The organism is Rothia nasimurium, from assembly GCF_928391935.1.
Classification (GTDB): domain Bacteria; phylum Actinomycetota; class Actinomycetes; order Actinomycetales; family Micrococcaceae; genus Rothia; species Rothia nasimurium_D.
The window spans coordinates 1-57671 of record NZ_CAKMTD010000005.1; the positions used below are offsets into that span (position 1 = coordinate 1).

Below are 57671 nucleotides of genomic sequence, written 5' to 3' on the forward strand. Positions count from 1 at the left end.
ATGAGCGAGAACCCCACCACCCCACCCCCGGCAGCTGCCGCCCCCCGTCCGCCCAAGAAAAAGAAGATGAGCACCCTCACCAAGGTCCTCATCGGGCTTGCAGTCGGCGTCATCGCCCTCATCGCCGTGGGCGTCCTCGTCCTCAACTCCATCTTCAGCGGGGGCAACAACACCAACTCCATCGCAGCCACCGACTATCTCATCCTCAGCGACGAAGGCGTCAGCAACAAGGTGCGGGTAGACGGCACCATCGCCCCCGGCGAAATCCATAACGTCACCACCCACCTGCCAGCCCCCATTAACAGCATCAACGTAGAAGTCGGTGACCGCGTCGAACTTGGCCAAACCCTCGCCACCATCGACACCTCAACCCTCAGCACAGACCTAGAATCACAGCGCACCCAGCTAGACAGCGCCGTCACCAGCGCCCAAGGTGTACTCTCTGCCGCCCAAACCGCCCGCGACCAATACGCAGCCGGCATCAACGACGGCACCAACCCCGAAATCCTTGCCGCCCTCGCTGCCCAGAGGGCAGCCGACGAACAAGTCAACCTAGCTACCACCGACCTCAACACCAAAATCAACCTCCGCAACACAGCCGCAGAAGCCGGCGAAGACGTCACCACCCTCGACGCCGACATCGCCGCCGCAGAATCAGCCCTACGCCTAGCCACCGGCGCCAAATCAGACGCCGACATCGGCGTCACCGCCGCCAGGACCGCCGCTACCACCCAGCTAGCCACCCTCGACACCGAGCTCAACAACGCCCGAACCGGCCTCACCGCTGCTGAAACAACCCGCAACCAGACCCTCGGTGCCCTACAAGGTGACCTAGACTCAGCAACCATCACCGCCCCCGTCAGCGGCGTCGTCATGAGCGTCGCCAAACCCGGCGCCCCCGCAGCAGGTCCCGTCGTCACCATCGGCGACGACTCCAAACTCACCATCACCACCAGCGTCCGCGAACCCGACCTCCCCAAAATCAAGGAAGGCAACCGCGTCACCTTCACCGCAGGCGCCACCGGCACCACCGAATACACAGGCACCGTCACCTCGGTAGCCTCCATCGCCGACAGCGCCCAACAGGCCAGTGCCGAAGGCAGCGCCATGGGATCCATGGGCGGCGGAACCACCCCCACCTTCACCGTCACCATCGAAGTCACCGGCAACCGCGACGGCCTCTTCCTCGGCTCCAGCGTCAAAGCCAACATCATCACCTCCGAAGAAGAAAACGCCCTCGCCGTCCCCATCGACGCTGTCTACACCAACGACCTGGGCAAGGACAGCGTCGTCGTCGCCGTCCCCACCGACAACGGCTCCTACACCCTCGAAGAACGCACCGTCGAAACCGGCCTCGCCAACGACATCGACATCGCCATCACCGGCGGCGACGTAGCAGCCGGCGACATGGTCCTCATGTACGGCGAAATGTACCGCTACCGCGTCGGGGAAACCGTCACCCTCAACGCCAACGTCGGCAGCTTCGGGTGGTAAACCATGAACACCCCCACCAACACCCAGCCGCCCCCCGGCCCGCAGCCCCTGATCGACATGCGCGGTATCGTCAAAACCTTCAACCTGGGCACCCCCAACGCCATCACGGTGCTCCCCGGCCTTGACTTCCACGTCACCCAGGGGGAGTTCCTCTCCGTCGTCGGCCAATCAGGTTCAGGCAAAACCACGCTCATGAACATCATCGGCCTACTCGACCGCCCCACCGCAGGCTCCTACACCTTCGCCAACGAAAACATCGCCGCCCTCGACGATAACGAACTGGCCTACTACCGGAGCCAAAACATCGGGTTTATCTTCCAGAACTTCAACCTCGTCGGCCGAATCTCCGCCCTCAAAAACGTCGAAATGCCCATGATGTACGCCGGTATGGGGGCAAAAGAACGCCACGAACGGGCCGCCCACCTGCTCGAACAGATGGGCATGGCAGACCGCATGACCCACAGCCCAGCCGAACTCTCCGGCGGCCAAAAACAGCGCGTCGCCGTCGCCCGGGCCCTCGCCAACGACCCACCCCTCCTCCTGGCCGACGAACCCACCGGCGCCCTCGACTCCCAAACCGGACGCATGGTCATGGACCTCTTCCACCAGCTCAACCGCGAGCAAGGCAAAACCATCGTCTTCATCACCCACAACCCCGACCTCGCAGCTGAAACCGACCGCGTCGTCACCATGATCGACGGCCGAATCATCAGCGACGCGGACGCCGCCACCCCCTACCTGGGGGCGGCCATCGGCTCCCGGGGCAGGGACGACGACCCCACCGCCGTCCTCGCCCCCGCCAAGGACTACCAGCCCGCCCACCTCGCCCCACAGGAGGAAGAGCGATGAACCTGCGCGAATCAATCGGCCTGGCCCTGGGCAGCCTGAAGAACAACAAAATGCGGTCCTTCCTCACCCTCCTGGGTATCATCGTGGGCATTGCTTCGGTGATTACAATCCTCACCCTGGGGCACGCCCTCAAAACCAAAACCACCGAGTCAATCTTCAGCTCCGGCGCCAACGACCTGTCAGTACAGGTCAAACCCCGCCCCACCGAAGAGGAAGAAGCCGCAGGCCTCACCAGCGGCAGCCTAGCCGGCCCCATGGGGCAGCCCGTCGAAATCAGCGAAACCGCTAAATTCGACCAGGACGACATCCTCCGCCTCAAAGAAACCATGGGCGATGCCATCGCCGGAATCCCCCTCGGCGGCAACACCTACTACCAGATGAACCTCTACGCCGGTCAGGCCGAAGCCCCCTACACCGACGTCAAACTCGTCAACCTGGACTACCTGGAACTCAACCCTGTAGACCTGGTAGCAGGCCGCTCCATCAACCAGGCCGACATCGACAATAAACGCCTGGTCGCCCTGATCTCCATGGACCAGGTAGGGTCCCTGTTCGCGGGCGACGTCACCCAGGCCGTCGGCAGTGAAATCGACATCGAAACAGGCTTCCAAGGGACCCGCAGCGCCATGGTCATCGGTGTCTACCAGCCAGAAAGCAGTGACGGGGGAATCTTCGGGTTCACCATGCCCGGGTCGGTCTACCTCCCCCTGAGCCTGACACCAGAGTTCAGCTATCTAGAGTCTGAAGCCTACGAGTACATCACGCTCCGCCCAGCGGAGGGCAAGGACCTAGGGCAGGTCAAGGCCCTACTCCAGGCCCAGCTGACCTCCATGTACCGGGGGGACGAGCAGTTCATGGCTGAAATCAACGATTTTTCGGCTGCGACGGAGTCCTTTAACGCGGTTCTGGACGGGATCAGCGCAGCTATCTCCGGGATTGCCGGAATCTCCCTGCTGGTGGGTGGCATTGGCGTCATGAACATTATGTTGGTGACGGTCACGGAGCGCACCCGCGAGATCGGTATCCGTAAGGCCCTGGGGGCCACCCGCAAGGCGATCCGCCTCCAGTTCGTGATTGAGGCGATGATGGTGTGCCTGGTGGGCGGTATCATCGGGGTCCTGTTGGGCGGGAGCCTGGGCATGGTCGGGGCCAAGCTGATGGGGACTTTCGTCTTCCCACCGCTGAGCGCGGTGGTGCTGGCCCTGGGCTTCTCGCTGGCGATTGGCCTCTTCTTTGGCTACTACCCGGCGAACAAGGCGGCCAAGCTCGACCCCATCGACGCCCTGCGCTACGAGTAGCTAGAGGTAGCTGCAGGTAGCGGTTCGCGAATGTGCCACTTAGTCCCGAGCGGGGGAGTTAATCCCCCACATTCGGGAGTAAGTGGCACATTCGGCGTTCTAGCGCAGGGTTTCGCCGATCTTGAGGTGGACGAGGGAGGGCCCGCGGGTAGCGAGGGCCTGCTGGACAGTTTCGGCCAGGGTATCCATGGTGGCGGTGTAGCCGGTGGCCCCGAAGCCTTCTGCCAGTTTGACCCAGTCGGGCTGCACCAGGTCGACGGCCACAGGGGCGATGCCGCGGTCGCGCTCGTTCTGACGGATTTCGCCGTAGCCTCCGTTCTCCACACAGATGATGGGTAGATCAAGCTGCTGCTCAACGGCGGTCATGAGCTCCTGGATGGCGAACATGAGGGCGCCGTCGCCGAGCAGGCAGACCACCGGACGCTCGGGAGCGGCTACCTTGGCGCCAATAGCGGCGGGTAGGCCGTAGCCCAGGGTGGCGTAGGTGGCCATGTAGAGCAGGGAGTTGGGGCGCGGTGCCCGGTAGAAGGTGGTGGTGCCCATGTAGGTGACCTGGGAGGAGTCACCGGCGATGATGGTGTCCTCGGGCAGGATCTCCATGATTTTCTCGTTGAGTTCTGCCAGCTCGGGGGCTAGGGCCCGCCCCTCGTTGTCGAGGGCGTCGAAGATGTCTTGCAGGTTGCGGGGCTCGCGGGTGCCGGGGACGACGCCCAGGTCGGCGAGGGCGCCGATGAGCTGGGGAATCACGGCTTTGGAGTTGCCGGGGAGTTCAACGTCGGGGGTGATGTTGGTGAGCATCTGGTCGCGCATGATATCGACGCGGATGACGGGGCCAGCGGGGCGGATGTCGCCGTCCCAGAGTTCGGCTTCACCGATTTTTGAGCCGATAATCAGCATGGCGTCGGCTTCCCGGCAGAAGGCGTGGGCGGCGCTCAGGCGCAGGTCGGCGCCCAGGGAGAGGCGGTGCTTTTCGGGAATGGCACCCTTGCCGTTGACGGTGGTGATGACGGGTGCTTCGAGGGTTTCGGCGAGGGCGAGCAGGGGGGTGGCTGCGCTAATGGAGCCCCCACCTGCGACGATGATGGGTTTTTTCGCTGCTGCCAGCAGGCGGGCTGCTTCGCGCACGTCGTCCACGGGGGCGGGCTGGGGCTTGCCCAGGGGGCGGGCGTGCAGGATAGCGGGGTCAAGGACGACTTCGCGTTCGAGGACGTCCAGGGGTACTTCGATGTGGATGGGGCGGGGCCGCGAGTGGGCGAAGGCGCGGAAGGCATTGTGGATGATATCGACGGCTTCTTCGGCGGAGTTCACGCGGCGGGAGAACTCAACGATGGAGTTGACGGCGCCGGTGGGGTTCTTGGTTTCGTGCAGGGCGCCGATGTCGCGGAATTCGTGGCCGACGGGGCGTCCGGGGGAGAGGATGATCATGGGGCGCGACTCGGCGTAGGCGGTGGCGGCACCGGAGAGGGAGTTGAGCAGGCCAGGGCCCGAGGTGGTGATGACGACGCCGGGCAGGCCGCGGGTTAGCGACCAGCCGTCCGCCCCGTAGGAGGCACCCTGTTCGTGGCGGGTGGTGACGGGGTGGATCCCGAGTTCTTCCAGGTGGCGGTAGAACTCGAGGTTGTGGGTACCGGGAATGCCGAAAACGGTGTCAATGCCGTAGTTGCGCAGGGTCGCCAGAATGGCGTAACCGGCGTTGCGGCGGGGTTCAGTTACTTCGCTGGACCGATCAGGCAGGGAGGGGTGTGCCATGGGTGCCTTTCAGTGGTGGTGGAAGGTATCGGGTCTAGCTTAGGCGGGTGCTGTATAAATATGCGGGATTTCCCCCAATGTAATGTTATGCAGGCCACAGTATGTTTATGAGTGGGCCCGGGCCACCCCGCCGAATGTGCCACTTACTCCCGAGCGGGGTAGTCTAACTGCCACATTCGGGAGAAAGTGGCACATTCAGCGTGAGGAAACCGCCGGTATCTCTACCAGCCGGTACCAGCGTCCGCCCGCCCCGGTTTTTGCCCAGGCCGGGAAGAGATGTGGGTCTGAGATGTGCCCATCGACCTCGACTGTGCTGTGCCCCGCTTCTGCTAGTTGTGTGAGGGACCGCCGCAGGCAGGCCTCTAAGAGCAGCTCCCCCTGATCAGGGGCTGGAGTGGTTGTCTCTCCGCAGAGTTCAGGCTGGTCACCGGGAAAAACCGCTATGACCGCGCGCACCTGCCCGGCGGCGTCCACCGCGATTGACGAGTAGTCGTTGTAGGCTTCAGCTGCATGGCGGGCCAGTACCGGCCGGTGGTCGCCCGATACGGGGTGCCAGCTGGCGTGCGTCCACTCGTAAAAATCGACGTAGGCCTGCTCGAATTCTGGGTAGCTCACGCTGCGTGCAGAGCGGACGGACGCGTGCTCCCGCAGATTCTGCGCCGAGCCGGTGGGCACGGCGGCGGGCGGAACCATCTGAAGAGTCTGGGCACCCAGCGAGTCGGCAAAGTGCAGGGTGGGTTCGCCTAGGTAGTCACGCATGAAGAAGGGTAGGGGAGCGGACGCCTGCGCCCGCGCCTGCCGGTAGAGGGCAGTACCTATGCCGCACCGTCGTAGGTGGGGTGCCACTGCAAGCTGGAGCTCATAGTGGGTGTGGTGGGCACGGGCCGTCCACCAGGCAACAATCCCCACCAGCTCTCCATTGTGGTAGGCCAGCAGGCAGCGCGTGTGCTCATCGCGCGTGAAATCCTCAAAATACACGGCTTGCGCCCAGTCGGGTAGTTGCTCCCGGTGGTTGGCTGGGGCGCTGGAGAAGGTCAGCTGCATACTAGCTATTCAGCCGTTCCTGCCAGGCCTTCATCACCTCGGGCGAGGTGGGTTTGGTGGCCAGGGACGCTACCACATACACCACCAGCGACACTGCCAGACCGTAGTAAATCGGCTCGTTCGCCAGCACGCCAAAGATCGGCATGCACCCTAGGGTCACCAGGGAGCCTGCCGCCATAGAAAGCGCCGCACCCATACCGGTGCCGCGCTTCCACACTAGCCCGCCCAGAATCGCAACCATCAGGCCGCCCACCAGGATGTCGTAGGCAATGGTCAAAGAGGTCACGGTGTCGGTCAAGAAGATGGCAATAAAAGTAACCAGCACACCCAAGACCAGCAGGTAAAGGCGGTCAGCCTTGAGAGTGGCATCGGTTTCCTCGCCTTCCTCAAGCGCAGGGCGCCCGGTGATAAAGGGAATCACATCCACACGGGCTACGGTGGCAGAAGCAATCAGGGCACCCGACGCCGTTGACATCATGGCGGCCACACCGGCGGCCAAGACAACCCCTCCCACACCCGCAGGCAGATAGTTCTGTGCAATAGCCGCGAAGGCGTCGTCCTGATTCTCAAGCTGAGGGGCGAGTACCGCAGCCGCCATGCCAATCACCGCACCGGCTACGCCGTAGAGGGCAATATAGACACCGGCGCTCGCACCGCCCCAGCGGGCGACCTCGGGGGAGCGGGCTGAGAAAACGCGCTGCCAGATATCCTGGCCGACCAAAATACCCAGGGTGTAGATGACGAACATGGTGATAATCGAATTCATACCCATGGAGCCCAGCTGGAAGAACTCGGCGTCCAAGCGTTCAGTAAGCCCCTGCCAGCCGCCAGCCTGGCTCAGCGAGAAGGGCAGCATCAGCAAGAACATGCCCACGGTCATAATCGCGAACTGCATCATGTCGGTCAGGGTAATGGACCACATGCCGCCCAGTAGCGAGTAACCAATGACCACTAGGGAGCCAAGAAGAATAGCCCAGGTGCGATCCATATCGAACATCACGCGGAAGATTGAAGCGTAGGCGGCGGTTGATGTCACCGCAATCATTACGGTGTATGCCAGCATGACAATAGAAGAAACCTGGGTCGCTCGTACCCCATAGCGTAGGGAAAGCATCTGCGAGACGGTATAGATCTTGAGTCGCGAGATAATGGGCGCAAAGACCAGGGAGAGTAGTAGGACGCCCGCCGCAATAGCCACGACCAGCCACATACCTGACAGGCCATAGGTGTAGCCCAGGCCCACACCGCCCACAGTTGAGGCCCCGCCCAACACTACGGCGCTCATGGTTCCGGTATAAAGGACGGGCCCTAGACGGCGACCTGCAACACGGAAGTCTTCAGCGTTCTTAGCCCGGCGTTTGCCCATGTAGCCAAAAAAGACCAGAGCTGCCAGGTAGAGCAGGATAATAACGAGATTCATAGAAACTCTTTCAAGTGGGTGTGATGTAGGGAACAATGAAAGTATAAACCGCACCATGATTTTTTAACTTCATTTTCTGCAAACTTATGCACTCTCACCCGGTAGTAGGCAGGGCAGGACGCTTGCCTCCGCCTGCCTGCCCCCGGAGGGTTGGCATAGCTTTACTGGCTGGTGAATAAGTATCGGGTGCAGGGGCCTGGGTGGCTGGATTCCCTCCTCCCAACAGGCGCAGGAGCCGGTTATAGTGGTAGCGATTCTAGTGTGCCCGGCCACACTGGTGCCGGGCCTGCCCCGCACCCAAGCGGCCCCGCGCACTAAGCCAGCTACCCACGTCCTACCCCTGGAGTAACCGTGACTCAAGCCTTCTTCTCAGCTGACCCCAACCGCGTCATCGCCACCGGTGCCGACGGCGTCGAACGCGTCGGCCCCGTCAACGCCGCCGAAGTGCCCCGCTGGGCCGGCCTTGCCACCTTCGCCCGCCTGCCCCGCCTGGATGAGGTCGAGAAAGCCGACATCGTCGTGGCCGGTATGCCCTGGGACTCCGGCGTCTCCTACCGCCCCGGCGCCCGCTTCGGCTCCAACCACGTGCGCGAATCCTCCCGTCTGCTGCGCCCCTTCAACCCGGCTGCCAACATCTCCCCCTTCAAGGAAGCCCAGGTGGCCGACGCCGGTGACATCATCGGCAACCCCTTCAACATCGAAGAAGCCCTCGCCATGTTCGAGGCAGGAGCCCACGAACTGACCAAGGACGGCGCCCGCCTGGTCACTATCGGCGGCGACCACACCGTAGCGCTCGCCAACCTGCGCAACCTGGCCAAGAAGCACGGCAAAATCGCCCTGCTGCACTTCGACGCCCACTTGGACACCTGGGACACCTACTTCGGCGCCGAATACACCCACGGCACCCCCTTCCGCCGCGCCTTCGAAGAAGACATACTCGACACCGACGCCCTCTGCCATGTAGGCACCCGCGGCCCCCTCTACGGCACCGAAGACCTTGAGGACGACGCCCGCTTCGGCTTTGGCATCGTCACCAGCGCGGACGTCTACTACCTGGGCGTGCAGAAGGTCGTTGAGCTCCTGCGGGAGCGCATTGGCGATAAGCCCCTCTATATCTCCATTGACATTGACGTGCTCGACCCCGCCCACGCCCCCGGCACCGGCACCCCCGAAGCGGGCGGCATTACCTCCCGTGAGCTGCTGGAAATCCTGCGCGGCCTGCGCGGGCTCAACCTGGTGGGTTCCGAGGTCGTTGAGGTGTCCCCGGCCTACGACCACGCCGAACTGACCGGCATTGCCGCTGCCCACACCGTCTACGAACTCATCTCCCTACACGCCGCCGGTGTGGGTGCCGAGCCGACCTCACCGGCGTCCGGCGTCGCCGATATTACCTACGGACAGTAAGTTCCTCATCATTGAAATCAGGACGCCCCACCCGCCTTCTCCACCCGCAGGCAAGCCGCTGCGGGGCAGGGTCTGGGGGAGGGGCGTCCTGCTGAAAACCCACAGGAGAGGTTTTGAGCAAAATTGCTGAACTCTTAGCTGAAGCCACCCCGGCTGAAGCCCGTATTATGCGCCACTTCGCTGACCGCGCCGCCGGGTTCCGCCCGTCCGCTGTGCGTGACGTCTTTGAGGTGGCCATGCGCCCCGGCATTATTTCCCTGGCAGGCGGCAACCCCGATCTTGACCTGCTACCCCTCGACCGACTTGGGGCTATGGCCGCCCGCATTATCGAAGAAGAGGGCCTGGAAGTCCTGCAGTACGGCTCAGGTGCTGGCCTTGAAGCCCTGGCCGAACTGGTCTGCGACTTCATGGAATCGGAGGGTGCCCGCCCGGCGGTTGCTGATATCCAGATGACTGCGGGTTCCCAGATGGGTCTGGACCTGGCGACCAAACTCTTCGTCAACCCCGGCGACGTGATTCTGGCGGAGGGCCCCACCTACACCGGCGCCCTGGGCGTCTTTGAGGGTTACCAGGCGGACGTCCGCCAGGTACCCCTGGACGCGGACGGCCTCGACCCCGCCGCCGTCGCTCGGGCTATCGAGGCGATCCGGGCTGAGGGCAAGCAGGTTAAGTTCCTCTACACCATCCCTAACTTTCAGAACCCCACCGGTATTTCCCTGTCGGACGAGCGCCGTGCCGAGCTGGTGCGTATCTGCCGTGACGCTGACGTGCTGATCGTTGAGGATAACCCCTACGGCCAGCTCTCCTTCAGCGGGGAACGCCGCCGCTCCCTCTACTCGCTTGACCCCGAGAACGTGCTCTACCTGGGCTCCTTCTCGAAGGTCTTCTCGCCCGGCGTGCGCGTGGGCTGGATGGTCGCCCCCTTTCGCGTGCGGAAGTTCCTGCAGATTGCGGGTGAGGCCGTGACGATTTGCCCGTCGGTGCTGTCGCAGCGCCTGGTGCTGGGCTTCATGAGCGAGGGCCTGTGGGAGTCTCACACCCGTGCCACCGCTGCCCTGTATGAGGCCCGTTGCAAGGCAGTGCTGGACGCCTGCGAAAAGTACATGCCCGAGGGAACCACCTGGACGGTACCCGAGGGCGGCTTCTTCACCTGGCTGACCCTGCCCGCCGGCGGCAAGTACGAGGACGCGACGGACGCCCTCGCCCCCGCGATTGACGCCGGTGTGGTTTTCATTCCCGGCTCGGCTTTCTACGAGCCGGTAGTCGGTGAGGACGGGGTCGCCCGCAACCCCGGCGCCAACCAGCTACGCATAGCCTTCTCAGCGATCGAGCCGGACGCCCTGACCGAGGGTGTGAGGCGGTTGGCTGAGGTGCTGAAGGGCTAGAGCCCTTCCGCCGAATGTGCCACTTACTCCCGAGCGGGGCAGTTAGACCCCTACATTCGGGAATAAGTGGCACATTCATGGTGTGGGCAGAACGGCCTTGGAACCTGTCAAAAGATTCAACATGTGACCCGGATATGTCAAAAAATCCAGAAATTTTTGACATATCAGCGGTTTTTGGGGCTTATATGTCAAAAAATGGGTAGATTTTGTACATGACCTGGTCTGCTGATGAACCCTACAACGACCTGCCACCGCTACCACCGGTCGGTTACGTGGAAACTACCCGCGTGCTCAAGGCGGTGATTGAAGCGCGGGCAGCTATTGCTGGGCTAAATGAGGCCTTGGTGTCCCTGCCTAATCCGAGCATTTTCCTGCATTCTCTTGCCCTGCTTGAGGCCCAGGCAAGCTCTGAAATCGAGAACATCGTGACTACCACCGACGAACTCTTTAAGGCAGCAACGATATCAACGGAGGCTAGCGGAGCGACCCGGGAGGCCCTGCGCTATCAAAAAGCCCTCTTTGCTGGGCTTGAAGCGATGCGGGAGCGTCAGGGCATTATCACTGCTAACACTGCCCGGGAAATCTGCAGCACTATCCGTGACGTTGATACTCGGGTCAGGCACGGGGACGGCGTGTATATCGGTAACCCGGTAACTCGCCGTCGTATCTACACCCCGCCCCAGGGTGCTGAGGTGATTTCTGAGAAGCTGAGCAACTGGGAAGAGTTCGTGAACTCTGCTGGCAGCTTTGACCCACTGGTGAAGGTTGCGCTTGCCCACTACCAGTTTGAGGCTATCCATCCTTTCGACGACGGCAACGGGCGCACCGGGCGAATTCTAAACGTGCTGATGCTGGTGTCTTCCGGGCTTTTGAGCGAACCTATTCTTTATATTTCTCAGAGCATCATTGCCCAGAAGAATGACTACTACCGCCTCTTGAACGCGGTGACCTCTAAGGGGGCCTGGGAAGACTGGACGCTTTACATGGTTGAAGCCATGCGGTTAACGGCGGTGAGCACTCTACAGAAGATTAAGCAGATTCAGGCCTTGCAGGAGCAGGTGAAAGAACGGGCTAGCTCTCAGATGCCGGTAGGTGTAGTGGATGTTCTTTTTGAGCAGCCCTACTGCCGTATTAAGGACGTGGTGGGCCGCTGTTCGGTGACCCGCCAGACCGCAACCAAATACCTGGGGGAGCTCGTCTCAGCCGGGGTGCTGCGGGAAGAAAAAGTTGGACGAGAGAAGCTCTTCGTGAACGAGGGGCTGATGGAAATTTTGAAGAAGGAGAGATAAGCGGATTTTCAAATTGATGAAGAAGTTTTCACTATGTACGCATCACATAGCAGGGGTGTGGGTGAAGCGATGATTCAGAAGAAGAGGAACCTATAAATATAACCCCAGAAGAGAGCAAAACGATTGTTAAATATCCTCATGAGGAGAATTCCATGAGAGATTTGAGGGGCATTGCGCCGAATGTGCCACTTACTCCCGAGCGGGGCAGTTAGACCCCCACATTCGGGAATAAGTGGCACATTCGTGGTGTGGGTAGAACGGCCTGGTTCGCCGTCCGCAAAGCTGGGGCGTGCCGCCGTCCTTGCCGCCAGGACGCGGCGCTACGCTAAAGGTAGGGAACCCCTAACTCGCACACGCACACCTTGGAGGGCTCATGTTCACCTTTAAAACACTTGAAGAAACCTTCCCCGGGTACCGTTACCCCTACGGCACCGACCTCACCGTGGCTGACCTCGTCCAAAACGACGGCAATCTTGCCCCGCGTCTTGAACTGACCGCCACCTTCCCCGACGGCACCGACCACACCTACCTGCTGCATGTCATCCCCGGCACCACCCTGGGTGAGGTCCTCAAGGACGGCCAGCCCTGGGAGTTCTCTCTCCTCGGCTTCGAGCACCCCATCAGATACGACCTTGACATCCTCGAAGTTGAAGACCGCGCCTTGCAGGCCCAGTGGTTCGACGCCGTCCTGCGCGAGCACGCTGCAGCCTATCGGGAGGCAGCCACCCAGGCCAACCCGGAGTCCACCGAAAAACGGTACAGCGGTGAGACCCTCGATAGCCAGCTAGAACGTATTGAGAAGAACATCGTCTCCTACGACGACCGCTACGTCGACCTGGGTTGCCTACGCTCCCTGGGTGGGCTCAAGGCCTGGCTGACCAAGCACGCCCCGCACCAGTCCGCCGGCTGGGAGTTCTTTACCATCGACGAGACGCGCCTTCCGGAGGTCACCGGGAAGAACTTCCTTATGTTCGAAAACATGAACACCGACGCCGACCACGGCCCCGATAACCCCCGTGTCACCTACCCGCCGCACGCCTTCCGGGCAGGAATGACCGCAGACGACTACACCCTCATGCCCAGCGGCCAGGGCGAGCTCACCGACATCACCCCCTACCTGGGCTTCCGCCTGGACGGCCGCACCGTCACCCACTTCAACTCCTTGGCTGTGCTCAGCTACGAGAGGGTCAAGGACCTGCTCACCCCCGCCCGCGAGCAGGATTTTCTGGACGGCGTGTGGCTGGCTGTGCGTGCAGTGGGGCTACCTATGGTCCTCCTTATTCCGCCTGCGGGCGCCCTGCTCCACCTCTACATCGACGAGGACGGGGCCATGACCGTTCTGGAGGTCTGCAACTGGGACTACACGGTAATTGACCTTTTCAACACCGAAATGTTCAACCGCCGCTGGGGTGAGTACCTGGACGAAAACCGCCCCGTCCCCGCGGATATCATCGCCCAGGACATCACCATTTTGCACGACCTCCTTGAGGAAGGACGCTAAGCCATGACCACCACTCTGACCGAACAGAAACTTGACCACGGTTCGTCCATTCCCGAATTTGATGACCCGGGCGACGGCGGCAACCTCCGTTGCGAGTGGAGCAAGTCGGTCTGCGCCGACAGCGTGGAGTACCGCCTAGAGTACCTCCCCTTGGAAGGGCAGGACACCGGGGATTTTTACACCTACTGCCCCCGCCACTATGTGCTCACCCTGGCCGGAATGCTGGAGAACCACGACCACCACTGCACCGTGCCGATTATTCAGCACCTGCGCTCCTACGGGCCGCTTGAGGAGCCAATCAAGACGGGGTTCTAAACCGGCCCCTTTCGTCGAATGTGCCACTTACTCCCGAGCGGGGCAGTTAGACCCCCACATTCGGGAATAAGTGGCACATTCGCCTTGGGGTGCTTGTTCCACCTGCCGTTAACCTCCCTACCCCATACTTGTGTCATGCGTATTTTTGCTCATCGTGGGGCATCCGGAACCTGCCCTGAAAACACCCTTGCCGCCTTCACCGCCGCCGCCGACTCCGGCGTGACCTGGATCGAAACCGACGTTGACCTCGCGGCCTGTGGCACGCCCGTCCTGATTCACGACACTGACCTGGACCGCACCACCAACCTCACCGGCCCCCTCTACAGCTACACCGCCGAGCAGTTGGCCGGGGCGGACGCCGGTGCCTGGTTCTCGCCCGAGACGGCGGGGGAGCCGGTGCCCACCCTGGCCCAGCTGATCGACCTAGCCAATGAGCGCGGGCTCAACCTCAATATCGAACTGAAATCCAACGAGCAGGGGGCAGAACGCTCCTACCTGCTGATTGACCGAATCATCGAAGAGCTAGCCCGCCTGCAGCCGGGGCGGGAGGTTCTCGTCTCCTCCTTCAACCTGCTCCTGCTGGCCGAGTTCAAGCGCCGTGCCCCGCAGTACCCTGTGGGGGCCCTTTTCATGGCTGAGACTCTGGGCCCTGACTGGCTTTCCGTCCTGGAGCTCATCAACGCCAGCGCCGCCCACCTGGAAGACCGCCACCTGACCCGCGCCACCGTCCGCGCCCTGCGTGAGGCCGGGTACGACGTCAACGTCTGGACGGTCAACAGCCCCGCCCGCGCCAACGAGCTCAACAACTGGGGCGCCACCGGCATTTTTACCGACTACCCGGAGCGGCTGCTGCACCTAGAAAAGTAAATCGTGCCTGCCCTCACCGCCGCCACGCGGTTGGGGCGGAGGCGTCTGCGCCCCTGGTCTTGATAGGCTTGAATTCCATGGTGAATAAAATTGGTTTTGACCGTGAGAAGTACATCGAGATGCAGTCTCGACACATCCAGGAGCGCCGCGAAGAAATCGGCGGTAAGCTCTACCTCGAAATGGGCGGTAAGCTCTTCGACGATATGCACGCCTCTCGTGTGCTTCCCGGATTTACCCCCGATAACAAGATCGCGATGCTGGAGCAGATTCGCGACGAAGTTGAAATCCTCATCTGCCTGAATGCCAAGGACCTGCAGCGCAATAAGATCCGCGCAGACCTTGGCATCACTTATGAAGATGATGTCCTTCGCCTGGTGGACGTTTTCCGCGACCGCGGTTTCTTGGTGGAGCACGTGGTGCTCACCCAGATGGAGGACGACAACGCTAAGGCTCTTGCCTTCAAGCAGCGCCTGGAGCGTCTGGGCCTGAAGGTCTCCCGCCACCGCGTTATTCCGGGCTACCCCACCAACACCGACCTGATCGTGAGCGAGGACGGCCTGGGTCGCAACGAGTTCGCCGAAACCACCCGCGACCTGGTTGTTGTGACCGCCCCCGGCCCCGGGTCCGGCAAGCTGGCGACCGCCCTGTCGCAGGTCTACCACGAGAACAAGCGCGGTGTGAAGGCAGGCTATGCCAAGTTTGAGACTTTCCCCATTTGGAACCTGCCCCTGGAGCACCCCGTCAACCTGGCCTATGAAGCAGCCACGGTTGACCTGGATGACGCTAACGTCATCGACCACTTCCACCTGACTGCCTACGGGCAGTCCACCGTCAACTATAACCGTGACGTTGAGGCCTTCCCCCTGCTCAAGGTGCTGCTGCAGAAGATGACCGGCACTACCCCCTACCAGTCACCCACTGACATGGGCGTGAACATGGCTGGTCACTGCATTACCGATGACGCCGCCTGCCGGTACGCTTCTGAGCAGGAGATTATCCGCCGCTACTTCAAGGCCCTGGTGGACGAGGCCCGCGGCGGCCTGGATTCTACCCAGTCAGACCGCGCTGCCGTCGTCATGGCTAAGGCCGGTATCAAGGCAACCGACCGCCCGGTCGTCACCCCCGCCCGACTGCGTGAAGAGACCACCGGCGCTCCCGGTGCTGCGATTGAGTTGCCCGACGGCACTATCGTCACCGGCAAGACCACCGACCTGCTCGGTTGCTCGGCTGTCGCCCTGCTGAACGCTCTCAAGCGCTTAGCTGGTCTGGACGATTCCAAGCACCTGCTTACCAATGAGGCGATTGAGCCCATCCAGCGCCTGAAGACCCTGCACTTGGGCAGCCAGAACCCCCGCCTGCACACCGACGAGGTGCTGATTGCCCTCTCAACCTCGGCAGCCCATGACGAGGACGCCCGCAAGGCCCTGGAGCAGCTGAAAAACCTGCGCGGGGCGGACGTCCACACCACCACCATCTTGGGCTCGGTGGACGAGGGGGTCTTCCGCTCCCTGGGCATGCTGGTCACCTCTGACCCCAAGTTCCAGAAGAAGGCGCTCTACCAGAAGCACTAGACCGCCCGCCGTCCTGAGGTGCAACCTCCACGCAACCCCGCACTTAAGCGTAAAACCCCGCACTTAAGTGCGGGGTTTTACGCTTAACGACGGGGGAAACCCGGGGTGCTAGCCGGTGTAGGTGGCGTCGTCGACGGGGGCGCCCCAGGTGACGAATTCGCCGTCCTCGTTGAAGGGGGTGACGGCGACGTGGGTCATGGGCCCGTCGCTGGTGGCCCCGTGCCAGTGGTTGACGCCGGGTTCGAAGAAGAAGGCTTCCCCGGGCTTGAGGGTTTTGGGTTCCTGGCCTTCGAGCTGGTAGATGCAGATGCCGGAGGTTACCACGATGAGCTGGCCAACGTCGTGGGTGTGCCAGTTGGTGCGGGCTTCAGCCTCGAAAGTGACGGCAAGCGACTGGAGCTGGCTACTGGGTGCCAGCGGGTGCATGTAGGCCTGGCCGGTGAAAGAACCGGCAGGAGCGGGCTTGCCCTGCGGGAAGAGCTGGTCTGAGGGAACGGACGAAGCGGTCACGGGGGTCTCCTTAAAGGTTGGGTTTTTCCATTATCTCCCGTAGTGACCAAAATATGTATAGCAGATATGTATTTTATGCTGCCCCTAGCGCACTAGGGTGGCCTGCTTGAACTCAGGGCTGGGGGAGCAGGTAACCGCGTATTTTGTGGCGGCTAGCTCGTCGATCTTGACCACATAATTCTGGGTTTCAAAGTAGGGTGGGATGCCCTTGAATTCCTCGACGGCGCCCGGCCCGGCGTTGTAACCGGCTAGCACAATGTCCTGCAGGGATGCCTTGTCGGAGACGAAGGGGGCGAGGCGCTCGGCTAGGTAGGCCAGGTAGCGGCCCTGGGCGGCGATGGAGTCTTCGGGGCTGTTGATATCGCCTTCGCCCCAGATGTCCCAGGTGTCTTGGGTGAACTGGGCGATACCGTGGGCGCCAGCGTGGGACTGGGCAGTGGTGACCCAGCTGGATTCGGTTTCGAGCTGGGCGGCGAGAACACCGGGGCGCATGCCAGCTACTTCGGCGGCGGCGCGAATGTCGTCGTGAAGTTCGGCCGGTGCGAAGGTGAGGTCGGTCATGCCGCAGTAGTCTTCGTAGGTAGCAGAAAGCCCCGCAACACCGGCGCCCATCAGAACTGCTGATGCAAGGATCTGCCAATGTGCGATGAGGCCCGCGCCAAGGCGCAGGGCAGGGTTCGGCTTCGTGCGTTCACTTGTCATTACTTACAGATTACTTGATAGGTGTAGTTTCCCGGGAGTCGCCCCCGCCCCTGCGGGGTGGAAGGTGATGCACTCAACCTGCGGTGGGGCGTCCTGGTTGGCGGGTATGAGCTGTGGGCCCCCTTAGTCGTTGGTGACGACGATTTGTCCGCGGGCGCCGCGTTCAGCTGCAGCAAAATCGTGATTGACGAAGGTGTAGGTTCCGGGCTCGTCAAAGACCATTTCAACGAATCCGCCCTGGGCGGCTGAGAGGTCGAGGGCTTGGGCTCCGCCTCCGCTGCTTCCAAAGGGGTCAGTTCCTTCTCGGAGCAGGTAGCCACCTTCCTTGTAGGTCGTGTCGAATTGGCTGCCGACGACGTGGAAGCTCAGGTCACCTCCGGGTCCGGCGTTGAGTACCCAGATGCGGACGCGCTCGCCGACGCGGGCGGTGAGCGGGTCGCGGAGGTACTGGGTGGCGTGGCCGTTGAAGAGGGTGAGGGTGGGTTCTGCCCCCTGGTTGGCGGGGAGGACGTCGGTGAGGAGGCTGCCATCCTGGGGGGTGTTTTCCTCGTTGGCTTGGGTGAGGGCGATTTCGGATTGTACGAGTAGGTACTCGCGGTCTACCTCGGGCAGGTCGGCAGGGTCGATGATGACGGCCCCGAACATGCCGGCCCCTAGGTGGGCGCTCATGGGCATGGTTCCGCAGTGGTAGAGCCAGATGCCGGAGCGGACGGCTTCGAACCGGTAGGTGAGGGTTTCGCCGGGGGCGATGGTGCGCATGGGTTCGTCGGGGGAGATGGTTCCGGCGTGGAAGTCTACTGAGTGCCCCATAGTTCCGTTGTTGACGAGTGTAATTTCAAAAATATCGCCCACGCGTCCGCGCAGGGTGGGTCCCATGTAGGTGCCGTTGAAGGTCCAGGCGTTGAGGTTGACCCCGGGGGCTATTTCGCGGGGGAGTTCTTGAACGTCGAGGGTGTGGCGGTGCACAGTGCGGCCGTCGATGTTTTCACCGTCGGCGACGGGTGCCAGGGCTGCATCGCGGGTCTGGTAGCTATCCGAAATATCGCCTTGCAGGTCAATATCGGTGGGGGCTAGTACTGAGTCGGTTGCCCCGCCGGTGCTGTGCCCGGCGTGGGTTGAGCTATCGGCGGCGCTGGTGCCTGCCTGGGAGGCGTCCGCCCCACTTGCTACCACCGTGAAGGTCATGCCCATGGCCTTGTGCCCAACCACCGAGCACCAGCCCTCTAGGTCACCGGTGATGATGCCTACGTCGACGGTGGCGGTTTCGCCTGGGTTGATGCGGCCGGTGGAGGTTCCGTTGGAGAATGTCAGGTCGTGGGCGTTAGTGGAGTCGGTGTTAGTGACCTCAATGACCAGGCGGTTGCCCACCGGCACCTCTGCGGTGTCGGGGGTGAAGCGCATGTCGGCGGTGGCTTCGACGGCCAGGGTGGTGGTTTGGCCGGTGGCGCTCCCGGTGGACGCGGGCGCGGCAAGCCGGACTCGGGCCGCCGGGTCAACCGCGACCCCTAGGGCTACCACCAGGGCCACAGCCAGGGCACCGATGAGGGCATTGCGCAGGTGGGGGACGGGCGTCGGCGCGAGGGCCTCGGGGTCGGGGGTGGGGGCCTCGCCGCGGGCCCGGGCCTGAATCATTGCCTTGCGCGCACTGACGGAGGCCCGCACCCCGCGCATCATGAGGGGGATGAAGGCGAAGAGGGTAAAGGCTCCGATCAGGGAGGCGCCGGTGCGCACCCAAGAGCCGGTGAGGGAAACCGGCAGGATGAAGATGAGCAGGGAGAGGTTGACCATGACGGTGCGGCCCGCTGCGAAACGGTTGAACTCCTTGTTGGCTGCGCGGACGGCCTTGGGGCCGCCGCCCATACGGGCGGGCAGTAGGTAGGTCATGGCACCCAGCAGGGTCTGGGCCAGGAAGCCGGCAACAAACATGGGGGTGACCGGGCGCAGGGTCAGGGAGTTAAAGGGGGAGGTGGCGACCAGGTAGGCAGAGAAAAGGACGCCCGCGGTCAGCCAGATCATACCGGCAGCTACCGAGAAGGTCGCATAGTCGGCAGGCTTCTTGGCGGCAGCCGTGCGCACCATGAGGGTAAGAACTAGCCCCAGGGCACCGGCATAGAGCAACAGGCCGGCAACAGCCAGCCAGGCGAGACCTACCAGGGCCCCAGCCACGGTGAGCCCCAGCCCCGCACACAGGCCTGCCAGGGCGCGGGTGGAGCGGGTGACGGCGTCCGGCACCATGACCGTACGCAGCATGGTGGGCCAGAGGGTCATGAGGGTGCCAACCACTGTAATCCCCACGAACCCCAGGATGTTCACAGCCTCGTGGGCTAGCAGGAGGCGGCTATACCAGGTGGCGGGCAGGCCGTCATAGGCCAGCAGGGCCCCGAAGGTCGCACCGACAGGGAGGAGCCAGGCGGCGGCGATATAGAACCGGACGGTCACGCCGAAGCGGGCTGGTAGGGCGTCCTTGACCTGTTGGAGCAGGGACAGGCCGTGCCAGGCGACGGCCCCACCCACACCCACCGAACCAATCAGGGTGAGCGGGTAGAGGCTGAACACAACGCCGAGTAGCACCAGGACGATAGCTGCATTGAGGATATAGATGCGGGCTAGCTGCACCGGTCGAGCGGCATCAGGGAGCTTGTGCTTGAGCAGGGCCTCGGTGAAGTGCTGGGACCATACCAGGATCGAATTGGTGATGAGACCCAGGGTGACCATGTGAACCATCAGCCACAGGGACTCTGGAATCCACCGGTGGGTCATGAGCACAATGAACAGGGCGAACATCCACAGGGACACCGGCTTAGAAGCCCTGCGGTGCCAGGTGCGGCGGCCGGTGGCGATATCGTTAGCCTGCCGGTCGGTGATAGGTGCGCCGGGGGCATCGAGCGGACGCGTCCCCAGGGTCAGGTGCTCGCGGTAACCGGGCCGGGGGGTGGCGTCCTTCTCAGGCATCTCTACTCCAAAACTAGTATGTGTAATGCCGATTATATCAAGCTGGGTAGACTGACCAGTATGACCCTAGCCATCACCATCACCCTCATCGCCGCCGTCCTCATCGCCGTGGGAATCGTCGGCATCGTATACCCGATCCTTCCCGGCACCTTCGCCGTCCTCGGCGGCCTTCTCCTATGGGGTCTCACCCTACGCGGGCCAGAAGGCTGGTGGCTCCTGGGCCTGGCCGTCCCCATCATGATCGCAGGAATGGCAGCCCAAACCGTCCTCACCGGCCGCACCCTCAAAAAACGCGAAATCCCCAACACCTCCATCCTCTGGGGCGTCGTCGGAGCGGTCATCGGCATGTTCCTCATCCCCGTCGTCGGCCTCTTCATCGGCTTCGCCGCCGCCCTCTTCCTCGTAGAAGCCCGCCGAAGCGGCGGCGACTACAACCACGCCCTCACCAGCACCGGGGCCGCCCTAAAATCCATGGGCATCGGCATGCTCATCGAACTAGCCGCCGCCCTCACCGCAGGCAGCATCTTCACCATCTGCGTCCTCACCTACTTCATCACCGCCTAGGCGCAACCCCACCCGGCCCCAGTAGAATAAATACCCGTGAAAACATTGCCAGCCACCCTGCTCCTTGCCGTCACCGCCATCGTCCAGGCCCTCGGAATATTCCGCTACGCCAACGACACCATGGCTTTCTCCGGGCAAATCTTCTTCCCCGTCCTCTTCGCCCTCATGTCGGTGTATATCACCTGGCGCAACCGAGAGCAGGCCGGCCGTTTCTCCCTGGCCCACATCACCATCGCCGCGCTCTCCGTCATTGCCCTCGGGGCAACCATCGCCGGTTGGAACGCCAGCCTCTACTACTTCTACCCCTCCTACTACGTCTACTATGCGGCGCTCGCCCTGCTCGTGATTGAGCTGGCCCTGCGCATTGCCGCCCTGCCCAAGAAGGCCGCCGCTGAGCCGTCCGAGAAGCCCGGGATCCGCCTACCCGGCCGTGCCAAGGCTAAGCGCGGCACCAACCTGGTAGCCGTCCGCAAGGACGGCAGCGCCCCCGCCCCCGAGGGCGGGCAGGAAAACGGCGCGGGGACGTCCGCACCTGAAGCAGCCGAAAAGTAACCCGCAGTGGACATCTTTAAACTCGATACCCGCCTCCCCGCCCGGCACGTCATCTGGCCTGTGCTGGCGGGTGTCTTCTTCCTCGCCGTCATACAGTGGCATGTGCGTCATGCTGTCATATTCAACGGCCAGGATTTCGAGGTCTACCGCACCGGCGCTGGCGTAGTCTTCGGCGACCTCTACCCCGGTAAAACCCTTTACAACTACTACCTCGAAGACGGGCAGCCCATCACCCTGCCTTTCACCTACCCGCCCTTCGCGGTCATGGTGTTTGCCCCCTTCGCTTTCCTGCCGCTGGCCGCCGGGGCAGGGGTCATGACCCTCCTCGCCGTCCTGGCGGCCCTCTGGATCTCCGTTCTGGTGCTCAACTATGCCCGCGCCCGCGGGGTGACTGTGCCCGGTGAGGCCCTGCTGGGTAGCCACGCGACCGTCCTGGTGTTGGCGGCCCTCATCACCACGGTGAGCCCCTGGGACCGGTCAATCGGCCTGGCCCAAATCAACGCCCTGATCCTGCTGCTGGTCCTGCTTGACCTGCTCCGTCCGGCGACCCGGGTGCCCCGTGGTGTCCTCATCGGTATCGCTGGCGGTATCAAACTCACCCCGCTGGCCTTCGGCCTGATCCTGCTCATGCGGCGGGACCTCAAGGGCGTACTCACCCTGGGGATCACCTTCGCCGCTACCGTCGCCGCAGGTTTTATTTTCATGCCCGCCACCGCCCGGGAGTTCTGGTTCTTCGCTATCTCTGACCCCTCGCGCGTCGGCAACATCAACTATGTAGATAACATTTCAACCCTGGGCTGGCTCCTGCACCTGGGGCTGACTGAGGGGCCGCTCCTGTCCGCCCTGCGTTTTGGCCTGATCCTGGCCCTGCTGGCCGGGGTGGCCTACCTGATTCCGGTGCTTCACCGGCGGGGTATGGTGCTGTCGCAGATCGCCCTCAATGGTTTTCTGATGGTAGCCATGTCCCCTATTTCCTGGTCCCACCACAACATTTGGCTGCCCCTGCTCATGGCGGCCCTCTGGCTGGACGCCTTCCCCACCTTCTTCTCCCTGGCCCCGCGAGTCCTGCGGTGGGTGGTAGGTGCCCTGGCCGTGACGGGTTGCGCCGGGTTAATCTACGGGCCGATACGGATAGGTATTCGCCTGGACCCCACCACCCACAACCTCGACGAGCTCTCCCACCTCGCCCTGGTGGCGTCCGCCCTGCCCATCATCTGCCTCACCCTGGTAGTGCTGGCCTGGGTTGGGGTTGCGGTGCGCTACCGGCGGGCGCTCGCAGGCCAGCTTTCCGCCCGCAAGACCGTGTGACGTGCAAGTTTTCACGAGGACGCCTGAAATTTAGGGGAGTAAGACGGTTTAACTTAACGCTTTGAAAGCGGAACCTAACGGAGAGACATTCCATAATTGTGCCGGAGGCGGTACAATCATGGAATGATAACCGTTGAAGCTTACTCCCAAAAAGCAGGTATAACCCCCAGAGCAGTGCGAGCCAAAGCTCAGCGTGGGCTGATAAAGGCACATAAATTTGGAAATCAGTGGGTTATTGAAGAAGATCCCTCATCTGCTGAAAAGTTATCTGCTGGTCGCCCCCTCTCAACTCGGGCTTTTAACGACTTAGCTCTTATTGCTGACAATTTTTCCCCAGAACTTCCACCTCAGCGCAAGCATCGGGCTAAACAAAGACTTCAGCAGCTAAAAGTAGAAGGTTTTAGCTGTTTTCTTGGTTTTGCTCGTAGAACAGATCTCGAGGTGCAGTACTTCTTGCTCTCCCACCAGGAGATTGCTGAACTTTCTCAAGAGCTTGCTTCACATCTCACCGGCGTTAGTAACCCGCTAGCAGGAATAAACGGAACTCTCGTTGACGCCTACGTATCCAGGGAACAGCTAGAAGATATCGTACTTTTCTACTCTCTATCTCCCGCAACAAAAGCACACCATAATGTGCGGCTCAGAATAGGGGATGTACCTAAGAACATCTCACGTCTGCATATTGCCGCTGACCTCTATGAGGATGCTACTCCTCGTTCACAAACTCGTGCACGAGAACTCTTTGAGCAAGTAATGCAACAAGGACTAAGCCATGGAGACTAACGTCGTTAAAATCAATGCGCTTAGTGAAGCTGAAAAAGAGACCTGGTGTGCACTCTTTGATATTGCCCTCCGTATGCCAGATGGGTGGGCAATAACCGGTGGAAGTCTCATGAGACTTCTGCTTGAAGAAAGACAGCACCTTGGCGCACGGGCAACAAACGATATCGATGTTGTGCTTGATGTGAGAGCCCGTCGTGCTAACGTATCCGAGTTCTATGAGGCCCTTGACCTGGTCGGATTTTCTGTCGATGGGCATAATGCAAGCGGACAGAACCATCGGTGGGTGCGAGGCAGGGCTCAGATTGATGTTCTTGTTCCCTCTGGGTTGAGCTTGAGGACGCTATCGTGGAACTACCCGGGGTTTGGCAAGCTTCTGCCGACCCGGGGAGCGCAATTCGTTTTATTTGATGTCGAGAAGGTGCTGGTGCAGGTGAACGAGCGTCAAGGCATCGTTAACCGCCCGACAGCGTTAGGAGCTTTATATGGGAAATGCTCTGCGCTTTTGAATAATGGGGACACTGATAAAAGCCGTCACCTTGCAGATATAGCTCTGCTGAGTAAAGTTCTTAGCGTAGGGGAGCGAAGACGCTTAGTTGAGTTAAGCGGTAAACAAAAATATCGGTTGCAAAAAGGGATTCAGAGTTCATTGAGTGTGTCTTCAGACGCTGGATCAGTTGAATCGCTTAACCGGTTACTTAGAATTCTTGAGCGTTAGGCCTGTGTAAGAAAGTCCTTCCTCGGTTTTCTCTGTCAACCTGCCCTGTAGGGTGGGAGGTATGAGTCAGCAGCACATCAGCCCTACCCCACCCAGCCCGCAGTCACGCTACCAGGTAGCGCCCTGGGCGGATGCGTCCGCCCCGGCTACCCGGACGGTTGAGCTAGGCTACCACCGCCTGGCCCTGGCCGACCCCAAGCACCGCTGGTGGAAACCCCTGGTCGAAGCTGCCATTGGGGTGCCCCTGTACTTTCTCATGGCTATGCCCCTGCTGGCTGTCGTCATGTTTCCGCTCCTTGTAGAGTCCCTGCAGGCCAGCGGTGGCATGGTGAATGCCGTCAGCACCGAAGAGCAGATGGCCGCTGCGCAGTCCACTGCCCTGCAGGACCCGCTGGTCTTTGCGGTCTTCTTCGGCTCGGTGGCCCTCATGTTCCCGGCGCTCTGGGTGGCCCGTCTCTGTATGGGGCCGCGCCCCTGGGGCCTGATTCATTCGGTTGCCGGGCGTATGCGCTGGGGCTGGCTGGCCCTCTGCTTTACCCTCGCCGCCCTGATGATGGTAATTCCCCTGGGCCTGGACGTCCTGCTGGGCACCGGGACCATCGGCCTCCTCTTTGCCAGCCCGCCTATCCAGGGCGGAACCCTCGTCATGATGCTGGCGCTTATCGCCCTGATTGTGCCCTTCCAGGCCTACGCTGAAGAGCTGGTCTTCCGTGGCTACCTGATTCAAACCGTCGGTCGCTGGCTCAAACACCCGGCCTGGGCAATTATTCTGCCTGCCCCGCTCTTCATGCTGGGGCACATGTATGACCTCTGGGCCCAGCTCTCCATCCTCGTGATGGGCCTGGCCGCCGGGTACATCACCTGGCGCACCGGCGGGCTTGAAGCGGCTATCGCCCTGCATGTGGCGAATAATCTCTTCGCTATGGTGCTCGGGGTTTTCGCGGCTGCTGACCCCTTCGTGCAAGGGGGCTCGGACTGGATGATGTTCACTTCGTCGGTTATTTCGAATGGCATTTTCGTTCTACTGGTTCTGTGGGCGGCTCAGAAGCGGGGGATTCAGCGCACCCGAACCGTCCACCTGCCCGCTTGAGTGTCTGTACTTAGTCCCACAGGGCCGTACTTAAGCACCTACCCGTGGCACTAAGTGCAGACTGACGCTGAAGCATCAACCCCGGCACGGTAAGATGTGTTCCATGACTCAAACTGACCTTCAGGACCTCAACCCAACCGATAACATCACAGACCTCGCCGCCTTCGTCACCGCGTCCCCCACCTCCTTCCACGCGGCGGCCGAAGCCGCCCGCCGCCTCACCGCCGCCGGTTTCACCGAGCTGGGCGAGCAGGACGCCTGGGGCAGCACAGCTGCGACTGGCAAGCACTTCGTGGTGCGCGACGGGGCCATCATCGCCTGGGTGGGCACCGAAGCCCACGAGAGCTACCGGGTGTTGGGTGCCCATACCGACTCACCGGGTTTCAAGGTCAAGCCCAAGTCCTCCGTGCGCACCCTGACCTGGAACCAGGTAGGGGTTGAAGTCTACGGCGGGCCCCTGCTCAACTCCTGGCTCGACCGCGAACTGCGCCTGGCCGGACGCCTGACCGTCCTGGTTGACGGGGTGCTCGAAACCCGCCTGGTCGCCACCGGGCCAATCGCCCGCGTCCCCCAGCTCGCCATCCACCTGGACCGCGCCGCCAACGAGGGCCTCAAACTCGATAAGCAGGGCAACCTCTACCCTGTCTGGGGCTTCGGCGACTCCACCGGTGACGTCCTTGCCTACCTAGCTGAACGCGCCGAGGGCGGGCCCGTCGACCCCGAAACCATCGTGGGCTACGACCTCATGTTCGCCGACTCCGCCGAACCCCGCGTCTTCGGTGAAAACGACGAGCTCTTTGCCTCGGGTCGCCTGGATAACCTCAGCTCCGTCCACGCCGGACTCACCGCCCTGATCCGCTACGCCGAGGCCGGGGTAAAGTCAGCCCAGACCGCCGTGCTCGCCGCCTTTGACCACGAAGAAATCGGCTCAGAATCGCGGTCCGGGGCTGCCGGGCCCTTCCTTGAGGACGTCCTGGTTCGGCTTTCTGAAGCCCGCGGCGAGTCCGCCGAAGCCTACCGCCGCTCCATCTCTGAGTCGGTCTGCCTCTCCTCGGATGCTGGCCACCTGGTGCACCCCAACTACGCCGGGCACCACGACCCGACCGTCCGCCCCGTACCCGGCGGCGGGCCCCTGCTCAAAATCAACGCCAACCAGCGCTACGCCACCGACGCCGTTGGTGCCGGAATCTTTGCCCAGGCCTGCGCCCTGGCCGAAGTTCCCTACCAGGAGTTCGTCTCCAACAACAATGTGCCCTGCGGCTCCACCATCGGCCCCATCACCGCAACCCGCTTAGGCATGCGCACCGTGGACGTTGGCGTCGGCCTACTCTCCATGCACTCGGCCCGCGAACTCACCACCGTAGCCGACATGGCCCACCTGACCCGCGCAATTGAGGGGTTCTACCGGGTCTAACACGGAAAGAAGCGACGACGGTTGCGGGCCAGGGGCGGGCCGACGGCACTCCGCCTGCAACCAGGGCGCACCACCTGGTGTATTACATGAGTTATGGGGGCGGGCAGAGACGCCTAGGCCCGCAACCATTCTTTCGCCTCGCCCCGGAGGGCTCGTCGAAATTCATCGCCAGCCCCGATCCACGCGGGCCAACGGCACTCTGCCCGCCCCTGCACCTGGCCAGTTTGTGCGGGGCTAGGGTTTAGCCCCGCATGGCCTGTGCTAAAAAGCGCAGGTGGGCAGGTTCGGGCTTGCGCGTCTTGGCAGCATAGTCGGGGTGCTTTTCCACCCAGCCCTTGATGTAGGGGCAGACAATGACTGGCTCATACCCGGCTTCGATAGCCTGGTCGAGGGCGCTTTTGACGAGTTTGGATGCCAGCCCCTGCCCGCCGAATTCTTCCTTCACCACCGTGTGGGGGAAGATGCGCTGCTTGACCCCGCCGTCGGTGTAGGTGAAGAACTGGGTGAAGCCAGCCGGGTTACCGGAACTGTCGGCAAAGATTTCGTAGGCGCCGCGGCCGTCCTCGTCGCGCTCAGCAACAAGCGGGTTCTCAAGGGTTGCGTTCATGGGGAAGTCCTTTCATGAGACTTATCCAAAAAGTCAGGTGAAGCAGGCTCACAGCGAAGCTGCTGGCTCGATGAAGTGAGCGAGTGCGAGCGCGCGAGCACGTAAGAGCGAACGGAATCCGCCGCAAGGCGGGGCGTGAGGGTCAGGCTTGCGCCTATTGCGCCCGCAGATTTGTTTCCTCGCGCGCTCGGAATCTGCTGGGCTTCATCCAGCGTGAGCCTGTGTAACCTGCTGAATAAGGGCGGGTGGCTAGGCCGGGTGCTGCGACATGATTGAAATGCGGTTTGCCGCGTTCATCGAAATCGCCAGCCACTGCACGGCGCTGTACTGCTCGTCGGTGAGCACGCCCCGGGCGTAGGTGCGGGCAAAGTCGCGGTCCTCGGGGCAGGGGAGCTTGGTGACGGTTTCAGCCAGGAAGAGCGCCGCCTTTTCGGTGAGGCTGTATTCGCTGCTTTCCTCCCAGACGCCTACCAGGGCCCGACGGTTCTCACTCAGTCCCGCCTTGATAGCCCGCTTGGTGTGCACCTTCAGGCAGTAGGCGCAACCGTTAATCTGCGAGATGCGCAGGCAGACCAGTTCAATGAGCTGGTCATCAAGACCCGCTGCGCGGGCTGACTCGCCCGCCTGCTTACTCAGGGCACCAAAGGCTGCCCAGGCAGCCGGATCAGACTTATCGAGGTAAAACTCTTTAGGGATATCAGACATAGCACCAGCTTACGTGCCCCACCTTCCTCGTGCTGACCACCAGCCTGCCCCCTCAGCCGAGGAGGGGCGGTAATCTAGAGGGTGCCCCGTCAAGAAGAGGTAAACCCGTGAACCCCACCCCTGAACCGTCCAGCCCTGCCGGGTCGCGCGTCCGTCCGCCCGCTGCGCCCAAGGACGCCCCCGCGCTCGCTCCTGCCCTCGGCCAGTTGGCGGGGTTGCGGGCCCGGCTCGCCCGAGCCAGCCTCACGGGCTTTCTGGTTTTCATAGCCATGTGGCTGGTCAACGCGCAGTCCCTCACCAACCCCGTGGATGACGCCCTCTGGCAGGCGTCGCTGACCTGGCGCACGGGCGCACTGGACGCCTTCTTTGCGGTGCTCACCCAGGCCTTCAACACCCTACCCATGACGATCTATGTGCTGGTGGCCTTGGGATTCTTCATCTGGCGGTATCGTTCCCCCTGGCCTCTGGCGACCCTGGGCATAACCATGATTCTGGCCCCGCTGGCCGTCACCGTCCTCAAAAACCTCATTGACCGCCCGCGTCCCTCCCTCACGCACCGCCTCGTTGAGGAGCTGACCTTCTCGTTCCCGTCGGGCCATTCCACCAGTACCGCTGCCTTTTGCGCTGCTCTCTTCCTCACCGCCTACCCCGCCCTGACGCAGCGAGGACGCCGAGCCCTGGGAGTAGGGCTCGGCGTCCTCGCGGTGACTATCGGGTTTTCCCGTATCTATGTGGGGGTGCATTGGGCTTCTGACGTGGTTGGCGGCCTAGCCCTGGGCCTGGCAATCGCCTGCCTGGTACACCTGGCCCTGGCTACTGCCTATACCAGGAATCAAAAATCGTGACCGGGGTGGTGCGCTTATGGCGCGACCGCAAGAACCTGCCCTCGATGTTCTCAGCTGCTGCCGGGTCGATGTCCTTACCTTCGAGGTAGTCGTCAATCTGGTCGTAGGTGACGCCCAGTTCGTCCTCGTCGGTTCGCCCGGGTTTGCCGTCGAGAAGGTCGGCGGTGGGGACCTTCTCCCAGAGTTTCTTGTCGGCCCCCAGCACCTTGAGCAGGGCCCGGTTCTGCCGCTTGTTCAGGCCAAAGAGGGGCATGACGTCCGCCCCGCCGTCACCGAACTTGGTGAAGAAGCCAGTGACAGCCTCAGCGCCGTGATCAGTACCGACCACCAGCAGATTCTTCTCACCGGCCAGGGCGTATTGGGCGATCATGCGGGCGCGGGCCTTGACGTTGCCCTTGTTGAAGTCCGCGATGGGGCGGCCGGTTGCGGTTTCAAAGGCGGTTTCGAAGCCGTCAACAGCCCCGGCAATGTTGTAGGTGACGGTTTGCTGGGGCATGATGAAGCGCAGGGCGGCCTGGGCGTCGTCCTCGTCGGCCTGCACCTTGTAGGGGAGGCGGACGGCGATGAATTCGGCTTCGATGCCTTCTAGGTCGAGTTCTTCGACGGCTAGCTGGCAGAGGCGGCCTGCTAGGGTGGAGTCGAGCCCGCCTGAGATGCCGAGCACGAAGCCGCGGGTGCCGGTGGCTTTCAGGTAGTCGACGAGGAATTGGACGCGCTTGCGTACCTCTTCCGCCGGGTCAATCTCGGGCTTCACGCCCAGTTCTTCAATGATGTGAGCCTGTAAATCGCGCATGACTCTATGCTACTGCCCGCTACCACCAGGCCCGCTGGCGGCGCGTAACGCGGTGGTTAAATCTGAAGTAGCCCCTGGAACCCAAAAGCAGGTGCCCCCTTTCCCATCCGGGAAAGGGGGCACCTGGTGGGTATAGCTACCGCAAGGATGGCCGCTCAGTGAGGAGCTTGGCTGCTTCTCTAAGGCTTGCTAGCGTACCTTGCTCAGAATGTTCTGGTCGTAGCGGTAGATGAAGGCTGCCATAGCTCCACGCTCAACAGGCTGGAGGGGACGGTAGGTGTTATCTTCCCAGCCGGTGCTCAGCTTGGTGGACTTCATCCAGCTGATTTCCTTATGGAACTGGGTACCAGCAGGAACATCCGCAAAGTCCTCTACAGCGCTGACCTCAGGTGAACCAGCCATACGGTAGAAGAAGGCTGCCATAGCGTCACGGTTCACAGGCTGGTTGGGGCGGTAGGTGCCGTCAGCCCAACCGGTGGAAAGGCCGGTAGCGTGCATCCAAGCAATTTCCTTGTAGAACTGGTGGCTGGTGGGCACATCAGTGAAGGGCGAAACGCTCGGTGCGGTGAACTGCGGGGAACCGGCCAGGCGGTAGAAGAAGGCTGCCATGGCGTCACGGTTCACGGACGCGTCGGGACGGAATGTACCGTCAGTCCAGCCGGTAGTGATGCCGCGCTGGGCCAGCCATGAGATTTCCTTGTGGAACTGGTGGCCTTCAGGGACGTCCTTGAAGCGGGGGGCGTTCACCTTGGGCGCTGCGTAGCTGCCTGCATTGACGATCTCGGCGCGGCCGCCGTCCTCACCCGGCTTGATGCCGCTGAGATCACCGGTGGCGTTGTGCAGGTGCAGGAAGAGGGCCTGGGCCTTGTTGTCGGTGCCACGGTAGGCAACCAGTTCAGTCTCAGGGGAGTCAACGAACAGGCCGTTGCCGATCTTCTGGTCTGAACCGAAAGCGAGGTCGGGTACGAAGGGGCTGTAGGTGATCCAGCCGGTGGTGTCCAGCAGGGTGTCGTGGCCGTGGGCCATGGTGTAGACAGCGTAGCGGAAGGAATCCAGGGTGTCCTTGGTGATACCCAGCTTGGTCAGGTTGAGGGGGATGGCCATGGCGTTGTTGTCCATGATGTTGGTGTCAACGTCGCCCCAGGTGCCGTTAATCGGTACGATCTCGACGACCTTGCGGGTCCAGTTCTCGGTTGCTGTCACGATAGCGACGGGGTAGTCCACGCCGGGAATACGCTGGGTGACGATGGAGTACTCGGCGCCGTTGTCGCCGTTGGTGTCAATCTCGATGACGAAGCCGACAGCAGGGTTGATGGTTTCCCAGTTAGCCCAGGTAGAGATACCGAAGGTGACGAAGGTGTCCTGGTCGGTGGTGTCTGTGTAGAGCTGGTGGGCGAAGTTGCTGTTGGCGCCAACGTACTGCAGGTCACCTGCCTGTGCTGAGGGCAGGCCCAGGGTGCTGGTCTGCTGGCGGGGGCTTGAGAAGCCCAGCTCGAATGCGCCGAGGGCTGAGGTGTAGCCGCCCTGGTTGAGGGCGTTGCCCTTGAGAGTGACGTTAGCGGTTTCTTCGAAAGGTTCGAAGAAGATGTTGCCGTCGACGCTCATCGCTGAGACAGGCTTGGGCGCTACCTGGACGGGGGCGCGGAGCTGGGTGTCACCGTCGGTGAGGGTCAGGCGGGAGGACAGGGAGGAGATGTACTGGCGGGCTACCTCGGTGCTGTCGCTGGAGTTGGTGTGGGTTTCCTTGGTGGAAGGATCGAGTTCCTTGGCCAGCTGGGAGCCGTCGATGGTGACGGTGACGGGGACGGAAGCAGTGCCGCCGGGGGCGACGGTGACGGTTTCAGGGGCGGTGAGGGTGACACCCTTGAGGGTGTTGCTACCGGTGAAACCTACCTGGAAGGTGCGTGCGGTGTTGCCCAGGTTCTCTACGGTGAAGTTACGGGTGAGGGTCTGGGTGTCGCCGGGGGCTACTTCAACGACGCCGAAGGTGACAGAAACCTGTTCCTTGCGGTCGGAGTTGTAGAGCAGGACGTCATTGGTGACGGCCTTGAGGGCGTCGATGCGGCCTGAGCCGACACGCTCAACGGTGAAGACGTCGCCGTCTTCGTCACGGAGGTCGTGGACGGCGGTGTTCATGATGGTTGCCTTGATGTCGGCGGGGCTGTAGCTCTGGTTTGCTTCCAGGACGAGGGCCGCGATGCCGGCTGCGTGGGGGGCTGCCATGGAGGTGCCGGTCATGGTTGCGAAGGCGCTACCGCCACCGGCTGCTGCGGAGCGGATGGAGGTACCCGGTGCTGCAACGTCCGGCTTGGTGAAGCCCTTGGAGCCGTGCTGGCCACGGGAGGTGGAGGGGTTCAGGGTGTCCTTGGCGTTGGTGTCGCGGATGACGCTGCCGATCATGTCGAAGCCGAGCTTGATGGTGACGGTTTCACCGGCTGCGATAGTGTTGCGGACGCGCTCAGCGTCGTCGCGGGTCAGGCGGATACCGGGGATGGTGGCGTTGCCGCCGATGGCATTGGTTTCTTCCTGGACTCGGGAGGCCAGGACAACGCCCTTACCGCCGGCCCGCTGGATGTTGTTGAAGCGGACGGCTGAGCCACAGGGGAAGACGTTGTTTTCATCGGCCCAGTCGATGAAGACCCACTTGCCGTCGAAGTTGACGTCTGCGGGGTAGGGGTCGCAGGCGTAGGGGTTGGCGGGGGTGGTCATGACGACTTCACCGGTGAGCTTGGTTTCGTCGGTGACGAAGCCGTAGCCGAAGCTGGCGCTGTAGTCGCCGGTGACGGGGCCTGCAATGCTAGCAGGGGAGAGGATTTCGGCGCGGTCGGCGTAGGAGGTTGAGCCGACGGAGTTTGCCACGGCCAGGGAGGGCACGTTGTTGGCGGGGTTGCCGAGGATGTTGTAGGTGTCGCCTTCACCCAGGTTGGCGTTGGCGTTACCTGCTGCGGTGACAGCTAGGACGCCGTTGCGGTAGAGGGCGTCCATGATGGCATTTTCGGGGTCGTCGATGGGGCCGAAGTCGGTGCCCAGGGAGAGGTTGACGATGTCTGCCTTGTCGGAGTAGTCGCCGTCGCCGTTGGGGTCGAGGGAGCGGTCGAGGGCTTGGCCGGTGAGGGCGGTGCCGCCGTTGCAGCCGAAGACGCGGAAGGCGAGGAGCTTGGCTTCAGGGGCTGAGCCGGGGCCGATCTTCATGCCCTTAACCTGGTCGGCTTCGAGGGTCTTGTAGTCGCCGTCGAAGGTGGTGCCGTCGGCATTGACGCCGTAGCCGAGGGCGGTGCCTGCAACGTGGGTGCCGTGGCCTGCGAGGGAGCAGTCGATGGGGTTGGCGTCCGGCTTGGGGTTGTTGCCGCCGTTGTAGCTGTCGCCTGCGAAGTCATAGCCGCCTACGTATTTTTCGGGGTCGTAGAGGCCGGAGTCTGCGGCGGGCATGTCGGTGCTACGGATTGCGGTTTCGTAGGCTTCGATGGTGCCGGGGCCGCCGAAGGTTGAGTGGGTGTAGTCCACGCCGGTGTCTACGACAGCGATGGTGACGTCCTTACCGGTCTTGCCGGTGTTCACCCAGGTGTTGACGGTGTCGGTGTCAAGGTCGATGGCCGCGTTGGTGCGTTCCTTGGTGACAATGCGGGAGATTTTGGCGACGTCGCTGCGCTGGGCCAGGGCGCGGATTGCGTCGGCGTCGCCGGTGAGGGCTACACCTCGCAGGGTGTTGTGGGCGGTGTAGAGGATCTCTGCGCCTGATTCAGCTGCTGCTGAGGTGGCCTGGCTTTGGACGCGCTGGGCGATGGCCTGCACCTGGGCCTGGGCGTTGATGGGTTCGCGCTTGCCTGCGCGGACGTCGGCGGGCTGGGTTGCTTCAAAGGCGCCGTCGCCCTTGAACTGGACGAAGACGGTGATGTTACCTTCAGCGTCGAGAAGGTCTGCGCCGAGCTTGGATTCGGTGAGGTTTTGTAGGGTTGCTGCGTTGAGCTGGGCTGGGTCGATTGCCTGGGCCGGGGTTGCGGCTAGGGGGAGGGCAAGCGAGAGGCCCAGCAAGACTGCAGCGCTACCCCGAGCTGCTTTCTTGTGGAAGGAAGATGCTTTCATGGGATTCCTTAGGTGTGCATGTTCTACATACATGAGTGGTATGTGTCACTATCTAATAAGCGGTCTGTGGGGGTTCTGTGTCAAGTTTTTTGCAAAAACAACGTGATTGTGAAGTGCTGGCGTAACACAGAAATACATATGCTTATGGGGTTCCATGCCCTGGCGAAGACAGGCGAATAGATAAGCTAGATAGCACAGTGGAGACAAGCAAAGGCGTATTACCATGACTGAACAGAATCAGAACCCCTACGGCAACTACGGCAATCAGAGCGGTCCGGGGCAGGGCCCCGCTGGTCAGCCTGGCCCTGCATACCAGCAACCCGGCGCCCCGGGACAACCCTACAGTGGCCAGCATGGTTATGGGCAGGGCCCCAATGTTGCTTCCCCAACCTATGATGCTTACGGCAACCTTATTCCTGCTGATGCCAAGAGCATGGCCATGTTTGCCCATCTCTCGGGTCTGCTGGGCCTGATACTGACCGCATCTTTCGCAAGCTTTGTGGGGCCCCTGATCTTCTGGGCTATCTACAAGGACAAGCCGGGGTACGCCTTTGTACGCGTGGCCGCTGCGGGCGCCTTCAACTTCAATTTCACCCTCTGGCTAGTGAATATTGCCGCCTGGGTACTTACCCTCGTGACCTTTGGAATAGCGGGCCTATTTACCTGGATCATCTTCATCGCGGTATGGGTGGCCCTGCTTGTTGCGCACATTCTTGCAGCGGTGAAGGCCAATAACGGTGAAGTTTTCACCTACCCCATGACCCTCACCGTGCTGAAATAAAGCCCTAACGAGAAAGTTCGTCGAGCAGAGCCCTGACGCGGTGATCAATATCGTCGCGAATCAGGGCCATACGCTCTGCACCCTCAATACCCTGGTGGGAAGGCTCTACAGGTTCCCAACGCTCAGTCTTAGCCAGAATCTCAGGGTCATCGGTTTCAAGCTGGGCAGTAGTCCCGACAATAACGATGCGGTCCGCGGCAGCTAGATCTTCGGCCGACGCGAACTTGGGGGTACCTGCGCTCATATCTGCCCCAATTTCGGCCAGCGAAGCGGCCGATTCAGTGTTCACCGCACTACCCACCGCAGCCTTGGTACCCGCCGAAGTTGCGCGCACGCGTCCTTGCGTATGGAGGTTCATCAGGGCCTCAGCCATCTGCGACTTACCCTTGTTGGATTGGCAAATAAAAAGGACGCTGGGGGTGGGGCTCACGGGGCCTCCTCGGGGCTGGTGCGGGTGGGCTACTACCCACCGTGGTGAGACGCGTATAGAGACGACCTTACCGCCTCATGCTTAACATCGAATGAATTCTTTAACGACCTGTCTATCAGGTTAAGCTGCTCCACGGCGAAAGCATGCGGAACAGGGCCCTACCACCTGCCAGGTATGCCCAAAAACTCATTTATCTGCAGCGTCTAAAAATGTTATCTTGATTCGTCTGATACTTTTCCCCACAACCCCCGAAAGGGCCCCGATTGACCTCACACGACGCCTACCTTAACGCCGCCTCTGATGCAGAGCTTAACCCCACCTTCCCCCGTATCGACTTCCGTTACCTCTCTGAAGCCGACATGATTGCAGCCGGCGTAGAGGACGTCTCAGCCTGCACTGACGCCATGGAAGAAGCCCTTGCCCTTCATGCCCGCGGTGATTACCGTATGGGTGGCCACAACGGTGAATCCCATGGCTCCAAGGTACAGTTTCCCGTCAACCCCGCCCATGAGGGTATGCCTGCGGACGGCCCCGATCGCCGTTACGTTGCCATGCCCGCCTACCTGGGCGGTTCTTTCCGTACGATGGGCGTGAAAACCTACGCCTCTAACCTTGAGAACCGTGACAAGGGTCTGCCACGCTCTATTTTGATGATGACCCTCAACGACGCCACTACCGGCGCCCCTCTGGCCTACATGAGCGCTAACCTGCTTTCGGCCTACCGTACCGGTTGCGCCTCCGGCGTCGGGGCCCGTCGTTTTGCCCCCAAGAATGCTAAGGTGCTTGGCCTGCTGGGCCCCGGCGTCATCGCCAAGGCAACCGTTGCTGCCCTCATTGAAGCCCGCCCCAGCGTTGAAACCATCAAGGTTCTTGGCCGTTCCCAGAAGGGTATTGACACTTTCGTGGAATGGGCCCAGGAGACTTACCCCGGCATGAACGTCATTGCCGTTGAAGAACTTGAAGAGGTTGTGCGCGACTCAGATATCGTCACCTTCTGCACTTCAATTCACGTGGGTGACCCTGAAACCTACCCCACCGTCCGCCGTGAATGGGTCAAGCCCGGCGCCTTCTTTGCTATGCCTGCTGCCTGCAACCTGGACGAGGGCATGTTTGAGCCTGACGTGCGTAAACTCGTCGATAATGCCGGTATGTACGACGCCTGGGCTGAGGAAACTGAGCCCGGTAAGTCCCACAATTATGTCTCCATTATCGGTTGTAAGTTCAACGACCGCATCCACAACGGCCTCATGGAGGCTTCTGAGCTGCGTGACATGGGTGAAGCCCTCAACCACCCCGCTCCCGAGGATGACGAAGAGAAGATCACTGTCTATTCCGTTGGCGGCATGCCAATTGAGGATGTTGCCTGGGCTACTGTGGTCTACCGCAAGGCTGTCCAGAAGGGGATTGGCACCGTGCTGAACCTCTGGGACGTCCCCGCTATGTCCTAACCCCTTTCCCTGGGATAGCAGAAAGGACGCCGGTGAGTAGTTCACCGGCGTCCTTTTAGTTAAGCGGGGGCGCGGGGACGGCCGTGCTGGAAGCCTGCTGGCGCGGGGCTGGCGTGAATCGCTGCGAGCCCCCCAGGGCGAGCTGCGAGAGGGTCGGCAGGCGGAAGCACGGCCGTCCCCGCACTTTGTGCAGTTTCTTCTACCAGATGCGCACGCGCTCTTCCGGTGCCAGGTAGAGGGCGTTCTCAGGCTGTACGTCGAAGGCGGTGTAGAACTCGTCGATGTTGCGGACCACGCCGTTGACGCGGAACTCCTCGGGGGAGTGCGGGTCGATGGCTAGGAACATTTCGGCGGTCTGCGGGCGGGTCTTCATACGCCAGCCCTGGGCCCAGGAAATAAAGACGCGCTGGGTGGCGGTCAGGCCGTCGATGACGGGGGCAGTGTCGAGGGTGAGGCCCTGACGTTCCAGGTAAATCTGGTAGGCCTTAAGGGCGATGGAGAGGCCGCCCAGGTCGCCGATGTTTTCGCCTAGGGTCAGTTCGCCGTTGACGGTGAACTTCTCGGGGTCCAGGCCGGTGGGAGTGTAGCCGTTGTACTGCTCCACCAGGGCCTTGGTGCGGGCGGAGAACTCTTCGCGGTCGGCGTCCGTCCACCAGTTGTTGAGGGCGCCGGTGCCGTCGTACTTGGAGCCCTGGTCGTCGAAGCCGTGCCCGATTTCGTGGCCGATGACGCCGCCGATTGCGCCGTAATTTACTGCCGGGTCTGCCTCAAGGTCGAAGTAGGGAGCCTGCAGGATCGCTGCGGGGAAGACAATCTCGTTGGCCGGGGGCATGTAGTAGGCGTTGACGGTCTGCGGGGTCATGAGCCACTCGGTCTTATCAACGGGCTCGTTGATACGGGCAACCTGGAACTCGTGCTCAAACTGGCCTGAGCGACGCAGGTTTTCGAAGAGGTCGTCGGTGAGTTCCAGGGTGGAGTAGTCGCGCCACTTGTCGGGGTAGCCGATCTTGGTGACGAACTGGCTCAGCTTGTCGAGGGCGCGGGCGCGGGTTTCGTCGGTCATCCAGTCCAGGGTGGTGATGGAGCGGCGGTAGGCTTCGAGTAGGTCCTCGACCAGTTCCATCATGGCAGCCTTGTGGGTGGGCGGGAAGTGGACAGCGACGTACTCCTTGCCCAGTTCTTCGCCGAGGGCACCTTCGACCAGGCCGACGCCGCGCTTCCAGCGGTCGCGCTGCTCTTCGGTGCCGGAGAGGGTGCGGCCGTAGAAGTCGAAGTTTTCGGCTGAGATTGCGTCGGTGAGGTAGGGGGAGCGGGCATGGGCCATGTGCCAGATGTACCAGAGCTTCCAGATGAAGAGGGGCGCGGACGTCCACATCTGGGCAGCTGCCTCAAAGTAGGAGGGCTGGTTGACGACGACGGTACCGGCCTTTTCGGTGGAAATGCCCATGCCTGCTAGCCAGGTGGTGAAGGGGAAGCCGGGGAACTTGTCGTCCAGGTCGGCGGCGGCAACGGGGTTATAGCGGAGGTTGGCGTCGCGGGATTTGACCTTGTCCCAGTGGTGGGAGGCCAGTTCGGTTTCGTGGGCGAAGACGGCGCGGGCGGCGTCGGCAGGTTCGAGGCCGAAGCTTTCGGCGAGGCCGGTGAGCTCGAACATGCGGCTGATGTGGGCGACGTAGGCGTCGCGCAGGTCGGCGTATTTTTCTTCGCGGTAGTAGGACTCGTCGGGCAGGCCCAGGCCGGTTTGGGTGAGGTAGAGGACGTACTTGTCGGGGTTTTTGGCGTCGATGCTGGTGTACCAGCCGATGGGGCCGCCGTGGCCGTGAATATCAAGCTGGGACATGACAGCTACGAGGTCATCTGCGGTTGCGGCGTCGAGGACGGGCTGAACTTCGGCCAGGAGCGGGGCGAGGCCGTCCTGCTCGATCTTGTCGGTGTTCATGAAGGAGGCGTAGAGGGCGCCGATGCGGGAGGTGGGTTCGTCGGCCGCAAATTTTTCGACGATGTCACGGACGTGTTCCTCGGCTGCGTCGCGGAGGAAGTACATGCCGCCGTCGCGGGAGCGGTCGGCGGGAATTTCGTGGGCGTCGTACCAGGTGCCGTTGACGTGGCGGAAGAAGTCGTCGGCTGGGTTGGTGGCGGGGTCGAGGAAGCTAGTGTCAATACCGGTGTTACTCATGCCCCTTAGTTTAGGGGGCAGGACGCGCCCCCGTCAGCTGGGTCACGCAGGTTCGGCTAAGAGCGTGAGCGTCCATCCCTCACCGCCTTTGGACCATATGGGGCTCAAAAAAGGGGTAAAAATGGGCAATTTTTGGGCTCATTCCGGTCCAAAGGCAAGGGAACGTGCCGCTGCTACTTAACAAGAATTCCGAGGACTAGGCTAGATAATACGAGAACACCGCCGTCGAAAGGCACCGTCATGGGTAAGAAGCCAGAACTCAGCAAGGAACTTAAGCGCTCCACGGGCAAGGCCCAGGAACGCTACATCAAGGCCTACACGAAAGCCCTCAAGAAGCACGATGACGTGAAGAAGGCCCGCAAGAAAGCCCAGAAGAAACTGGAGGAGAAGTATGAGCTGGTCGGTAAGGCGTACCAAAAGATATCTGACAACAAGCCCCAGCAAGCAGATCACAAGGAAAATCAGAAGAAAAACAAGGGTAAAGGTAAGAGTCAAACCCCGGCCGGTGCGCGTCCCCAGCCCGACAAGGTCACTCAAAAGAAAACTAAAAAAGACGCTCAAAAAGCTGACCGGCCTAGCGTAAAGGCCAAGAAGAAAGACCAGGACGCCGCCGCCTGCCCTGGCAAGACCAAGAAGGGGGCCGACAAGGCACAGGCAGAAAAGAAGGCATCGCTGAAGAAGGCTGACAAGAAAAAGTCGAAGAAGTCAGATCCTAAGAAGGCCCAGAAAGCTGAGCCGAAGAAGACTGACAAAAAAGCCAAGAAGAGCGCAGCCCAGCGTGAGGCAGAGCTGATTCTAGCTACCGTCGACGCCCCCGCTGAAGAACCTATCACCTACGAGGACATCCTGGACGCCGAGGCCGTCACCCCCGAAGACATCGACGCCTTTGAAGAGAACTCAACCCTGCCCGAGCTAGACCTGCCCGAAACGATCACCGGGGTAGGGGCGTCCGAGGGCCTGGCCCCTGAAGAGGCCGACGAGCCAGATAACGCCGAAGAAACCTACGAAGAGGTCTTCACCAACCCCAACCTAGCTGACGACCCCGCCGCCCCGGCGTCCGCCCCGGAAGAGAAGCTAGCCGTTGAGAACCTGCTGGTCGACGAAGCTGACCCCCTGGACGGAATGACCCGCAACCAGCTCTACAAGCTGGCCCAGGGCCTTGAAATCCCAGGGCGCTCCGCCATGACCAAGGCCCAGCTGCTAACTGCCGTCCGCGCAGCCCGGTAAACCTGCCTGCCCCCGGGGCCCTAACCTAGCGGGCCCCGGGGTGCTGTGACCTATATCTGTGAGCAAACAGCTATTACGCGAAAGGTAAGACAGGAGTAGGCTTAACGCCTATGTCTTCAACGAAAACACACTCACAGAACCCTGAAACTGGCACAAACCCAACAGTCTCAACCGGCCCGGGCACCGCGTCCGTACCCGTGGCCCACAAGCTAGAACGCCACGAGTTCCTGCTGCTGGCCATCATGGTGATTGCGGCTTTTGTGCTTATTCTCAACGAAACCCTCCTGGGTGTTGCCCTGCCTGACATCATGGCAGACCTGAGCATTTCAGCCTCCACCGCCCAGTGGACCTCTACCGGCTTCATGCTCACTATGGCCGTGGTGACTCCAGCCTCGGGCTTCATCATCTCCCGCTACTCCATCCGCACGGTTTTCGTGGCGGCTATGGCCCTCTTCTCCCTGGGTACCCTGGTAGCGGCTACCGCACCCGGTATTGCCCTGCTCCTGGTCGGGCGCGTCCTGCAGGCAGGCGGCACCGGCGTGATGATTCCCCTGCTCATGACCACCATGATGCGCCTGGTTGCCCCCAGCAAGATTGGCCAGGCCATGGGCATCATCGGCATGGTCATCTCAGCGGCACCCGCTGCCGGGCCGACCGTCTCAGGCATCATCCTCAATGCCGCCTCCTGGCGTTGGCTCTTCTGGCTGATCCTGCCCATCGGTATCCTTGCCCTCATCATTGGTCTGCGCCTGGCCCCCCGGGAGGCCCCCGGGGCCAGCACCCAGAAGCTGGACCTGCTTTCTATCGTCCTTTCAACCCTGGGCTTCGGCGGCCTAGTGCTGGGCCTGTCGTCCATGGGTGGCGACTCAGCCCACGGTGGCGCCCACCTGCCCGTTAACCCCTGGGTTGTGGTTGTTGCGGCCGCCGTCCTCATCGCAATCTTCGTGTGGCGCCAGATCCAGCTGCAAGATCGCGGCCCCTTCATGGACATGCGCATCTTCCGCGCCCGCCCCTTCACCCTGACCGTCATTATGAGCTCAGTCGGTATGGGCGTCATGCTGGGAACCGCCATCATGATCCCCCTCTACACCGTGAACGTCCTGGGCATGACCGCCCTACAGACCGGCCTGATGCTCCTGCCCGGCGGGGTGCTGATGGCCGTGCTCAGCCCCTTTGTTGGGCGTCTCTCGGACCGCTTCGGTGCCCGTACCCTGGTGATCCCCGGGGCCCTGCTCTTCAGCGCCTCCATCTGGCTGATGAGCACCTTCTCGGCGTCCACCCCGGTCTGGTACATTATCGCTACCTACATGCTCATGACCTTCTCCCTGCCCCTCATCAATACCCCCATGATGTCAGTGGGCCTGGCCTCGCTGGGGCATGAACTGCACGCTTTTGGCTCCTCTGCCATGACGACCTTCCAGCAGGTATCAGGTGCGGCGGCAACGGCCTCCTTTGTGGCCCTGATGGGGGTTGGTATGGCCGCCCACGGCGGGAGTGGGGTAGAGGCCTACATGGCCGGTGTCCACCTGGCCTTCCTGGTGGCCGCCTTCCTCTCCCTAGCCTCTATTGTGGTGGCCTTCCTGGTGCCCCGGGGTAAGGCTGCTGCCGGTCACGCACCGATGGCCCACTAGAAAAGCGAGGACGCCAGCACCCCTTTTTCTGCCACAGGGAGGAAAAGGGGTGCTTTGAACCACATCCCAGTAGTATGGCGGTATGAGCATTGAATACCGCCAACTAGGTCAGAGCGGCCTGACCGTATCCACCGTCGGCCTGGGGTGCAACAACCTGGGCCGGGCCAAAACCGCCACCGAAAGCCAGGCCGGGACTAACGCCGTCCTTACTGCCGCCGTTGAAGCCGGAATCACCCTCTTTGATGTGGCCGATATTTACGGGGCCGCACCGGGCGTCTCTGAAACCATGTTCGGGCAGGCCCTACGCGAAACCGGCATTGACCGCGACGAGATTGTGATTGTCTCCAAATTCGGCATGGACATGGGAGGGGCCAACGGCACCGACCACGGGGTGCGCGGCTCCCGCCGCTACATCATGCGGGCAGTCGAAGCGTCACTGAGCCGCCTGGGCACCGACTACATCGACCTCTACTTCCACCACACCCCCGACCCCGCCACCCCCATGGAAGAAACCCTCTCCGCCCTGGGTACCCTCATCGACCAGGGCAAGGTGCGGTACATCGGCCACTCCAACCACGCCGGCTGGCAGATTGCCCACGCCGAGCACCTGGGCCGGGCCCTAGGCCACCGCTACATTGCGGCAGAGAACAACTACAACCTGCTCGACCGCCGCGCTGAGCTTGAGGTTCTGCCGGCCGCGCGGGCTTTCGGACTGGGCGTGCTGCCCTACTTCCCCCTAGCCAACGGCCTACTGACGGGCAAGTACACGCGGGAAGCAACGCCGTCCGACGGCCGCCTGACCCGCATCAAGCCCGAGCTCCTTGAGGGTGCCAACTGGGACCAGCTTGAAGCCTTCTCAGCCTTCGCCGCCGAGCGCGGCCTAACCGAGGTGCAGGTCGCCTTCTCCTGGCTAGCCCAGCAAGAGCCGGTCGCCTCCGTCATTGCCGGGGCAACCCGCCCCGAACAGGTCCAGGCCAACGCCGCCGCAATCGTCCGCCGCTTCGACACCGATGAACTCGCCCTCCTCGACGAGATCTTCCCAGCCCCACAGAAAGTGGCGCTCTTCTAAGGAAACACCCCCAGGCGTCCGCACCGCACCTCATAGAAAACCCTGAACCTCACAGAAAAACCCCGCACCTCATAAGGTGCGGGGTTTTACATAATAAAAGAACTAGGCCGTCAGCTCAGCCAACAGGGCGCGGACGCGGGCATCAATATCGTCCCGAATCAGGTTCATACGCTCCGCCCCCTCAATACCATCATGGGAAGGCTCCACAGTATTCCACCGCTCAGTCTTCGCCAATACCGCCTCATCGGCCGTCTCCAGCTGGGCGGCACTCCCCAGAATCACAATGCGGTCAGCCGCTGCCAGGTCATCGGCGCTCGCACACTTAGGGGTGCCACCAGTCATATCAGCACCAAGCTCAGCCAGCGACGCCGCCGACTCAGCATTCACCGCACTACCCACCGCAGCCTTGGTGCCAGCGGACGCCGCGCGAACCCGTCCTTGCGCGTGCAGATTCATCAGGGCCTCAGCCATCTGAGACTTGCCCTTATTCGATTGGCAAACAAACAAAACAAACGGAACAGAAGTCATAAAACCATCATACGGCCCCCGGCCCCGTAGAACCCCGCTCCCAACGCGCCCGTCCTACCAACACCAACAGACACCACACCCAAAAAGACCCCGCCCGCCCCACCCGATACACAGGCAGGACGGGCAGGGCCCAGGCCAACTGACAAACAGCTAGGCCGAGAAACTACTTATTGCTATAGAGGACGGGATCGTGGTCAAAATCTGCAGAAACATCAAGAGTGACGCTGGCAGGATCAGCCACACCAAAAGCAACATCAAAAGTGACAGATTCGCCGGGCAAAATGCGACCACTAGGGCTTGAACCAATATTCTGATCAGCGTCAAAAATCTGATCCACAGCCTTACCGCCAGAATTGCCCTCGGCATAGAAGAGGGGCTCAATCGGTTCGCTCGTACCGTTCTCAATGGTCACGGTGAAAGCCACGTAATTGGTCAAAGACTCATCCAGCCGGGCAGCGTATTCACTGGGCACAAAATCAGTGCGAATCTCAGACAGGGTAAGACGCAGACCATCAGAGTATTCAGCGGTATCACCAAACTTCAGAACACCCTCAGGGGCAGTGGCAGAGCCGGCATCTGCTGCAGAACTTTCAGCGGCAGATTCAGAAGAAGCCGCCCCAGCTTCAACGGAAGCAACAGCGGTCGGAGTTGCTAGAGCTGATTCTAGGTCTTTCAGGGCCTGCTCAAACTCGGGGTCGCTAGACACAGTGTTAGCTACAAAAACGATCAAGACAACAGTCGAAACAATCGACCCGATGATGGAGAGAACCAGGGCAACAATGGACGAAACCTTCTCCTTGCCCTTCTGGAAGAGGCCAACAATGGCGGTGACGAAAGCGGCAAAGAGCAGGATCCAGCCGAGAATCATGATTCCGGGGATGCAGGCCAGAATAAAACCTGCAATACCCAGGCCGAGGGCTACCAGGCCCACGACATTCTTAGGCTTCTTGCCCTCGGGCTGCTGAGGCCCCGGGTAGGGGGCGCCGTAGGGCTGCTGCGGGGCAGCATAGGTGCCTGCAGGCGCGGACGGTTGGGGGTCAGGCTGGGGTGCCCCCTGGTTGGGATTAGGTGTGTATGGGTTTTCGCTCATACTGTACAAGTTTAAAGGAGCTACCCGGTTTTCACCTACTTCACCCGAAATATGTATCAAATGATACGTAGTTCGGGCGGACGGGGTGTGGGCCGACGTGAGCGAACAAGGTAAAGCGGGGGCCGGGCGTCCCCAAAACTGAGCCACCTTGGTATTCTTAACGATGGTGTTTTCTGTGCACAGCATGCGTCTTGCCGCACCTGCAGCCCAGACTCACCCCACCGCCGTGAAACCCGGCAGGTGACCATCCATTCAGGAGTTACAACAATATGCCAGCAATTGTGATTGTAGGCGCCCAGTGGGGCGACGAAGGTAAGGGCAAAGCAACCGACCTGCTCGGCGGCCGCGTCGACTACGTCGTCAAGCCCAACGGCGGTAACAACGCAGGCCACACCGTCGTCGTCAACGGCCAGAAGTTTGAGCTTAAGCTCCTTCCCGCCGGCATCCTCTCAGAAAACGCTGTACCCGTCATCGGCAACGGCGTCGTCGTCAACCCCGAAGCCCTCTTCGAAGAAATCGACGGCCTCGAAGCTCGCGGCGCAGACACCTCCAAGCTCAAAATTTCAGCTAACGCCCACCTGGTAGCGCCCTACCACCAGACCATGGACAAGGTCACCGAACGCTTCCTCGGCAAGCGCGCCATCGGCACCACCGGCCGCGGCATCGGCCCCACCTACATGGACAAGGTAGGCCGCCTGGGTATTCGCGTGCAGGACATCCTCGACGAGTCCATCCTGCGCCAGAAGGTCGAAGGTGCCCTGCGTCAGAAGAATGAACTGCTGGTCAAGGTCTACAACCGCCGCCATGTTGAGGTCGAAGAAATCGTTGACTACTTCATGAGCTTCGCTGACCGCCTGGCCCCCATGATCGTTGAGTCAACCCAGCTGCTGAACAAGGCCCTGGACGAAGGCAAGACCCTGCTCATGGAAGGCGGCCAGGCCACCTTCCTCGACGTCGACCACGGCACCTACCCCTTCGTCACCTCCTCCAACCCCACCGCAGGTGGCGCCTCCGTTGGCTCCGGTGTTGGCCCCACCCGCATCTCCCGCGTCATCGGTATTCAGAAGGCCTACACCACCCGCGTGGGTGCCGGCCCCTTCCCCACTGAACTCTTTGATGACATGGGCGAATTCCTGCGTACCACCGGTGGCGAGTTCGGCGTGAACACCGGCCGCCCCCGCCGTTGTGGCTGGTACGACGCGGTTCTGGCCCGCCAGGCTGTGCGCATCAACGGCTTCACCGACCTCTTCATCACCAAGCTGGATGTGCTCACCGGGCTTGAGAAGATTCCTGTCTGCGTCGCCTATGATGTGGACGGCGTGCGTCACGACGAGATGCCCATGACCCAGTCCGAGTTCCACCACGCCAAGCCCATCTACGAGTACTTCGACGGCTGGACAGAGGACATCACCGAGGCTAAGACCCTTGATGAGCTGCCCGAGAATGCCCGTAAGTACCTTGAGAAGCTGGAAGAAATCTCCGGCTGCCGTATCTCAGCGATTGGTGTTGGCCCCGGCCGCGAGCAGACCATCGTCGTGCGCGACCTGATCGACGACGAGAAGTAGGACGCCCGCGTCCGCCCCTCCCCTGCACCGGGTAGGTACCATCTAAATCAGAAAAACCCACCAACTAGGTGGGTTTTTCTGATTTAAATGGTCTTTTCTGTAAGAAGGAATACGATAGACACCATGCCCTTGCTCAACACACTCAACCACACCACCGGGGCCGTCACCGGCTACGACTCCCTCACCGACCTCGCCCAGGCCTTCACGCCCGGCACCGACTGCGCCTACATCGGCCTGGTCGACCCCTCCCGCGACGACCTCACCACCCTCACCGGCCTCTTCGACCTGCACCCCCTCGCCGTTGAAGACTCCGAGCAGGGCCACCAGCGCTCCAAGCTCGATCGCTACGGCAGCACCTACTACCTGGTGCTCCGCCCGGCGATCTACCTTGATGACACCGAAGAGATCCGTTTCGGTGAAACCCACATGTTCGTGGGCGAGAACTTCGTGATTTGGCTTGTCAAAGATGCCCTGCGCTCTGTCGACACCACCCAGCGCACCATGGACGCGGTCTTCTCGGGCACACTGGAGAGCCTCACCATGCAGGCCTACCCGCTGGCCTTCCTGTACCGGGTGCTCGACATGCTCGTGGATGGCTATTTTCCCGTTATCGAGGGTCTAGAAAACGACGGCGACGAAATCGAGGACACCCTCTTCGCCGATAACTCCGAAGCCAGCGAGATATCGCAGCGTATCTACAGCCTGCTGAACGAGGTCAGCGACTTCAAACGGGCGGTCAAGCCGGTGGGGCAGATGCTGGACCTGCTCATGGGGCGTATTCGTATTCAGGCTGAGGCCGGTGATGAACACCAGCTTGAGCTGCTCCGCCACTTCCGCGACGTGAAAGACCACGTCATTAGCGTGACTGACCGGGTAGACGACCTGCGTTCCTCCCTCGAGAATGCCCTTGCCGTGAACTCAACTATCGTGGCTGAGCGGCAGAACGATGACATGAAGAGAATCTCGGCCTGGGCAGCGATCCTGGTGGTCCCCACCGTCATTGGCTCCATTTACGGCATGAACTTCGACGTCATGCCCGAGCTGCACTGGACCTTCGGCTACCCGGCGTCCCTGCTGCTGATGGTTGTGGTGTCCTTTGGGTTGTGGGTGGTCTTTAAGAAGAAGGAATGGCTTTAGCGGTCTGCTAGCCTACTCCCCAGAAAGGACCATTTAAATCGGAAAAACCCACCTGCCTGGTGGGTTTTTCCGATTTAGGTGGTACCTATCCCCCCGGTGGGGCGGCGGGCTCGCGCGTCCTACATCTTTACCCCGCGCAGGGTACGCACCACCATTACGGTGCAAATCAGCATTAGCACCACACCAATAGCCGACGTGTAGACCACGCCTGAATCAAAAGCGTGCTGGGCCGAAGCCAGCAGGGCAGCGCCGGTGTCCCCGCCGATCCGTTCGGCAACCTCAACAGCCCCGCCCAGAGTCTCGCGGGCGGCGTCCGCGTCCGCAGCACTAACCCCCTCGGGCACCACCAGGTGGGCAACGTAGGCCGCGTTCAAAATCGACCCCAGAATCGCGGTGCCCATGACCGAGCCGGTCTCGTAGGCGGTCTCCGAGATAGCGGACGCCGCACCCGCCTTGTGCGGGGGAACAGCGGCCAGGATAATGTCGTTGGTCAGCGTCTCAGCAAAACCAATACCCACACCGAGCAGGGCAAAGGCCACCAGAATGCCGGTGTCAGACCCTGAATTAGCGGTGAAGAAGACCAGGGCGAAAGCCGCCGCGTTCATGAGCAGGGACCCGGCAATCACGATCCAGGGCTTGACCACCTTGACGATATACACCACCACGAGGCCCGCAACGACGGTCAGCACCAGACCGGGTAGCAGCAGGAGGGCGGCGCTGAAGGGGGAATGGCCGCTGACCAACTGCAGGTGCTGGGAGACGAAGTAGAGGAAGCCAACCAGTGAGAAAATCGCCATGAGGTTGGTCAGTACCGCGCCGGTGAACTGCTTGTTGGTGAAGAGGCGGACGTCCAGCATGGGGTTGGTGCGGGCCAGCTGGCGGCGGGTGAAGGCAAGGCCGCAGGCGGCGGCAATCAGGAGCAGGACGACGGTGAGCAGGTCGAAGCCGTCATGGGCGAAGTGCTTGATGGCGTAGACGAAGGGGGTCATGGTCGCCATAATTAGGGCGATGCTGACGAAGTCGATGGCGCCGGGGGCCGGGTCCTTGGAATTAGGAATCAGCCAGAAGCCCAGCAGGAGCATGGGCAGGAGGACGGGGACGGCCATGAGGAAGACCGAACCCCAGTAGAAGTGCTCTAGCAGGAAGCCACCGACGATGGGGCCCAGGGCGGCGCCGCCTGCGAAGCCGGACGCCCAGATTGCGATGGCGGTGCGGCGTTCGGTGGCGTCGGTGAACATGTTGCGAATAATCGAGAGCGTCGCGGGCATGAGCATGGCCCCGAAGATACCCATACCGGCGCGGGCGGCAATGAGCCAGGCGGCGGTGGGGGCGAAGGCTGCGGCTACCGAGATAACGGTGAAGCCGAAGCCGCCGATGAGGAGCATGGTGCGGCGTCCGAAGCGGTCACCCATGCTACCTGCGGGGATGAGCAGGCCCGAGAGAATCAGCGGGTACACATCGTTGATCCAGAGCAGCTGGGTGCCACTGGGGGAGAGCTGGGATGAAATCTCAGGCAGGGCAAAGGAGAGCACCGTGTTGTCGACAGAGACCAAGAGCACCGGCAGCATGAGGACGGCTAGGGCCGCCCAGCGGCGGGAGTAGGGGGTGGTGGGTGTTGCTTGGACGGCTCTCATCTGGCCGGTTGCGGGGTGCATGTCTGCTCTTTCGTGCTGTTTGGGCTACCTGGGATTGGTGCGGGCGCCTCGTCCGGTTAGGACGCTGGTGGTGCGCTTGGTCGCTCATCGGTAGCTGGGTGCCTGTGGGCACATTCCATACTGTACCGTCTGGACGGTTTTGTTTTCAAGTGGGGAGTCGGTAGGGTAGGCACTATGAGTTCTCGCGAAAAAATCCTTGACGCCTATGAAGCCCTGCTTATTGAAGAGGGGGAGCGGGCGGCGTCCATGAACGCTATTGCTACCCGCGCCGGGGTCTCGAAGGGGGGCCTGCTTTATCACTTCCCCGATAAGACTGCCCTGGTCGATGGGCTCTTGGCGCGGGCCTGGGCGCTGGCTGAGCGGGATTTTGAGGCCATGGCGAATGATCCTGCCGGGGCCTGCGCCTACTATGTGCGTACCTCCATGTACCAGGACACCCCTTTTGACCGGGTGTTTGTGGCCGCGTCGCGTCTGCGTCAGGACGCCGCCGAGAAGGTTGCCGGGGTCTATGACAGGATTCAGGGGCGCTGGTTTGAGATGATTCGGGCCGAGGTGCCCTCGGACGCGGTGGCTCGCGCTATCTTGCTGATGGGGGACGGGCTCTACTACAACGCGGCGGTCGCCAGCAGTGAGTCCCGCCCCAACCTGGCCCTCAGTGGCGATATGGACGCCCTGCTCGAGGTGGTAGAGCAGCTCAAGGGCTAGTGGCGCTGATGCACATGTAGCGCAAACCTTCACATGTTCCGGCAATGCCGACACATTTGAAGGTTTGCGCTACAGTTGCGTCTGGAACGGGTTAGCCAGCCAGCACCGCTATCGCCTCGTAGGGCCGCAGGGTGAGGGTGCCTGCGTCAGCGGCGTCCAGCGCAGAAGAATTCTTGTAATTACACAGGAGCACCGACCCCGCTGCAAACTCCGCAGGGAGCTGCACGGCGGCGTCCTCACCGTAAAAATTGCAGAGCACCAGCAGGCGCTGGCCCTCATGCTCCCGCACAAACCCGTACACGCTCTCATGCTCCCGGGCAAAAGGCTCATAGGTGCCCAGGGCAATCAGGGGCATGTCATGACGCAGGCGCACCAGCTCCCGGTAAAAGGGCAGAATGACGCCCTCCGCCTCTTCCTGCTCCACATTAATCTCAGCCTGCGAGGTCGGCCGCAACCAGGGCTCCACCTGCGAGAACCCAGCGAACTCCGAGGCATCCCATTGCATGGGCGTCCGCGAATTATCACGGGACTTCTTCGCCACCACCCGGAAAGCCTCGGCCTCACTCAAGCCGCGCTCGCGCAGCAGGGCAAAGGCGTTGTGTGACTCAACATCAACGTAGTCATCAATTGAGGTGTAGGTCGGGTCAACCATGCCGATTTCTTCGCCCTGGTAGATGTAGGGGGTGCCCCGGGTCAGGTGCACGGCAGCAGCCAGCATGGTGGCTGATTCGGCCCGGTAGCGCTCGACGTCGCCAAAGCGGTTGAGGGCGCGGGGCTGGTCGTGGTTGTTCCAGAAGGACGCCTGCCAGCCGCCCCCGTCCTGGATGCCAACCGCCCAGTCGGTGAGCAGCCCCTTGAGGGCCATGAAGTCGAAGGGCACGTCAGACCACTTTTCGGCCCCGTCGTAGTCCACCTTGAGATGGTGGAAGGAGAAGACCATGTCAAGCTCCTGGTGGGCCGGGTTGGTGTAGCGGACGCTGTTGGCGATGGTGGTTGACGACATTTCCCCGACGGTAACAGCCCCCTCAATATCGCCAAAGGTGGCCCGGTGGAGCTCCTGCACCCAGGTGTGGACGCGGTCGGTGTCGGTGTAGATGAGCTTGTCGTTTTCGCCGGGGGCGGCGTCGCGCAGGTCCTCGGCCTTGCCGATTACGTTGAGCACGTCGAAGCGGAAGCCGCGAACGCCCTTGTCCTTCCAGAAGTTAACCACCTTGAAGAGCTCTTCGCGCACGGCAGGGTTGTGCCAGTTGAGGTCTGCCTGGGTGACGTCGTAGAGGTGCATGTAGTAGAGGTCGGTGTCGCCAAACTTCGACCAGGCTGGGCCGCCGAACTTGGATTCCCAGTTGGTCGGCAGGGAGCCGTCCTCCTGTGCCGGGCGCAGGTAGAAGAAGTCCTGGTATTCTTTCTCCCCGGCCAGGGCCCGCTGGAACCACTCGTGCTCGGTGGAGACATGGTTCAGCACCATATCGAACATGACCCCAATGCCTTCGCGCCCCAGGGCAGCAATCAGCTCTTCGACGTCCGCCATGGTGCCCATCATGGGGTCTACCTCGTAGTAGTTGGCGATGTCGTAGCCGTTATCGTTCTGCGGGGAGACAAAGAAGGGGTTGAACCAGACCATGTCCACGCCCAGCGAGGCGATGTAGGGGACCTTCTCGATAATGCCCCGCAGATCCCCCACCCCGTTGCCCGTTGAGTCACGGAAAGACTTGGGGTAGACCTGGTAGATAACCTTGTGGTGAAAGCTCACGGGGTGCTCCGGCGGTAAGGACGCGCCCGCCCGGCTCGGTGCCCGGCGTCGGCTCAGGGGCCGGGTTCATCTGGTGGCGGTGCATCAGGGAAACGAAAGAGGACGTACCCACCCGGGTGGGTGGCTACGTCCTCAACCTTACTTGTCTAACAAGTGCTTGTCTGCCTGTTGGCGGGTAACTGGAACTTTATTCAGAAACCGGAATTTCCTGGCGGCGGTGGGCGAAGTCCAGGTAGCGGAACTTGTCAGCCCGGTGGCGGGAGATGGTGTACTGGAAGGCCTGGCCGTTGTCGAGCATAGTAATTGAGGTGGTGACGGCAACGTATTCGCCAGCGTGCAGGTTCAGGTGCTTGGCGTCATCCGGGGTGGCCTGCTCGATGGTGATCTGCTTGGCAGAAGACGCGATATTCAGCCCCAGGGTCTTCTCAAAGTAGGTGTAGAGGGAGTCCTGGGCGGCCTCACGGGGAATCTCGGGCACAATGCTCTTGACGATGTAGTCGTGATCGACAATAGCCGGTGAACCATCCATGTGGCGGACGCGCATCACATGGGTGACGGGCACCTGCTCAACGTCGCCGTCCGAAAGGGCTTGGAAGGGGACGTGGGGGAGGAGGGCGTCCTCCAGGGCCAGCAGCTCGGTCTGGGTGTCGCGGCTAGCAGATTCAGCGAACTCCTTGTAGCTCACCAGGGAGGAGACTGGGATGGAGTAGCGCTTGTGGTCGATCACCAGGGAGCCCTTACCCATAATGCGCTGGATGTAGCCGCGGTCGGTCAGGATAGCCAGGGCCTTGCGGGCGGTTTCGCGGGAGACGTTGTACTTCTCGGTCAGTTTCTTTTCACTGGGCAGGAGGTCGCCGACGCCGTACTTGCCTTCATCGATGTCGCGGGCGAGGTCGTGGTAAATGCGTTCAAACTTTCCCATGTGGTTCCCCTAAGGTCAGCGGGCGCGAGGAGTGAAAGTGGGCCTCGCGGTGATTCGTGTTTTCTATAGTTTAGGGTTCGTTTATTAAGTTTGCGAGAGACACACTAAATAAAAAAGGTCACACGTTAGACAGGTCAGGTGCAGTTCTGCACGGCCCCCAAAAATATGGTTCTGACTAGCAAAAACAAGGTGCTGTTGAGTTGGGCTAGAAAAAGAATGTGTCGCAAAACGCACCCAATAAAAAGGCGATAACACCCCACCCCACGGATAAGTTCGCATGGTGAGAAAAAGGACGATAAGGAGCACCGCCTCAGGGCAGGCAACCAGCCTGCCCCCTACCCCGGAACCGCGCATCCGTCCGTCCCGGGGAAGAAAGACCCCACTGTTACCCCATGTGACGGCACATAAACAAAAGCTTCCTCCCGCCCACCTAGCTGACATACAGTGATGTCACCACCGGGCGCACCCGGCAGAACCCCCAGTGTCCTGCCCACCACCTGCGCCCCCACCCCGTTCGTGAAAGGAACGACCCCGAGTGAACACCACCTGGAACCCCGCCCAGTACCTGCGCTACAACTCAGAACGCACCCGCCCCTTCGCTGACCTGCTCGCCCGCGTCCCCCAGCAAGAGCCCGCCCTGATTGTAGACCTGGGCTGTGGGCCAGGAAACGGCACCGCCCTGCTCCGCGCCCGCTGGCCCCAGGCACGCATCATCGGAATCGACGGCAGCGCCGACATGATCGAAGCCGCCACCGCCAGCAACACCGACCCCCTGGTCGAATACCGCCACCAAACCATCGAAGATTGGCTAGCTGAAGTCGAAGAAACCGGAATCCGCCCCGATCTGATCGTCTCCAACGCCGTCTTCCACTGGATCGAAAACCACATCGACCTCATGCCCCGCATCGCCGAGGCCCTCGCCGACGGCGGCAGCTTCGCCTTCCAGGTGGCAGGGAACTTCCTCGCCCCCACCCACGCCCTCCTGCGCGAGATTGCCGCAGAACCCGAATTCGCCCCCTACATCAGCACCAAACTCATCGACTCGGTCACCCCCGCCGGGGCCTACGTTGAGGCCCTGTCCGGCGACGGCTGGGACGTAGACGCCTGGGAAACTACCTACCAGCACGTCCTCCAGGGCCAGGACCCGGTTTACGAGTGGCTGGCCGGGGCAGGGGCCCGGCCCGTCCTCACCGCCCTACCTGACGGCGTCCGCGACCGCTTCGCCGACCGATACCGCGCTGCCCTGCGCGAGGCCTACCCTGCCAGCAGCGTCGGCACGATTCTGCCCTTTCGCCGGATCTTCGCCGTCACCACCCACATCGGCACCCAGGCCCTCGCCGCCTAAACCACCAGACCCCAGCCGGACGCCCCACCCGCCCCCTGCCCCGCAGCAGGGGAAGCGGGCGGGGCGTCCGCACCTATCTTCAGTATGCGAGAACCCCACCGGCGTCTCTGGGGCAGGGGCCCCTAGAGGCGTAGACTAGATACTCAAAGCTACAATCACACAACTTAAGGGAGCTACACATGCCTGAACTGCGCTCGCGTACATCAACCCACGGCAGGAACATGGCTGGGGCCCGCGCCCTCTGGCGTGCCACCGGCATGGGCGACGACGACTTCGGCAAGCCGATTATCGCTATCGCCAACTCCTTCACCCAGTTCGTACCCGGCCACGTCCACCTGAAGAACATGGGGGAACTGGTTGCCGGTGCTATCCGTGAAGCGGGCGGTGTTGCCAAGGAATTCAACACCATCGCCGTGGACGACGGCATCGCCATGGGCCACGACGGTATGCTCTACTCCCTGCCCTCCCGCGACCTGATTGCCGACTCGGTTGAATACATGGTCAACGCCCACCGCGCCGACGCCCTGGTCTGCATCTCTAACTGCGACAAGATCACCCCCGGTATGCTCATGGCCGCTATGCGCCTGAACATCCCCGTCATTTTCGTCTCCGGCGGCCCCATGGAATCCGGCGAAGGCATTGAGGGTGTGGTGGAGCACCGCCTTGACCTGGTAGACGCTATGGTCATGGCCGTGGACGACAGCGTCAGCGATGACGCCCTGGCCCAGGTCGAAAAGAATGCCTGCCCCACCTGCGGCTCCTGTGCCGGTATGTTCACCGCTAACTCCATGAACTGCCTCAATGAGGCCATCGGCCTGGCCCTGCCCGGTAACGGCACCACCCTGGCCACCCAGGTTGCCCGCAAGCAGCTCTTCCTCGAAGCGGGCACCAAGATTGTTGAGCTGGCCAAGCGCTACTACGACCAGGACGACGAGTCCGTCCTGCCCCGCTCCATCGCCACCAAGGCAGCCTTCGAGAACGCCATGGCCCTGGACGTCGCCATGGGCGGCTCCACCAACACCGTCCTGCACATCCTGGCGATTGCCCACGAAGCCGGCGTTGACTTCACCCTGCGCGACATCGACGCGATTTCCCGCAAGGTACCCTGCCTGGCCAAGGTGGCCCCCAACTCCACCAAGTACCACATCGAGCATGTGCACCGCGCAGGCGGTATTCCCGCCCTGCTCGGCGAGCTGGACCGCGCCGGTCTGCTGAACCGCGACGTCCACTCCGTGCACTCCGGCTCTCTGGAACAGTGGCTCTCTGACTGGGACATCCGCTCCGGCGCCGCCACCGACACCGCCAAGGAGCTCTTCCTGGCTGCACCCGGCGGCGTCCGCACCACCCAGGCCTTCTCCACCGCCAACAAGTACGAGTCCCACGAAACCGACGCCGAAAACGGCTGCATCCGCGCCGTTGAGCACGCCTACACCAAGGACGGCGGCCTAGCCGTTCTCTACGGCAACATCGCCGAAGACGGCGCCATCATCAAGAGCGCCGGTATCGACGAAGAGCTCTTCCACTTCGTTGGTAAGGCTTTTGTGGTCGAGTCCCAGGACGAGGCCGTCTTCGAGATCCTGTCGAAGAACGTGAAAGAAGGCGACATCGTCGTCATTCAGTACGAGGGCCCCAAGGGCGGCCCCGGCATGCAGGAAATGCTCTACCCCACCTCCTACCTCAAGGGCCTGGGCCTGGGTAAGAAGTGCGCCCTGATCACCGACGGACGCTTCTCGGGCGGCACCTCCGGTATCTCCATCGGCCACATCTCTCCCGAGGCAGCAGCCGGTGGCGCTGTGGGTCTGATTGAGCATGGCGACGAAATTGAGATCGATGTTCATAACCGCATCCTGCGCGTGAATGTGCCCGACGAGGTTCTGGCCGAGCGTCGCGCCAAGAAGGGCCCGGCCCCCTGGAAGCCCACCAAGCCGCGCGAACGTCAGGTTTCCACTGCCCTGCGGGCCTACGCCTCCATGGTCACCAGCGCCGACAAGGGCGCCGTCCGTATCGTCCCCGAGTAAACCGCGCCCCCTTTTTTACCCCTAGGTTAGGACGCCCCGCCCCGGCTTACGCACGCTGAGGCGGGGCGTCCGCCCGTTTCGGGGCTAAAAGCTGCCGGGCCCACCCTGTCATCTCCTCGCTAAAACTGTTGGCAAACCCTCAGCAAGTTGATATAGGTTTAAGGAGTAAGTACTAAAGACGAGATACCCCTAGGAGATGAATAATGTGGAAATCACGCCTGCACATATCAAGAAAACTGAATTAACCTGGGAGCCGCCGGACTACACCAGCTCCTACCCGGCCGGATTCACCGAGCAGGGCGTGGCCGTCATCGCCGTGGTCATGGACCAGGTGCAGGTCGCCGGGGACTGCCACGTGGGGCTGAGCTCCTTCGTCTTTATCTCCCGTGAAAACGGGGACCGCGAGATTATTGAGAGCGAGCCGATCGCCGAATCCCTGACCCACAGCCTCATGGACCCGTGCGACACCGTCCACACCGACATGCTCGGCCGGGCAATTCTGGCCGCCATGGACGTCATCCCAGAGGATTACAAGACCAACCTCATTACCGTTGCAGCCGACAAGCACTATTTGAAGCTGCTCTTCCGCAAGTTCACGGCCTTCCGGGATTTTTTGGAGTACCGTTCCATTGATAAGGTGATGAACCCTTACGAGTCGCACTCGCTGGGGGAGATTCATGTGAAGCTGATTGGCACCCCGGCGGGGGAGGTCATGCCGCATTTTATGGACGAGGCTTCGCGCCTAGCCCACCGGGAGCTTGAGCAGAACACGGCCCAGCTGCCGGTGGAGAAGCTGGTGGAGTACAGCGTCTTTACTGACTGTTCGTACAGGTCAACGAACAATAAGAAGTATTTAAAGGGCGGACGCATGGGCATCGGCGGGGTGAGCGAGGACGGCTTCTTCTTCCACGCCCACTACGACGCCACCAACATTATGACCGGGGAGCTCTCGGCCATGCTGGCTGCCTTTAATATCTTCTATCATGGTGGCCGCCAGCTGATTATTCATACCGATTCGCTGGGGGCACTGACCTTTGTGTTGCGCCTGGCCCATAACCGCTGGGTGTATAACACCTGGGCTACCGAGGGTGTGCAGAACCAGCAGGTTCTGGACGAGATGGAGCGGCTGACTGAGGCCATTCGGGAACGCCGGGTGCTGGTCAAGCACATTCCGGGGCATACCGGGCATGGGTTGCAGGAGTCGTCGGATTCGGTGTCGAAGATGCACCGGCACTTCCCCGGGCAGATTGTGGATAAGGGGCATGTCTCCGAGTTCAACCAGCGGTGCGAAGCGATTATTACGGCCCTGTCTGGGTGTGAGAAGGCTCTGCGGCTGCCCTGTGAGGACTGGATTCAGATCCGCCCGTCGGTGGTCCACGCCCGCAACCGCCTGTGGAAGTAGCAGGTTCCTTGCCCTAGGTACCATTTAAAACGGAAAAACCCACCTGACTGGTGGGTTTTTCTGATTTAAGTGGTACCTACTACCGGGGGCGTTCCGCTAAGCGACGTCCTGCTTCTCCTGACGGGCCCGGCGCAGCAGCCACACAAAAACAGCAACCAGGGCCAGCGCCACGATAACGTACACAACCTTGGAATACTGGTCGATAACGCCCTCAACAGCGTGCCAGTTCTCGCCCAGAACCCAACCACAGTAAATCAGCAGGGCATTCCAAATCGACGAACCCAGCAGGGTGTAAAGGCCAAAAGACACCGGATTCATACGGTCAATACCCGCAGGAATCGAGATCAGGGAGCGAATACCGGGGATAACGCGGCCGATCAGGATGGAGGCCTTGCCGTACTTGTCGAACCAGGCCAGGGCGGCGTCGACGTCCTCAACCTTCACCAGCCACATCCAGGCAGCCACCTTACGCAGGCGGTCAGCCCCAACAGCGGCACCCAGGTAGTAGAGGAAGTAGGCGCCAGCCAGGGAGCCAACGGTCGCCCAGATAAAGGCGGCGATAACGTTCATGGAGCCCTGCGAGGCGGTGAAGCCAGCCAGGGGCAGAATGACCTCTGAGGGAATCGGCGGGAAGACGTTCTCAAGGAAAACAGCCAGGCCAACACCGGGTGAGCCGATGGCCTCCATGATTGAGATAACCCAGTCGATAATGTTCTGGAGCACGAGTGCCCTTTCTTCTGTATGAATGTGGGCAACGGCCCGGTGACAAAACTCCCTCTATTCTCTCTTAGAACCCTGTATTTGACTATGGTCTAAGATGTGTGCGGGCTGTGGGTTTTGGTCACGTTGGGCGGGGCAGGTGAGTGTCTACTAGAATCGCGCGGTGCTTACGCGTGGGATGGACCTTACGCGAGTTTGGTGGACACTGGCCCTGTCAGGGAGGGGAGGGGAGTGGGGCGCTCGCGTCCTGACCTGCAGGCTGC

General features: G+C 61.6%; 46 protein-coding genes and 1 pseudogene. 29 read left to right on the forward strand and 18 right to left on the reverse strand.

Annotated features, from left to right (window positions below; genetic code table 11):
* Window positions 1-66: 66 nt before the first annotated feature.
* The 3 genes and pseudogenes from L7A15_RS10790 to L7A15_RS06585 form a co-directional block, all read left to right on the forward strand.
* Window positions 67-1029: pseudogene (locus tag L7A15_RS10790) on the forward strand (HlyD family secretion protein); the annotation flags it as partial.
* A gap of 468 nt (window positions 1030-1497) precedes the next feature.
* Window positions 1498-2343: an ABC transporter ATP-binding protein gene (locus L7A15_RS06580; RefSeq protein WP_237208464.1), complete on the forward strand. Its 846-nt coding sequence runs from the start codon at window positions 1498-1500 to the stop codon at window positions 2341-2343.
* Entirely contained in the window at window positions 2340-3641 is a 1302-nt protein-coding gene (locus L7A15_RS06585) for an ABC transporter permease (protein ID WP_237189897.1), read from the forward strand. The genes L7A15_RS06580 and L7A15_RS06585 overlap by 4 nt, the downstream gene beginning before the upstream one ends.
* Window positions 3642-3740: 99 nt before the next feature.
* On the opposite strand, the gene L7A15_RS06590 is transcribed toward L7A15_RS06585, so the two are convergent.
* From L7A15_RS06590 to L7A15_RS06600, 3 genes are all read right to left on the reverse strand, one after another.
* Window positions 3741-5390 carry a thiamine pyrophosphate-binding protein gene (locus tag L7A15_RS06590; RefSeq protein WP_237208465.1) on the reverse strand — a complete coding sequence of 550 codons (1650 nt, stop codon included), beginning with the start codon at window positions 5388-5390 and terminating at the stop codon, window positions 3741-3743.
* A 195-nt stretch (window positions 5391-5585) separates the two neighbouring features.
* Complete coding sequence (locus tag L7A15_RS06595) at window positions 5586-6434, reverse strand: GNAT family N-acetyltransferase (RefSeq protein WP_237208466.1); 849 nt, start codon at window positions 6432-6434, stop codon at window positions 5586-5588.
* A 1-nt stretch (window position 6435) separates the two neighbouring features.
* Entirely contained in the window at window positions 6436-7854 is a 1419-nt protein-coding gene (locus L7A15_RS06600) for a sodium:solute symporter (RefSeq protein ID WP_237208467.1), read from the reverse strand.
* A gap of 390 nt (window positions 7855-8244) precedes the next feature.
* Between L7A15_RS06600 and speB the strand changes: the two genes are divergently transcribed.
* The 7 genes from speB (at window position 8245) to L7A15_RS06635 (ending at window position 16186) form a co-directional block, all read left to right on the forward strand.
* A complete protein-coding gene (speB, locus tag L7A15_RS06605) occupies window positions 8245-9258 on the forward strand; it encodes an agmatinase (protein ID WP_237208504.1) in 1014 nt (337 codons plus the stop codon).
* A 113-nt stretch (window positions 9259-9371) separates the two neighbouring features.
* On the forward strand, window positions 9372-10643 hold the full coding sequence (locus L7A15_RS06610; RefSeq protein ID WP_237208468.1) for a PLP-dependent aminotransferase family protein: 1272 nt from the start codon (window positions 9372-9374) through the stop codon (window positions 10641-10643).
* A 212-nt stretch (window positions 10644-10855) separates the two neighbouring features.
* Window positions 10856-11932 (forward strand): Fic family protein, encoded by a 1077-nt coding sequence (locus tag L7A15_RS06615; protein ID WP_237208469.1) that lies wholly within the window; start codon window positions 10856-10858, stop codon window positions 11930-11932.
* A gap of 373 nt (window positions 11933-12305) precedes the next feature.
* Window positions 12306-13433: a hypothetical protein gene (locus tag L7A15_RS06620; protein ID WP_237208470.1), complete on the forward strand. Its 1128-nt coding sequence runs from the start codon at window positions 12306-12308 to the stop codon at window positions 13431-13433.
* Between the two features lie 3 nt (window positions 13434-13436).
* Entirely contained in the window at window positions 13437-13748 is a 312-nt protein-coding gene (locus tag L7A15_RS06625) for a hypothetical protein (RefSeq protein WP_237189013.1), read from the forward strand.
* Window positions 13749-13883: 135 nt separating this feature from the next.
* A complete protein-coding gene (locus L7A15_RS06630; RefSeq protein ID WP_237189012.1) occupies window positions 13884-14615 on the forward strand; it encodes a glycerophosphoryl diester phosphodiesterase in 732 nt (243 codons plus the stop codon).
* A 77-nt stretch (window positions 14616-14692) separates the two neighbouring features.
* Window positions 14693-16186 carry a DUF1846 domain-containing protein gene (locus tag L7A15_RS06635; protein WP_237189011.1) on the forward strand — a complete coding sequence of 498 codons (1494 nt, stop codon included), beginning with the start codon at window positions 14693-14695 and terminating at the stop codon, window positions 16184-16186.
* Window positions 16187-16294: 108 nt separating this feature from the next.
* Here L7A15_RS06635 and L7A15_RS06640 read toward each other — a convergent pair whose 3' ends face one another.
* From L7A15_RS06640 to L7A15_RS06650, 3 genes are all read right to left on the reverse strand, one after another.
* Window positions 16295-16696, reverse strand: coding sequence for a cupin domain-containing protein (locus L7A15_RS06640; protein ID WP_237212374.1), 402 nt, complete (start codon window positions 16694-16696; stop codon window positions 16295-16297).
* Between the two features lie 84 nt (window positions 16697-16780).
* Window positions 16781-17398 carry a lytic transglycosylase domain-containing protein gene (locus L7A15_RS06645; RefSeq protein WP_237212375.1) on the reverse strand — a complete coding sequence of 206 codons (618 nt, stop codon included), beginning with the start codon at window positions 17396-17398 and terminating at the stop codon, window positions 16781-16783.
* A 123-nt stretch (window positions 17399-17521) separates the two neighbouring features.
* Window positions 17522-20350 (reverse strand): multicopper oxidase domain-containing protein, encoded by a 2829-nt coding sequence (locus L7A15_RS06650; RefSeq protein WP_237212376.1) that lies wholly within the window; start codon window positions 20348-20350, stop codon window positions 17522-17524.
* Between the two features lie 60 nt (window positions 20351-20410).
* Here L7A15_RS06650 and L7A15_RS06655 point away from each other — a divergent pair, with 60 nt between their 5' ends.
* The 7 genes from L7A15_RS06655 (at window position 20411) to L7A15_RS06685 (ending at window position 26776) form a co-directional block, all read left to right on the forward strand.
* Window positions 20411-20914, forward strand: a complete 504-nt coding sequence (locus L7A15_RS06655; RefSeq protein WP_237208476.1) for a DUF456 domain-containing protein — start codon at window positions 20411-20413, stop codon at window positions 20912-20914.
* 36 nt (window positions 20915-20950) lie between these two features.
* Entirely contained in the window at window positions 20951-21466 is a 516-nt protein-coding gene (locus L7A15_RS06660) for a hypothetical protein (RefSeq protein ID WP_237212377.1), read from the forward strand.
* Window positions 21467-21472: 6 nt separating this feature from the next.
* Complete coding sequence (locus tag L7A15_RS06665) at window positions 21473-22774, forward strand: glycosyltransferase 87 family protein (RefSeq protein ID WP_237208478.1); 1302 nt, start codon at window positions 21473-21475, stop codon at window positions 22772-22774.
* Window positions 22775-22897: 123 nt separating this feature from the next.
* Window positions 22898-23557: a hypothetical protein gene (locus L7A15_RS06670; RefSeq protein ID WP_237189004.1), complete on the forward strand. Its 660-nt coding sequence runs from the start codon at window positions 22898-22900 to the stop codon at window positions 23555-23557.
* Complete coding sequence (locus tag L7A15_RS06675; RefSeq protein WP_237189003.1) at window positions 23547-24272, forward strand: hypothetical protein; 726 nt, start codon at window positions 23547-23549, stop codon at window positions 24270-24272. The genes L7A15_RS06670 and L7A15_RS06675 overlap by 11 nt, the downstream gene beginning before the upstream one ends.
* 61 nt (window positions 24273-24333) lie before the next feature.
* Window positions 24334-25362, forward strand: coding sequence for a CPBP family intramembrane glutamic endopeptidase (locus L7A15_RS06680; protein WP_237208479.1), 1029 nt, complete (start codon window positions 24334-24336; stop codon window positions 25360-25362).
* Between the two features lie 103 nt (window positions 25363-25465).
* Complete coding sequence (locus L7A15_RS06685; protein WP_237208480.1) at window positions 25466-26776, forward strand: M18 family aminopeptidase; 1311 nt, start codon at window positions 25466-25468, stop codon at window positions 26774-26776.
* A 241-nt stretch (window positions 26777-27017) separates the two neighbouring features.
* Here L7A15_RS06685 and L7A15_RS06690 read toward each other — a convergent pair whose 3' ends face one another.
* Window positions 27018-27383 (reverse strand): GNAT family N-acetyltransferase, encoded by a 366-nt coding sequence (locus L7A15_RS06690; protein ID WP_237189000.1) that lies wholly within the window; start codon window positions 27381-27383, stop codon window positions 27018-27020.
* A gap of 249 nt (window positions 27384-27632) precedes the next feature.
* Window positions 27633-28088 (reverse strand): carboxymuconolactone decarboxylase family protein, encoded by a 456-nt coding sequence (locus L7A15_RS06695; RefSeq protein ID WP_237188999.1) that lies wholly within the window; start codon window positions 28086-28088, stop codon window positions 27633-27635.
* A 107-nt stretch (window positions 28089-28195) separates the two neighbouring features.
* Between L7A15_RS06695 and L7A15_RS06700 the strand changes: the two genes are divergently transcribed.
* A complete protein-coding gene (locus L7A15_RS06700) occupies window positions 28196-28933 on the forward strand; it encodes a phosphatase PAP2 family protein (RefSeq protein WP_237208481.1) in 738 nt (245 codons plus the stop codon).
* Here L7A15_RS06700 and nadE read toward each other — a convergent pair.
* Window positions 28902-29726: an ammonia-dependent NAD(+) synthetase gene (nadE, locus tag L7A15_RS06705; RefSeq protein ID WP_237208482.1), complete on the reverse strand. Its 825-nt coding sequence runs from the start codon at window positions 29724-29726 to the stop codon at window positions 28902-28904. The genes L7A15_RS06700 and nadE overlap by 32 nt on opposite strands.
* Before the next feature lie 189 nt (window positions 29727-29915).
* Window positions 29916-33809, reverse strand: coding sequence for a S8 family serine peptidase (locus L7A15_RS06710; RefSeq protein ID WP_237208483.1), 3894 nt, complete (start codon window positions 33807-33809; stop codon window positions 29916-29918).
* Window positions 33810-34032: 223 nt separating this feature from the next.
* Between L7A15_RS06710 and L7A15_RS06715 the strand changes: the two genes are divergently transcribed.
* Window positions 34033-34590 carry a DUF4870 domain-containing protein gene (locus tag L7A15_RS06715; protein ID WP_237189228.1) on the forward strand — a complete coding sequence of 186 codons (558 nt, stop codon included), beginning with the start codon at window positions 34033-34035 and terminating at the stop codon, window positions 34588-34590.
* A 4-nt stretch (window positions 34591-34594) separates the two neighbouring features.
* Here L7A15_RS06715 and L7A15_RS06720 read toward each other — a convergent pair whose 3' ends face one another.
* On the reverse strand, window positions 34595-35020 hold the full coding sequence (locus L7A15_RS06720) for a low molecular weight phosphatase family protein (protein WP_237189229.1): 426 nt from the start codon (window positions 35018-35020) through the stop codon (window positions 34595-34597).
* A gap of 263 nt (window positions 35021-35283) precedes the next feature.
* Here L7A15_RS06720 and L7A15_RS06725 point away from each other — a divergent pair, with 263 nt between their 5' ends.
* Window positions 35284-36468, forward strand: a complete 1185-nt coding sequence (locus L7A15_RS06725; protein WP_237189230.1) for a tyramine oxidase subunit B — start codon at window positions 35284-35286, stop codon at window positions 36466-36468.
* A 199-nt stretch (window positions 36469-36667) separates the two neighbouring features.
* Here the strand turns inward: L7A15_RS06725 and L7A15_RS06730 are convergent, their stop codons facing one another.
* The gene (locus L7A15_RS06730) at window positions 36668-38644 is read right to left on the reverse strand and encodes a M13 family metallopeptidase (RefSeq protein ID WP_237208484.1); all 1977 of its coding nucleotides are present in this window, start codon (window positions 38642-38644) and stop codon (window positions 36668-36670) included.
* A 240-nt stretch (window positions 38645-38884) separates the two neighbouring features.
* On the opposite strand from L7A15_RS06730, the gene L7A15_RS06735 reads away from it, so the two are divergent.
* From L7A15_RS06735 to L7A15_RS06745, 3 genes are all read left to right on the forward strand, one after another.
* Window positions 38885-39871, forward strand: a complete 987-nt coding sequence (locus L7A15_RS06735; RefSeq protein ID WP_237208485.1) for a hypothetical protein — start codon at window positions 38885-38887, stop codon at window positions 39869-39871.
* A gap of 110 nt (window positions 39872-39981) precedes the next feature.
* On the forward strand, window positions 39982-41502 hold the full coding sequence (locus L7A15_RS06740) for an MDR family MFS transporter (protein WP_237208486.1): 1521 nt from the start codon (window positions 39982-39984) through the stop codon (window positions 41500-41502).
* Window positions 41503-41584: 82 nt separating this feature from the next.
* On the forward strand, window positions 41585-42571 hold the full coding sequence (locus L7A15_RS06745) for an aldo/keto reductase (RefSeq protein WP_237208487.1): 987 nt from the start codon (window positions 41585-41587) through the stop codon (window positions 42569-42571).
* Between the two features lie 102 nt (window positions 42572-42673).
* On the opposite strand, the gene L7A15_RS06750 is transcribed toward L7A15_RS06745, so the two are convergent.
* Together L7A15_RS06750 and L7A15_RS06755 are read right to left on the reverse strand one after the other, a co-directional pair.
* On the reverse strand, window positions 42674-43099 hold the full coding sequence (locus L7A15_RS06750; protein WP_237189235.1) for a low molecular weight phosphatase family protein: 426 nt from the start codon (window positions 43097-43099) through the stop codon (window positions 42674-42676).
* Between the two features lie 163 nt (window positions 43100-43262).
* Window positions 43263-44189, reverse strand: coding sequence for a DUF308 domain-containing protein (locus L7A15_RS06755; protein WP_237189236.1), 927 nt, complete (start codon window positions 44187-44189; stop codon window positions 43263-43265).
* Window positions 44190-44458: 269 nt separating this feature from the next.
* Here L7A15_RS06755 and L7A15_RS06760 point away from each other — a divergent pair, with 269 nt between their 5' ends.
* Together L7A15_RS06760 and L7A15_RS06765 are read left to right on the forward strand one after the other, a co-directional pair.
* Window positions 44459-45754, forward strand: a complete 1296-nt coding sequence (locus L7A15_RS06760; RefSeq protein ID WP_237189237.1) for an adenylosuccinate synthase — start codon at window positions 44459-44461, stop codon at window positions 45752-45754.
* A gap of 123 nt (window positions 45755-45877) precedes the next feature.
* Window positions 45878-46891 (forward strand): magnesium and cobalt transport protein CorA, encoded by a 1014-nt coding sequence (locus L7A15_RS06765; protein ID WP_237212378.1) that lies wholly within the window; start codon window positions 45878-45880, stop codon window positions 46889-46891.
* 119 nt (window positions 46892-47010) lie between these two features.
* Here L7A15_RS06765 and L7A15_RS06770 read toward each other — a convergent pair whose 3' ends face one another.
* Complete coding sequence (locus tag L7A15_RS06770; protein ID WP_237212379.1) at window positions 47011-48546, reverse strand: MFS transporter; 1536 nt, start codon at window positions 48544-48546, stop codon at window positions 47011-47013.
* A 174-nt stretch (window positions 48547-48720) separates the two neighbouring features.
* On the opposite strand from L7A15_RS06770, the gene L7A15_RS06775 reads away from it, so the two are divergent.
* Window positions 48721-49251: a TetR/AcrR family transcriptional regulator gene (locus tag L7A15_RS06775; protein ID WP_237201519.1), complete on the forward strand. Its 531-nt coding sequence runs from the start codon at window positions 48721-48723 to the stop codon at window positions 49249-49251.
* A 91-nt stretch (window positions 49252-49342) separates the two neighbouring features.
* Here L7A15_RS06775 and L7A15_RS06780 read toward each other — a convergent pair whose 3' ends face one another.
* On the reverse strand, window positions 49343-51001 hold the full coding sequence (locus L7A15_RS06780; RefSeq protein ID WP_237208490.1) for an alpha,alpha-phosphotrehalase: 1659 nt from the start codon (window positions 50999-51001) through the stop codon (window positions 49343-49345).
* Between the two features lie 187 nt (window positions 51002-51188).
* Complete coding sequence (treR, locus tag L7A15_RS06785) at window positions 51189-51923, reverse strand: trehalose operon repressor (RefSeq protein ID WP_237189241.1); 735 nt, start codon at window positions 51921-51923, stop codon at window positions 51189-51191.
* A 535-nt stretch (window positions 51924-52458) separates the two neighbouring features.
* On the opposite strand from treR, the gene L7A15_RS06790 reads away from it, so the two are divergent.
* The 3 genes from L7A15_RS06790 to L7A15_RS06800 all read left to right on the forward strand — a co-directional run bounded on the left by L7A15_RS06790 (window position 52459) and on the right by L7A15_RS06800 (window position 56688).
* A complete protein-coding gene (locus L7A15_RS06790; protein ID WP_237212380.1) occupies window positions 52459-53268 on the forward strand; it encodes a methyltransferase domain-containing protein in 810 nt (269 codons plus the stop codon).
* Window positions 53269-53447: 179 nt separating this feature from the next.
* Window positions 53448-55286, forward strand: a complete 1839-nt coding sequence (gene ilvD, locus L7A15_RS06795; RefSeq protein WP_237212381.1) for a dihydroxy-acid dehydratase — start codon at window positions 53448-53450, stop codon at window positions 55284-55286.
* Between the two features lie 196 nt (window positions 55287-55482).
* Window positions 55483-56688, forward strand: coding sequence for an RNase H family protein (locus L7A15_RS06800; RefSeq protein WP_237212382.1), 1206 nt, complete (start codon window positions 55483-55485; stop codon window positions 56686-56688).
* 96 nt (window positions 56689-56784) lie between these two features.
* On the opposite strand, the gene L7A15_RS06805 is transcribed toward L7A15_RS06800, so the two are convergent.
* Entirely contained in the window at window positions 56785-57411 is a 627-nt protein-coding gene (locus L7A15_RS06805) for a DedA family protein (RefSeq protein ID WP_237208494.1), read from the reverse strand.
* Window positions 57412-57671 lie beyond the last annotated feature (260 nt).

What these genes read in the sequence shown, in the direction of transcription:
- L7A15_RS06580 (WP_237208464.1), top strand. Translation starts at nt 1,498, where the DNA reads ATGAACACCCCCACCAACACCCAGCCGCCCCCCGGCCCGCAGCCCCTG.
- L7A15_RS06585 (WP_237189897.1), top strand. Translation starts at nt 2,340, where the DNA reads ATGAACCTGCGCGAATCAATCGGCCTGGCCCTGGGCAGCCTGAAGAAC.
- L7A15_RS06590 (WP_237208465.1), bottom strand. Translation starts at nt 5,390, where the DNA reads ATGGCACACCCCTCCCTGCCTGATCGGTCCAGCGAAGTAACTGAACCC.
- L7A15_RS06595 (WP_237208466.1), bottom strand. Translation starts at nt 6,434, where the DNA reads ATGCAGCTGACCTTCTCCAGCGCCCCAGCCAACCACCGGGAGCAACTA.
- L7A15_RS06600 (WP_237208467.1), bottom strand. Translation starts at nt 7,854, where the DNA reads ATGAATCTCGTTATTATCCTGCTCTACCTGGCAGCTCTGGTCTTTTTT.
- L7A15_RS06615 (WP_237208469.1), top strand. Translation starts at nt 10,856, where the DNA reads ATGACCTGGTCTGCTGATGAACCCTACAACGACCTGCCACCGCTACCA.
- L7A15_RS06620 (WP_237208470.1), top strand. Translation starts at nt 12,306, where the DNA reads ATGTTCACCTTTAAAACACTTGAAGAAACCTTCCCCGGGTACCGTTAC.
- L7A15_RS06625 (WP_237189013.1), top strand. Translation starts at nt 13,437, where the DNA reads ATGACCACCACTCTGACCGAACAGAAACTTGACCACGGTTCGTCCATT.
- L7A15_RS06630 (WP_237189012.1), top strand. Translation starts at nt 13,884, where the DNA reads ATGCGTATTTTTGCTCATCGTGGGGCATCCGGAACCTGCCCTGAAAAC.
- L7A15_RS06635 (WP_237189011.1), top strand. Translation starts at nt 14,693, where the DNA reads ATGGTGAATAAAATTGGTTTTGACCGTGAGAAGTACATCGAGATGCAG.
- L7A15_RS06645 (WP_237212375.1), bottom strand. Translation starts at nt 17,398, where the DNA reads ATGACAAGTGAACGCACGAAGCCGAACCCTGCCCTGCGCCTTGGCGCG.
- L7A15_RS06650 (WP_237212376.1), bottom strand. Translation starts at nt 20,350, where the DNA reads ATGCCTGAGAAGGACGCCACCCCCCGGCCCGGTTACCGCGAGCACCTG.
- L7A15_RS06655 (WP_237208476.1), top strand. Translation starts at nt 20,411, where the DNA reads ATGACCCTAGCCATCACCATCACCCTCATCGCCGCCGTCCTCATCGCC.
- L7A15_RS06670 (WP_237189004.1), top strand. Translation starts at nt 22,898, where the DNA reads ATGATAACCGTTGAAGCTTACTCCCAAAAAGCAGGTATAACCCCCAGA.
- L7A15_RS06675 (WP_237189003.1), top strand. Translation starts at nt 23,547, where the DNA reads ATGGAGACTAACGTCGTTAAAATCAATGCGCTTAGTGAAGCTGAAAAA.
- L7A15_RS06680 (WP_237208479.1), top strand. Translation starts at nt 24,334, where the DNA reads ATGAGTCAGCAGCACATCAGCCCTACCCCACCCAGCCCGCAGTCACGC.
- L7A15_RS06685 (WP_237208480.1), top strand. Translation starts at nt 25,466, where the DNA reads ATGACTCAAACTGACCTTCAGGACCTCAACCCAACCGATAACATCACA.
- L7A15_RS06690 (WP_237189000.1), bottom strand. Translation starts at nt 27,383, where the DNA reads ATGAACGCAACCCTTGAGAACCCGCTTGTTGCTGAGCGCGACGAGGAC.
- L7A15_RS06695 (WP_237188999.1), bottom strand. Translation starts at nt 28,088, where the DNA reads ATGTCTGATATCCCTAAAGAGTTTTACCTCGATAAGTCTGATCCGGCT.
- nadE (WP_237208482.1), bottom strand. Translation starts at nt 29,726, where the DNA reads ATGCGCGATTTACAGGCTCACATCATTGAAGAACTGGGCGTGAAGCCC.
- L7A15_RS06710 (WP_237208483.1), bottom strand. Translation starts at nt 33,809, where the DNA reads ATGAAAGCATCTTCCTTCCACAAGAAAGCAGCTCGGGGTAGCGCTGCA.
- L7A15_RS06715 (WP_237189228.1), top strand. Translation starts at nt 34,033, where the DNA reads ATGACTGAACAGAATCAGAACCCCTACGGCAACTACGGCAATCAGAGC.
- L7A15_RS06730 (WP_237208484.1), bottom strand. Translation starts at nt 38,644, where the DNA reads ATGAGTAACACCGGTATTGACACTAGCTTCCTCGACCCCGCCACCAAC.
- L7A15_RS06735 (WP_237208485.1), top strand. Translation starts at nt 38,885, where the DNA reads ATGGGTAAGAAGCCAGAACTCAGCAAGGAACTTAAGCGCTCCACGGGC.
- L7A15_RS06740 (WP_237208486.1), top strand. Translation starts at nt 39,982, where the DNA reads ATGTCTTCAACGAAAACACACTCACAGAACCCTGAAACTGGCACAAAC.
- L7A15_RS06745 (WP_237208487.1), top strand. Translation starts at nt 41,585, where the DNA reads ATGAGCATTGAATACCGCCAACTAGGTCAGAGCGGCCTGACCGTATCC.
- L7A15_RS06750 (WP_237189235.1), bottom strand. Translation starts at nt 43,099, where the DNA reads ATGACTTCTGTTCCGTTTGTTTTGTTTGTTTGCCAATCGAATAAGGGC.
- L7A15_RS06755 (WP_237189236.1), bottom strand. Translation starts at nt 44,189, where the DNA reads ATGAGCGAAAACCCATACACACCTAATCCCAACCAGGGGGCACCCCAG.
- L7A15_RS06760 (WP_237189237.1), top strand. Translation starts at nt 44,459, where the DNA reads ATGCCAGCAATTGTGATTGTAGGCGCCCAGTGGGGCGACGAAGGTAAG.
- L7A15_RS06765 (WP_237212378.1), top strand. Translation starts at nt 45,878, where the DNA reads ATGCCCTTGCTCAACACACTCAACCACACCACCGGGGCCGTCACCGGC.
- L7A15_RS06770 (WP_237212379.1), bottom strand. Translation starts at nt 48,546, where the DNA reads ATGCACCCCGCAACCGGCCAGATGAGAGCCGTCCAAGCAACACCCACC.
- L7A15_RS06775 (WP_237201519.1), top strand. Translation starts at nt 48,721, where the DNA reads ATGAGTTCTCGCGAAAAAATCCTTGACGCCTATGAAGCCCTGCTTATT.
- treR (WP_237189241.1), bottom strand. Translation starts at nt 51,923, where the DNA reads ATGGGAAAGTTTGAACGCATTTACCACGACCTCGCCCGCGACATCGAT.
- ilvD (WP_237212381.1), top strand. Translation starts at nt 53,448, where the DNA reads ATGCCTGAACTGCGCTCGCGTACATCAACCCACGGCAGGAACATGGCT.
- L7A15_RS06800 (WP_237212382.1), top strand. Translation starts at nt 55,483, where the DNA reads ATGAATAATGTGGAAATCACGCCTGCACATATCAAGAAAACTGAATTA.